The sequence below is a fragment of the Aliagarivorans marinus DSM 23064 genome, assembly GCF_000429485.1.
Taxonomy (GTDB): domain Bacteria; phylum Pseudomonadota; class Gammaproteobacteria; order Enterobacterales; family Celerinatantimonadaceae; genus Aliagarivorans; species Aliagarivorans marinus.
Genome location: NZ_KE386909.1, coordinates 260371 through 318041 on the forward strand (window position 1 = coordinate 260371; position 57671 = coordinate 318041).

Genomic DNA, 57671 nt, shown 5'->3' on the forward strand with positions numbered 1-57671 from the left:
GGAGTGGTAGTTCAGTTGGTTAGAATACCGGCCTGTCACGCCGGGGGTCGCGGGTTCGAGTCCCGTCCACTCCGCCAGCGATACGCAATAAACAGTTTGTCACAGCACTGAGGCCAAATCGAAAGATTTGGTTTTTTTGTATCTGCTATTCCCTCTCTGTTACCACACGTTTAGCACTCAATAATCTTAATACCAATCCACATAAGTAACTGCTCATTCTTGCTGGTTAAAATCATGGATGACAGCGTCAACACTTTTGTAATTAGCCCACTAGTCACGGCAAGCGCTTCCTCGTCCTCAATGATTTTCCCTGCGCAATCTCTGATCACTTACTTATCTGGATTGGTATAAGCGCCTTTTCCTCCGTTATTTGACCTTTCTAGCAAAAACAGCAGTTGCTCACGTTTTCCTTGGCATATTTGCCCCTTGTTAACGGACACCTCTACAAATATTGGTATTGTTAACAAGATGTAGCGCGATATGAGTGTTTGTGCTGCAGCATACTGAAACCTCTCTAGTTATCCGGGTTGCGACAGAGAGGTTTTTTACCGACTTTAAATGTAACCGGTTTCAGGGCTGTGTTTAAGCCCATGAATGTGGAGATTTATGGATGAAATCTCAACTAACTCTTGCGGTTAGCTCAGCGTTATTGCTGGGGAGTATGAGCACCGCTGTTTTGGCCGATCAGGGGATCGTGCTAAGTGGTGGCAGTGCTCAAGTCTATTTTGATGATGAAGGCTGGACGGGTGATTGGAGTTACCTGTGTGTGCAAGACTATTGTGCACAGGCTAGCCTACAGTCGGGCCAGTGGGTGCGGGAGGTTACCGAGCGCATTGTCTCGCTGGGTGAGCAGTACAGCATTCAGCTGAAGGTGCAAGATGATGCGCTGAGCCAGTATATCTCGCCAGCGCTACTGGTCACGGTCAGTGACGGCAGTGGCGGAGATAACAGCGGCGACGGCAGTGGAGGAGATGGCGGCGGTGATACCAACCAAGCGCCACAAGTCGCCTTTATCAACTTGCCAAGCGGTGTGACGGAGGGCGACAGTGTTAGCTTGCAGGTGGATGCCAGCGATGATGTTGCAGTTGCCAGCGTCAGCCTTTATCACAGTGCGCCGGGCGCGCCAGAGCAGTTGGTCGCCAGTTTGAGCGATGCGCCATATAGCTGGCAGCTAAGCAATCTAGCTGCTGGCAGCCATAGCTTTCGCGCGCGGGCCAGCGACGATCAGGGCGTGAGTAGCGACGCTTACAGCAACCTGTTTGTCGCCGCTCAAGGTGGCGAGCAGCAAGGTGCGTTGAGCACCACCGTTGCTGAGCGCTACCGGGTCAGGCATGAGCTCTCCTTTAACGACTTCAACAACTTCAATGTCGAGTACTGGGTGGCGCGCTTTGGTTACTTCACCCTCGACGACTATACCGCGCCTGATGCGGAGAGTTATCGTCAAGCCGCTTGCGGTACCACTGAGCCCTGTGTGGTGGTCACGCTAAACTCGGCGGTACCGATAGCCATGACCGATGTGTTTGGCAACGAGAAGGACTGCAACCAGCAGACCCCGAACTGGCGTTATCACAAGATCTACGGGGATGAGACTAACTTTTACTCCGGCTATGTGATGGACCTGGTGCTGAGCGATGGCTCGGTGGTGCCTGCCTGTCAGGCCACCCGCGAGCAGCGTGCCAGCGCCACCACTTGGCGAGCGGTGATGCAGCGTTGGCAGCATATTCAACGCCCCTTCGAGTATGGTGAGCAGATTGAGTTCGAAACCACCATTAGCTTCGACCGCGCCCAACTCACCGGCGATAATGTTAACTACTACGGGCAAACCTTCCGCTATGTCTTGGGGCAAGGCTTTGTGGTGAACAATCGCGATGCCATAGTCGGACCGCTAGGGGTTAACGACAGCTTCGCCCATCTTGGTGGCGCTACCACCGTGCCCCAGCTAGCGCAAAGTGGCGGTGAGCAGCAGCGTTTAGCCTTTATGCAGCATGCCTACAACCTCAGCCCAGAGCATATTCAGAGCTGGCTGCAAGGGCGCCGCTTGGTACACACCGATTTTAATACCGGTAATCATGTGGAGGAGTTGCTACCTGGCCCGCAGGCGATTGGTGGTAATCTTCCTTATCCCGAGATGGCGGGCTTGGCGGTGGATCCTATCCAACCGAGTTGCACCCAGTGTCACAACATGAATGGCAGTGGGCTGATACAGCAAAGGCAAGATGTGACGCCACCGAAGATCATCGGCATGGGCTTACTTGAAGCGATCCCAGCCGCCACCATTGAAGCCTGGGCGGCGGAGAATGGCGGCACGGTTAACTATGTCACGGTCGATGGCCAGCAGCATATCGGCCGCTTCGGTTGGCGTGCCCAGACCATGAGTGTGCGTCATCAGGTTGCCAAGGCACTGCACGATGATATGGGGATCGGCACCAGTTTTGAGGGCTTTGGCCCGGCGGTACTGCCAGATGCGCAGCTCGATGAGCTGGAGGTCTACAACAAGCTGATTGCGGTGCCCACTCCGCGCGCGAATCTGACCCAAATGCCCGGGCATCAGCTGTTTGCCCAGCTCGGTTGCGATGGCTGTCATAAAACCAGCGTGCAGACCGGGGTTGACCCTGACTTCCCTGAGCTCAGCAACCAGCTGATCCACCCCTATACCGACCTGCTGTTGCATGATTTGGGCGAGGGCTACTTCCGCACTGCGCCGCTATGGGGGCTGGGATTGACCGGGTACGTGCGTACCGGAAGTATCAACGACCTGGCCTTGATGCATGACGGTGAGGCGGCAACCTTGGATGCGGTGATGCAACGTCATGGCGGCGAGGCGCAGCAGGAGTCGGAGAACTACTTTGGCGCGTCAGCGACTCAGCGTCAGCAGTTGCTTGACTACTTGATGGCGCTGTAGCGCTCTAAGCCGGATGAAGACCCCAAGCGGGCGGCTGTTAACGCAGCTCGCTTGGGATTTTGATGGAGATCAGAGAGTGAAACGGGTTCATTAAATTGTCATTGCACTGTCACAATGGTGGGGCTTTTCAGTAGCACAATAGTTTGTAGGTACGCTGCTAAGGAGTGAGGTATGTGGTTGGCAGTTGGTCTATATATCGTGGTTAGTGTGGCATTGTTGATGGGCTTGCGCGTGTTAGAATTGCGCCAGCACCGATAGACTTTGTCTTAATTAGGTCACGCTTTTCTCTTCTATAAACTAGGTCTTCCCTGACTTGGTCATGCTGGGTTTTGTGCATTAATAAATGTAATCAAAACATAAGCTTAGTCATACTATTTTTCATCCCTTGCTGATACTATAGGTGCGCTACTGCAAGATGCAGATCGAATGGGCAGATCTATCCTTTCCCGTTTTGCGACCAGTGCCGGTGGCGGTTTTTTCCGCAACTTACTGCGCTATAACGGGTTTTAGGCGTGCCCCCTGTGGAAACAGGCCCCTCAGAATTTGCTATTGGCAGGCAGCTAAAATCTAGCGAAAGCAAGCTGCGATAATAAAAGGATTAAGCAAACACATGGAAACGATGCAACAAATACTGGCCACTCTCAGCGATTGGGTTGGAGCGGTCAATGGTTTCGTATGGGGTGTCCCCATGCTGGTTGGCATACTTGGCGTCGGTCTGTTCCTGACCATTGGCCTACGCTTTATGTCTGTTCTCAATATTCCCACCGCCTTCCGCTTACTGTGGTCTGGCCGTAATCCTGACGGCGAGCGTGCGGGTGAGATCTCCCCCTTCAACGCCCTGATGACCTCGCTGTCGGCGACCATCGGTACCGGTAACATTGCCGGTGTAGCAACGGCCATCTTCCTTGGTGGCCCGGGTGCGCTGTTCTGGATGTGGTGTACGGCGCTGGTGGGTATGGCTACCAAGTATGCCGAGGCGGTTTGTGCGGTTAAATTCCGTGAAACTGACGACCAAGGCAACCACATTGGTGGACCAATGTACTACATCAAAAATGGCTTGGGTAAAAACTGGATGTGGCTAGGTACCGCATTTGCCGTGTTTGGCACCATTGCTGGCTTTGGTATCGGCAACACTGTTCAGACCAATTCAGTCGCCGACGCAATTAATGCTACTTTTGGTGTACCACCTCTAGTATCTGGTCTAGTGATTATGGTATTGGTAGGTCTGGTGTTAATTGGTGGCGTTAAGCGCATCGCTGAAGTGGCCGGTAAGCTGGTTCCATTTATGGCGATCTCTTATGTGGCGGCGGGATTGATTGTTCTGGCTTTGAACATCACCGAAATCCCATCAGCCATCGCCCTGATTGTTCACTCTGCGTTCAACCCTGAAGCCGCGCTGGGTGGAGCTGCTGGTGTCACAATGTGGCTGGCGATCCGCTTTGGTGTTGCCCGTGGTGTGTTCTCAAACGAAGCCGGTCTGGGTAGCGCGCCGATTGCACACGCAGCGGCCAAAACCAACAACCCGGTAGAGCAGGGCTTGGTTGCCATGCTGGGTACCTTCATCGATACCATCATCGTTTGTAGCATCACAGGCCTGGCGATTGTGGTTTCAGGTGCTTGGGATTCGGGTGTTAACGGCGCCCCGCTGACAGCATTGGCCTTTGGTAGTGTGCTACCTGGCTTGGGTGAGCCGATTGTGGCCATCGCGCTGGCAGTATTTGGCTTTACCACCATTCTGGGCTGGAGCTACTACTGTGAGAAGTGTGTCCAGTACCTGTTTGGCGTGAAGTCGATTAAGGTGTTCCGGGTGATCTTCATCCTGGTAGTACCGGTGGGTACCATCGCATCGCTCGACTTTATCTGGCTGTTGGCCGATACCATGAACGCAATGATGGCAATTCCTAACCTGATTGCTCTGGCGCTGTTGAGCCCGGTGGTATTTAAGCTGACCCGCGAATTTTTCAGTTCTAAGTAACCTCTCTCACGCCCTATCGACGCACTAAAAGGTGCGTCGACTTACCCAAGCGCGCGTCCGCCGCGCTTGGGTAACATCGCTAGCATGATCAGACAGTATTCAGTTTAACCGCCTCGCTGCTGCCAGCGCAGGCAAGCTAATTGTGAGTGTTGTATGTCGAATCATAAGTTCAATCTGTATAAGTTGGCCTGGCCGGTGTTTATCTCTCAGATATCCGCAGGCTTGGTGGGTTTTGTCGACGTGGCCTTTTTCAGCCAGGTCAACGAAGACGCCGCGGGCGCGGTGGGGATTGTTTTCCCCTATTTGTTGATTGCTTTTATGCTGTTACCGATTTTGGCCACGGTGGGCATTACCGTGGCGGCGCAGCTCACCGGGGCGCGCCAGACTCAGCTGGTGTCGGCGGCATACTTTGGCAATATCTTACTGTGTACCATCATTGGTGCGGTGCTAGGGGTCTTTACCTGGTTCAATGCCGATCAGATTGGCCTGTGGTTTCAGCTAAGCGATGAGCTCAACCACTATATCTCTGAGTACCTGTTGTGGATGAGCGGCTCGTACTTGCTGCTAGCGGTTAGCTCGGCCTATGCGGCGATCATCGCGGTGAAGGGCAAGACCGTCTGGAATATGTATGTTGCCATGGCAGGTAACGTGCTTAACATCTTCCTTGATGCGGTACTGGTGTTCGGCTGGTTCGGCATCGAACCGATGGGCATTAAAGGGATTGCGATTGCCTCGCTCATTGCCTACCTGCTGGGATTGCTGCTCAATGTCTACTTGGTGCACGGTGTGGAGCGGATCCGTTTTACTCGCGACGATCTGGTCAAGCAAAAACGGGTGTTCTTGCTGTGGGTGAAGGTGGGTCCAGCCACCATGGTGGAGCCTATGAGCTACGTGATTCAACAGATGGTGGTGATGGCGATGGTCGCCTATCTGGGCGTCACCGCCATGGCGGCCAATACCTTTGTTTGGCGGCTGTTGTTTGTGGAGCTGGCCGTGGGGGGCGCCTTGGCTACTGCTGCGCAGATTATGCTGGGTCACTACGCTGGCTCGCGCGACTACTCCTTGGCCTATGACACCCTCTCTCGCAGCCTCAAGCTTGGCTGCAGCTTTGCGCTGGGCAATGTGGTGCTGTTGATCGTATTTCGCGACCAGCTCTTGGGCCTTTTTACTTCCCAGCCGGAGGTTATCAACCTTGGCTTCCAGCTGCTGCTAATGTGCCTGATTATGGAGCCGTTTCGTCAGATCAATATTATCGTTGGCCGAGCCCTAAAGGCGGTCGGTGACGCGACCTTCTCGGCTGCGGTGGGAATTGGTGCGATGATATTTGTAGTGCCGGTGGCGTATATGATTGGCATTCGCTGGGAGTATGGCCTGCTCGGCGTGTGGGCGGCATTCCTTGGCGATGAGATCTTGCGTGGCTCGGTGAACCTGTGGCGTTGGCGCAGCGGCCGCTGGCACGAGATGGCGATTATCGAGCAGGCGCCGGCAACCAGTTAAGTGATTGAGAATGGGAATGCGCTGTCGAATGCAGTTTTTGCAGGTTTCGCTCGATAGCGTGAAGTCGCCGCTGAGGATCGCAAGATTTGCAAAATATTTCTTATTCAGCGCGTTAGAGTGTTAGCTGAAGTATTCATTTGAGAGTTGTCATGTCCCCTCATCAGTTCAACCTTTATCGGCTAGCATGGCCAGTGTTTGTCTCCCAAGTAGCCGGGGGCTTGGTCGGCTTTGTCGATATCGCATTTATCAGTCAGATCAACGAGGAAGCTGCCGGCGCGGTGGGGATCGTTACCCCATATCTGCTGATTGCATTTGTGATTTTGCCGATCCTCTCGACGGTGGGAATTACTGTGGCTGCCCAGTACACCGGGGCAGGGCAGAAGCAGTTCATCAGTCCCAGTTACTTGCTGAACCTGCTGATTTGCAGCCTGTTTGGCCTGCTGTTTTTTGCGCTGACGGTGTTGTTCCATCAACAGATTGGCCTGTGGTTTAACCTAAGCCATGAAGTCAATCGCTATGTAAGTGACTACCTGTTGGTGTTTGCCCCGGCCTTTGTGTTACTCGGCGTGAGCTTTGCGTATGGCGCCATTTTGGCAGTACGGGGTAAGACTCGCTGGAACATGTATATCGCGGTGACCTCCAACGTGCTGAACATCTTCTTGGATGCGGTGTTTGTGTTTGGCTGGTTTGGCATTGAGCCGATGGGCATTAAAGGGGTCGCGCTGGCGTCGATCATCGCCTTCTCGGTTGGCTTGCTGCTCAACTTTTATGTGCTGCACAAGCTCGAAGGCATTCGCTTCAGCCGCGATGATTTTGCTAAGCAACGCGGCTTGTTGCGGCCGTTTGTCTCCATCGGTGTGCCCACCATGTTAGAGCCGTTTAGCTATGTGTTTCAGCAGATGGTGGTGATGAGCTTGGTGGCCTTACTCGGCGCAACCGCCATGGCGGCCAACACCTTTGTGTTGCGTTTGCACTTTATCGAGATTGCGTTGGGGGCGTCGCTGGCGACTGCTGCACAGATCATGCTGGGGCATTTTGCTGGCGCGCGCGAGCATGAGCGAGCCGAGCAGACGCTGTACCGGGCACTCAAGGTGTCTTGTTGTTTCGCTCTGTTCAACATGCTGCTGGTGCTGCTGTTCTATCGCCAGGTGCTGGGGCTGTTTACCAGCGACCCTGAGGTGGTGGCGGTGTCCTACCAACTAATTTTGATCTGCCTGCTGATGGAGCCTTTCCGTCAACTGAATATCGTGTTGGGGCGGGCACTCAAAGCAGTCGGTGATGCCAAGTTCCCGGCCATTGTTGGCATGGGCTTTATGTGGGCGATGATGCCGGTGGCCTATCTGGTGGGGATTGAGTGGCAGTACGGTGTGTTGGGGCTGTGGTGGTGCTTTGCCATGGATGAGGTAATCCGTGGCTCGATTAACCTGTGGCGTTGGCGCACCGGTCGTTGGCGGGATATGGCTATCGTGGAGCAGGCCCAAGCCAGTGCCGCATAGTTTGTGCGGTCAATAAAACTTAAAAAAGCGCCACAAAGGCGCTTTTTTAATGAGTGGCGGTGCTTACTTTACTTCAACACCTTTGGCTTGCAGATCGGCATGGTAGCTCGAGCGCACCAGTGGGCCACAGGCGGCATGGCTAAAGCCCAGGGCTTCGGCCTGCTCTTTGAGTTGGTCGAACTCTTCGGGCGGCACATAACGGTCGACTGCTAGGTGGTGACGGCTTGGCTGTAGATACTGACCAAGGGTTAGCATGGTCACACGGTGCTCGCGCAGGTCGTGCAGCACTTCAACGATATCTTCGTTAGTTTCGCCCAAGCCCATCATCAGGCCTGACTTGGTCGGCACATCTGGGTGCATCTCTTTAAAGCGCTCCAGCAGCTTGAGTGACCACTTGTAGTCGGCACCGGGGCGCACTTGCTTGTAGAAGTGCGGGGCGGTCTCTAGGTTGTGGTTGAACACATCTGGTGGGCAGTCGATAAAGGCTTCCAGCGCACGCTCCATCCGGCCCTTAAAGTCAGGCACCAGGATCTCAATCTGAATGCCCGGGCTGGCCGCGCGGATCTCACGGATACACTCGGCAAAGTGCGAGGCACCGCCATCGCGCAAGTCATCGCGGTCCACCGAGGTGATCACCACATAGCGCAGCTTCATATCGGCAATGGTGGCAGCCAGTTTCTTCGGCTCGTCGGGGTCCAGTGGTAGCGGTTTGCCATGGCCAACGTCACAGAAGGGGCAGCGGCGGGTGCAGATATCACCCATGATCATAAAGGTCGCGGTGCCGTGGTTAAAGCACTCTGCCAGGTTAGGGCAGGAGGCCTCTTCACACACCGAGTGCAGCTTGTGCTTGCGCATTGCTGCTTTAATCTCGTTAATCCGGGTGTTGTCTGAAGGCAGTTTGATCTTCATCCAATCCGGCTTACGCAGCATGGTCTCTTTTTCCGAGGGGATAACCTTGACGGGAATAAACGCCATTTTGTCGGCATCGCGGAGTTTGACTCCGGGCTCAAGGCGAGGTTTTTTCTTGGTTTCGGTCATTGAAATCCTCTCTGTTCAGTTACGTCACTGTAGTTGAGTTGCTTGGCAAACTGCGCGGCAACTCGCTGGGCGGCTTCTTCTACCGAAGTGGGGCCACCGAGCACACTGGTTTGTGTCATGACCAACCCGGCGTAGCCGCAGGGGTTGATCAGCAAAAACGGGTTTAAATCCATGGCGACATTCAGCGCCAGTCCATGGAAGGAGCGACCCTTGCGGATCTTCAGACCTAGCGATGCGATCTTCTGCCCATCCACGTAGACGCCGGGGGCGTCTTTCTTGGCGGCGGTCTTGATGCCGTAGTCGCCAAGCACCGCAATTAAGCAGTTCTCGATATGGCTGACCAGCTCGCGTACGCCAATGTTGGCGCGCTTCAGGTCTATCAGGGTGTAGACCACCAGTTGGCCGGGGCCGTGGTAGGTGACTTGGCCGCCCCGTTCGGTCTGAACCACCGGAATATCGCTGCTTTGTAGCAGGTGTTCCGGCTTGCCCGCTTGGCCTTGGGTGAACACCGGTGGGTGCTCGACCACCCAAAGCTCGTCGGGGCTGTGATCGTCGCGCTGCTCTGTGTAATCCTTCATTGCTGCCTGAGTGGGCAGATACGCCTGTAAGCCGAGATGGCGGACGATCAGTGGTGCCATCTTAGAGTACGTGCCTCACGTCTTCGATGGCGCCAACCTCGCGGTAGAGGCTTTCTACCTGCTCTGCGTTGGTAACCCGTACTGACAGGGTCAGCGATACGTAGTTACCTTTGCTGCTAGGTTTGCTTTTCGGTGAGTAATCACCAGGAGCCAGTCGCTGAATCACTTCCAGAACCTGTTGCTCAAGGGTGTCGTTGTTGACGCCCATGATCTTTAGCGTGAAGTCACAAGGGAACTCCATCAGCTCATCAAACTTATGTTGCATAGTCGATCCTAGTAAGACGCAGTGATTGCGTCGGGATGTAACAAAAAACGCGTTATTTTAACGCGTTTTTCGCAATTATTCTAAAACTAAGCGTTGCTATCTCACCGTTTGATAATAGCAATATCTGCTATTAACCAAACAAGTTGGCGAAGAACATCTTGATGTAGTCCATCAGGCGAGAGAATATGCCGCCTTGCTCCACTTCGTTCAAGGTGATCAGCGGATATTCAGCGATATCTTCATCGCCTAGCTGGATAAACACCTTACCCACGGTGCTGCCTTGGGCCAGCGGTGCTTTTAGCTCTTCGGTCAGCTCAAACGAGGCTTTTAGGTTCTCGGCCTGACCACGCGGAATGGTCACCGCAACATCTTCGCCCAAGCCCAGCGTGACCTGTTCTTGATCGCCCATCCAGATGCGCTGTTGAGCCAGGCTGTCGCCAGCGCTGTATGGCTTAACGGTTTCAAAGAAGCGGAAGCCCCAGTTAAACAGCTTCTTGCTCTCTGCGGCGCGGGCGTTTGGCGAGGCGGCACCCAATACGATGGAGATCAAGCGCATCTCATCTTGGGTGGCAGACGACACCAAGTTGTAGCCGGCGTTGCTGGTGTGGCCGGTCTTCATGCCATCCACGTTCAGGCTTTGGTCCCACAGCAGCGAGTTACGGTTGTGCTGGGTGATGCCATTAAAGGTGAACGACTTCTCGCTGTATACCGCGTACTGCTCTGGCAGGTTGCCGATCATCGCCTTGGCTAGGATCGCCAAGTCTTCTGCAGTGGTGTATTGGTCGTCGTCATCCAAGCCGTGGCTGTTGGCAAAACGAGTATTCGCCATGCCTAGGTGCTCGGCCCACGAGTTCATCAAGGAGGTGAAGGCATCTTCGCTACCGGCGATGTGCTCGGCCATGGCCACACAGGCGTCGTTGCCCGATTGCACCATGATGCCGCGGTTTAGATCAGACACTTTGACCTGTTTGCCCACCTCGATAAACATCTTGGAAGAATCTGGGAAGTTACGCGACCAAGCGTTCTTGGAGATAGTCACGGTATCGTCCAGACCGAGGTTACCTGATTTGACTTCATGGCCGATGATGTAGCTGGTCATGATCTTGGTCAGGCTGGCTGGGGCCAGGCGGTCTTGTTCGTTTTGCGCTGCCAATACACGACCCGAGTCGAAGTCGATAAGATAATAGGCTTTGGCAGAGATCAGCGGTGCATTGGGGATTACTTGAGGTGTCGGTGCTGCAACGCTGGAAACACTAATGATTAGTGCAGAAGCGCCGATAACCCGTTTAAGAAAACTTTTGTTCATTGTTCGCTCTTTGGCTGTTAAACGTGAACTTAAACTCCCGATCCAAAAACCTCACGGTTTCGTCGAAAGCAAACTAATTCAGATCCTGCTGGACGATGAAGGCCTGCCCGTATTCTCCCTGATGCATCAGAGCAAGGTCTTGTTCAGCCTGTCGACGGCTGTTATAGGGGCCCAGGCGCAGCTTCTGCCAGCCATTTTGTTCGATTATTTCGCTGGTTAAGCCCAGCTGTTCTAGTTGCAATTGGTGAGCCAGCAGGCTGTCCTGCTGGCGGCTTGCCATTAACTGCACATAGTATTGATGTTGTTCGATAAAGGCTAGTGCGGCAGGGGAGTTATTCTGATCTGCACGCAGCAATTTGACCTCAACCCTGCCAACGCCGCTTTTCAGCATGTCGAGCTTGTGGGCCGCGGCATAACTCAGGTCGATAATCCGATCGCCATGGAAGGGGCCACGGTCATTCACCCGCACCACCACCGATTTGCCGTTGGCCAGATTAGTCACCTGCACATAGCTTGGCAGTGGCAGGTTCTTGTGGGCGGCCGAGAGCGAGTACATGTCGTAGATCTCACCGTTGGAGGTGAGATGGCCATGGAACTTCTTGCCATACCATGAGGCCTCGCCTTGCTGCTGGTACTCCTCGATATCGCGCCATACCTGATAGCTTTTGCCGCGCACCTTGTAGTCGCGATTACCCTGCGCGCTCATCGGCTCGTCGCGCGGAGTCAGCGATTCGACATGTTGCAGATCGGGGATCTGGGTGGGCGCGGTGTCATTGCGCATCGAATAGCGAGAGGAGGAGCCGGAGCAGGCAGCGAGCAGGGCAGCAGTGGTGAGCACCGCTGCCCCTTGTAATAGGGTCTTAACTGTCATTACGTGCTTGTTTTAATTGTTGGCTGAACTGGTGTACCGCCATGGCGTAGAGTGGGCTGCGATTATAGCGGGTAATCACATAGAAGTTATCCCTTACTAACCAGTATTCGGTGTGATCGGCTTGCTCGAGGCCAAGCAGCTTCACCTTGGCGTCATCCGGCAGCTCGCCCGCCTCAGCCACGCCAGCCTCTGCCAACTGTTGCGCTTGATGGGGCAGCTCCAGCCCCTTGCTTAGCCACGGCTCAGCTTGCTCATCGCTAAGTGACACGAGATGTACCACCGGCTCACCGTAGCGCCAGCGGTGCTGGCGGAAGTAGTTGGCGACACTGCCGATGGCATCGACCTTGTCATTGAGCATATCCACCTTGCCGGTATCGCTAAAATCGACGCCGTAGTGCAGGTAACTGGAAGGAATAAACTGGCCCAGCCCCATGGCACCGGCATAAGAGCCTTTCATGTAATCCAGCTCCCAGCCTTGCTGCTCAACCAGATTCAGGTAGTGAGCGAACTCCTTGCTGAAGAACTCGCTACGCTTGGGGTAGAAAAAGCCTAAGGTGTAGAGCGCATCCAGCACCTTGTAGCGACCGGTGTGGCGGCCATAGTAGGTTTCGACACCGATGATCGCCACGATGATCTCAGCCGGTACCTGAAACTCCTGCTCGGCTTTCTCCAGCGTTTGCTGGTGCTCTTCCCAGAACGCCAGACCAGCCGCCAGCCGCTCTTCGGTCAGAAACAGGTTGCGGTACTGATGCCAGGGGCGCGACTCCCACGGGCGGGTGATGGCATCGATAATGCTCTGCTGGTAGGTGGCTTGTTCGGTGGCCTGTTGCAGGGTAGCGATGTCGATAGCAAACTCCTCACTGAGCTGCTCGAGGCGTTGCAGCCCTTGGTCATCGAGAGGCTTGGCGTGCGCGACGCCGACAAAAAACACCAAAGCAAGCAAATACCGCATAATCTTCCTTATTGGGCGTAGAGCCGTTTGTGAGTATGAACTGACATGAGAATGCCAAATCCTGCCATCAGTGTCACGATAGAAGTGCCGCCATAGGAGATTAATGGCAGCGGAACCCCTACCACCGGTAGCAGGCCACTCACCATGCCCACGTTAACAAACACGTACACGAAGAAAGTCAGGGTGATACAACCGGCCAGCAGGCGACCAAAGGCTGTTTGCGCTTGAGCCGCGATAAACATGCCGCGCCCGGTGACATACAGGTACAGGCAGAACATCGCTGCAACCCCGATAAAGCCGAACTCTTCAGCCAGTACTGCAAAGATAAAGTCGGTGTGTCGCTCGGGCAGGAAGTCGAGCTGCGACTGGGTGCCATGCAGCCAGCCCTTGCCGCCGAAGCCGCCGGAGCCGATGGCAATCTTCGACTGGATAATATGGTAGCCAGCCCCAAGCGGATCGCTTTCGGGATTAAGCAGGGTCAGTACCCGCTGGCGCTGGTAATCGCGCATCAGGAAGAACCACAGAATGGGCACAAAGCCTGAGACTAACGCTGCTGCCAGCCCCACAAGCTTCCAGCTCATGCCCGCCAGAAACAGGGCGAAAATCCCAGAGCAAGCAACCAGTAGACAGGTGCCTAAGTCGGGCTGTTTGGCGATCAGCAGCGCCGGGGCCATGGCGATCATCACGCCAATGGCCACGTACTTAAAGCGCGGCGGTAGTGGTTGGGCACTGATATAACGGGCGACCATCAACGGGACGGCCAGTTTCATGATCTCCGAGGGCTGGAAGGTCACAAAGCCCAGGTTCAGCCAACGCTGCGCGCCTTTACCAACTTCTCCCATCACCAATACCGCAACCAGCAAGGCCAGGCCTACGCCATAGGCCAGTGGTGCCCAGCGCTGGTACACATCAGGTGGGATCTGCGCCAGCACCAGCATGGCGAAAAAGGCCACGCCAAAGCGGATCAGCTGTCGTTGTACCATGGCCATGCTCTCGCCACTGGCGCTGTAGAGCACCACTAGGCTCAGGCCCATTAGTGCCAGCAGCCCAAGTAGCAGCGGCCAATCGATGTGGAAGCGCCACCATAATGACTGTTGTTGTTGTTTGTAATTCATGGCTACTCCTCGCTAGCCCCCGCGCTTTGGCCGGCGTCTTCGCCAAGAAAATAGTAATCGAATAGCTCCCGGATCACCGGGGCTGAGTTGGAGCTACCACCACCGGCGTTCTCCAGTACCACGGTGGTGACCAGTTTTGGGTCATCGTAGGGGGCATAGGCAACAAACATCGCGTTGTCGCGTAGTCGCTCGTCCAGACTGTCGGCATCGTACTCTTCATCTTCGCCCAGCGAGAATACCTGAGCGGTACCGGACTTACCGGCTACCACGTAAGGGGTGCCATCGAAGGCCTTCCAGGAGGTGCCGTTTTGCTTGTTGGTCACGCCCCACATACCTTTTAGCGCGACATCCCAGTTAACCGGGTTGTTTAGCTCAATCGGTTCTTGGTCTGGCGGCGGCATCTTCTCGAAGTGCTCGCCGTCGTCCACAGCGCGCAGCAGCTTAGGTTGGGTGCGCTTACCGCGATTGACCAAGATATTGGTCGCTTGGGTGAGCTGCAGTGGGGTAGAGGTCCAATAGCCCTGACCGATGCCCACCGAGATGGTATCGCCTTGCCACCATGGCTCTTTGTGGCGTTGGCGCTTCCACTCGCGGCTCGGCATGTTGGCCTTGCTCTCTTCGTGGATGTCGATGCCACTGTACTCGCCAAAGCCGAACTCACTCATGTACTGGTGGATGTTGTTAATGCCCGCCTCATAGGCCAGCTTGTAGTAATAGGTGTCGACACTTTGCTCGATGGCTTTGTAGACATCCACCCAGCCATGGCCCCAGCGTTTCCAATCGCGGAAGCGCCGTTCGGTGTTAGGGATCTGGAACCAGCCGGGATCCCAGATGCGCTCTTGGGGGGTGACCAAGCCCAGCTCCAGCCCCATCACCGCCAGTTGCGGCTTGATGGTTGATGCTGGCGGGTAGACACCTTGGGTGGCACGGTTGATCAGCGGGCGGTGCGGGGACTCTAGCAGGGCGGAGTAGTCCTTGCTGCTGATACCATTCACGAACAGGTTCGGATCGTAGCTAGGGCTGGATACCATCGCCAGCACACCGCTGTCGACTGGGTCGAGCACCACCGCTGAGCCGCGTCGGCCATCGAGTAGCTGTTTGGCCTTGAGCTGCAGGTTGATGTCGATGTTGAGGTGCAAATCTTTGCCCGGGATCGGCGGTACCACCTTCATGGTTCGCAGTACCCGCCCACGGTTGTTAACCTCCACCTCTTGGTAGCCCGCTTGACCGTGCAGAATGTCTTCGTAGTAGCGCTCAATGCCGAGTTTGCCGATATTACGGGTGGCCGCATAGTTGGCGCGGATCCCTTGCTCTTCAAGGCGCGCCACATCGCGGGTGTTGATCCGCGCAACATAGCCGAGCACATGGGTGAGGGCGGCGCCATAGGGGTAGTAGCGGCTTAGGCTGGCGTCGATACTGGCGCCGGGGAAGCGGTGCTGGTTAACACTAAACAGCGCTACTTGCTGCTCGTTGAGCTGGCTTTTCAGTGGTACCGGGTTAAAGCGGCGGATCTGCTTACGCTGGGTTTGGAAGCGTTCGATATCGTTGGGCGTAAGCTCGAGTAGCTCAGCCAAATCACTCAACAGCTGCTCGAGGTTGTCGGTGTTCTCGGGGATGATTTCCAGGGTGAAGTTGGGAATGTTCTCTGCCAGCAGCACCCCATTGCGGTCGTAGACCAGCCCGCGCGGAGGAGCGATGGGCACGACTCGAATGCGGTTATCGTTGGAGCGTGTGGCGTAGTTCTCGAACTGTTTAACCTGCAGGTAGTAGAGGTTTCCCAGCAGTATCGCCACAATCACCATCACAATGGTTAGCGATACCACAGAGCGGCGCATAAACAACGCCGCCTCTGCATGGTGATCCCTTAATGCAACCCTTTGCTTTGCCATGCTTCGTGCTTATTCTCGGTGATAGGGGTGGTTAGCGGTGATGCTCCAGGCCCGGTATAGGCTCTCGGCCACGATAACCCGCACCAATGGGTGGGGCAGGGTCAGCGGCGACAGTGACCAGCGCTGCTCTGAGGCCTGAATACAAGAAGGAGCCAGTCCTTCCGGGCCGCCGATAAGCAGGCTGACATCGCGCCCGTCCATCTTCCAGCCATCTAGCTGCTTGGCCAGTTGCGGGGTGGTCCAGGGCTTACCGGTGACTTCGAGGGTCACAATGCGGTTGCCTTTGGGGATGGCAGCCAGAGTGGCTTCGCCCTCTTTGTCGAGAATGCGCTTGATGTCGGCATTTTTACCGCGCTTACCGGCGGCAATCTCGACCAGCTCCAGGCTCATGTCCTTGGGGAAGCGGCGTGCATACTCCTGGTACCCTTGTTCCACCCAACCGGGCATCTTGGTACCGACGGCGAGTAACTGGATCTTCATCCGACTTTAGACTCAGCCACTGGCTCAGACCACAGTTTCTCCAATTGGTAGAAGTCTCGGGCATCATCCTGCATCACGTGTACTACCACATCGCCCAGGTCAACCAACACCCATTGGGCTTCGTCGTCGCCTTCTACGCCGAGAACTTCAAGCTCTTCGTGCTTGGCTTGCTCGCGCAGGTTGTCAGCGATGGATTTCACGTGGCGCTTAGAGTTGCCACTGCAGATCACCATGGTATCGGTGACGGAGGAGAGTTCACTTACATCAAGGCGGATAATATCCCGGCCTTTCATATCTTCAATTTTATCGACTACAAAGTCGATCAGTGTGCTGTTTTGCAACAAAGCCTTCCTGTAACGCGGTTAATAATTGCGGTTCAATATTGATTGTAACATGGCCTGATTGACAAGGTTAAGCACTGCCCTGATACAAGCCCTGTTGTTGAATATAGTTGACGACCTCGGCGGAGAGGTAATCGCTTGCCCATTGCCAGTTACCCGCCGCGCAAGCCTCGCGAAGTTCGGTGGAAGAGACCGGGTAAGGCGGTAGTTGGCAGAAATAGACCTTACCGGCTTCACTGTCTCGCAGGCTGTCGGCTTGTTCCACCTTGCGTGGTGCCAGCCACTGCGCCAAAGGCTCAGGATAGTCTGGCTGATAGCCGGGACGCGCCATCACCAGTAAGTGGGCGTAATCGGTTAACTGCTGCCACTCACGCCAGCGGCGCAGCTGATTAAATGAGTCTTGGCCCATCACGAACACCAGGCTTTGCTGGGGCTGCTCGCGCCTAAGTTGGCGCAGCGTATCCACGGTGTAGGAGCTACCACCACGCTGCACCTCGCGCCAATCGAGGCTGAGGGCGGGGTAGGGGGCAAGGCTTAGCTCCAGCAGCGCGCGACGCGATTCGGGGCTGAGGCTTTGGCGCTGCTTAAGCGGCGAGAGGGCATTGGGAATAAAGCTCACGCTGCTGGCGTTTAGGTGCGCTAACAAGGCCAACGCGCTTTGAATATGTCCTTGGTGGATTGGGTCGAAGGAGCCGCCAAATATCAGCTGCATAGTTATCTCGACATCAGGTTGAGTAGCAGGCGCTCCAGCTCCAGCCAGGCAAAGGCGCTGTCGAAGCTTTTGATCGCCTTGTCGACCTCGGCCACTTGCAGCCGCGCGCGGGTGAGCTTGGCGTCGCTGCAGCGCGGTAGGGCCTGATTAAACAGGTTTTGCCGCTTGGCCCAGATCCCATGTTTCTTGAACACCGCAGCTTGCTGCTGCGGGCCGCCTTGTTGTAGCGCTTGCAGCACCTTGAGGTCGCGCTCAATGGTCCAGTTGATCAGGGTTGGCTCATCGCCCTCGAGCCTTAGCTGCTCAAGGATTAACAGGCAGCGCTTGAGGTCGAAGGCCAACATGGCATCGGCCAGTTGGAAGGCGCTAAAGCGGTTGGCATGACTGAGGCAGCTTTCAAACTGCTCCACCGAAGGCTGCTGATCGGGCCAGCGCAGGCGGACGATCTGAATCGCCTGATCCAGCGCCAGCAGGTTGCCCTCAAAGTAGTGGATAAGCAGGGAGACATGATCGGCGCTGTGGCTAAGCTGATAGCGCCGTAGCCGCTGGCTTACCCACTGCTGCAGATGACGCCCCTCGGGCGGGTAGATGGCTACCACCAGCCCTTGCTTTTCCAGCTGCTGATACCACTTTTGCCGCTCCTGCGGCTTGCCTAACTTGGGCATGCTAAGCAACAGGCGAGTCTCCTCGCTGACCATGGGCAGCAAGGCCTCCAGTTGTTGCTGTTGGGCTTTGTCGGGCAATTTGTCGAAGTGCAGCTCGACCAGTTGGCTTTGGCTAAATAATGATAAGGCCTGAAAGCAGTCGTTTACCTCGGCCCAGCTTAGCTCGTTGTCCACCGCAAAGCGGCGGCGCTCTTCAATGCATTGTTTTTGCTGCAGCTGCTGGCGGATCCAGTCGGTGGATTCTTGCTTGATGAGGGGCTCATCGCCCCACAGCAGAAAGCAGTTGATGCCTTCTACCGCCTGGCCGCTTAGGCGCTCAGGATAGATCTTCATTCAAGGCGAACCGTGGCCAGCTGGCGCAGGATCTGATCGGCGGCCATTACGCGCAGCTCGTCATAGAGCTGTTCACTCTCACGTTGTTTGGCCAATGCCGCCAAGGGGTTGTCCTGAAAGTCGCGGTGCAGCTGTACGGTGATCGGCTGGCTCTCTTGCTCGGCGACCAGCAGGAAGCTCTCCACCCGATAGCTCATCTCGTACTCGGCGGTTTGACCGTTGGAGAATAGCGACAGGGTGCGCTTGGTGAGGTTCTCACGGCCCAGCTGTAGTGTCGGTACCCCCTCGCGAGCTTGGTCCAACACTTCAATGTGGCTGAGCTTTAGTCGCCGTACCACCTCACGGGTGAGCGGGCTGAACTCATCGTAAGAGGAGACATAAATCTGATTCAGCTGTTCATCAATCAGGTAGCTGCCACGGGGCTTAAAGCCACATGCACTGAGAATCAGTACGCTAAGCAGTGAAGTCAGTAGCAGCTTGCAGGCGTTGCTCATATTCCATTTCCGATAAATAAAGGGCGCGAATGACGCGCCCTGTTCAATCTATGTAGCCGTCATACAATACGGCTACTAGCTTACTGGTTATTGCCCTTAGTTGGCGACAATATTCAGCAGTTTGCCGGGAACAAAGATGACTTTGCGCACGGTTTTGCCGTCGGTGAACTTACTCACGTTTTCGTCGCCCAGCGCCAGTGCTTCAACTTCGTCTTTGCCCGCGTCTGCCGCTACAGTCAGCTTGGCGCGCAGCTTGCCGTTAACCTGTACGATGATCAGCTTGCTGTCTTCCACCATGGCTGCTTCATCGGCCACTGGCCATGGGCTTTGCTCAACGTCGGTGTCGTTACCCAGCGCCGCCCACAGCTGGTTACAGATGTGCGGGGTGATTGGGTTTAGCATCAGCACGATGGCGTTCAATGCTTCACGCACCACGGCGCGGCCTTGATCAATGCTTTGGTCGGCTTTCACCAGCTTGTTCATCAGCTCCATCACCGCGGCAATCGCAGTGTTGAAGGTCTGACGGCGGCCGATGTCATCGCTGACCTTGGCGATGGTCTTGTGCACTTCGCGGCGCAGATCTTTCAGTGCTGGGCTCAAGCTGGCCACATCAAGCGCAGCGGCATCGCCCAGTGCGATATGCTCGGCAGCGAATTTCCATACCCGGCGCAGGAAGCGTAGCGAGCCTTCAACCGCGCTGTCTTGCCATTCCAAGGTTTGCTCGGCAGGGGCGGCGAACATCATAAACAGGCGCACGGTGTCGGCACCGAATTTGTCTACCATCACCTGTGGGTCGATACCGTTGTTCTTCGACTTCGACATCTTGCTCATACCGGCATAGACCAGCTCTTGGCCATCGGCGGTCTTGGCGCTGGTGATGCGGCCTTTCTCATCTTTCTCGCATACCGCGTCCAGTGGCGATACCCATACCTTGCCGCCTTTCTCGTTCTCGTAGTAGAACGCATCGGCCAGCACCATGCCTTGGGTCAGCAGGCGCTTGAACGGCTCGTCAGAATCAACCAGACCGGTGTCTCGCAGCAGCTTGTGGAAGAAGCGTGCGTACAGCAGGTGCAAGATCGCGTGTTCGATACCACCGATGTATTGATCAACCGGCAGCCAGTAGTTGGCTTGCTCTGGGTCGAGCATCATATCGTCGTTGTTTGAGCAGTAACGCGCGTAGTACCAGCTCGACTCCATAAAGGTGTCGAAGGTGTCAGTCTCGTGGAACGCCGCTTCGCCGTTGTAGGTGGTTTTAGCCCACTCAGGATCGGCTTTGATTGGCGAGGTTACGCCATCCATTACCACGTCTTCTGGCAGACGCACTGGCAGTTGATCTTCAGGCACTGCGACCACGTCGCCGTTCTCCAGATTCAGCATTGGGATTGGCGTGCCCCAGTAACGCTGACGGCTTACGCCCCAGTCGCGCAGACGGAAGTTCACTTTCTTCTCGCCTTTGCCTTCGCTCTCCAGCTTGGCAGAGATGGCATCGACTGCCGCTTGGAAGTCTAGCCCGTCGAACTCGCCAGAGTTAAACAGTACGCCTTTCTCGGTGTAGGCTTGCTCGCTGATATCCAGCTCGCCATCGCTTGGCAGGATAACGCCCTTGATCTCAAGGCCGTAAGCGGTGGCAAACTCGTAGTCGCGTTGGTCGTGACCCGGTACTGCCATTACCGCGCCGGAGCCGTAATCCATCAGCACGAAGTTAGCAGCCCAGATAGGCACTTGCTTGCCAGTGATTGGGTGAATGGCGTACAGGCCAGTGGCCACGCCTTTTTTCTCCATGGTCGCCATATCGGCCTCAGCCACCTTGGTGTTCTTACACTCTTCGATGAAGGCGGCCAGCTCAGGGTTGGTCTCGGCAGCTTTCAAAGCCAGCGGGTGCTGGGCGGCGATACCCACGTAGGTAACACCCATTACGGTATCTGGGCGGGTGGTGTAGATGGTGAAGCTCTCATCCGAGTCAGCCAGGCCAAACTGCATCTCGACGCCTTCAGAGCGGCCGATCCAGTTGCGTTGCATGGTTTTCACCTGCTCTGGCCAATCGTCCAGTTGGTCCAGGTCATCCAGCAGCTCTTGGGCGTAGTCGGTGATCTTGATGAACCACTGCGGGATCTCTTTTTGCTCAACCAGCGCACCTGAGCGCCAGCCGCGGCCGTCGATAACCTGCTCGTTAGCCAGTACGGTTTGATCAACCGGGTCCCAGTTCACGGTAGACATCTTCTTGTAGACCAAGCCTTTTTCGTACAGCTTGGTGAAGAACCACTGCTCCCAGCGGTAGTATTCAGGACGACAGGTGGCCAGCTCGCGGCTCCAGTCGTAGCCAAAGCCCAGCTGCTTGAGCTGGCCTTTCATGTATTCGATGTTTTGATAGGTCCAGTTGGCTGGCGCGGTTTTATTGGCAATCGCTGCGTTTTCAGCTGGCAGGCCGAAAGCATCCCAACCCATTGGTTGCAAAACGTTTTTACCCTGCATGCGCTGGTAGCGGCTAACTACATCACCGATGGTGTAGTTGCGCACGTGACCCATGTGGAGACGGCCACTTGGGTAGGGGAACATCGACAGGCAGTAGAACTTCTCTTTTCCAGGCTGCTCGACAACTTTAAACGCTTCGGTGTCTTCCCAGTGCTGTTGCACCTTCGACTCAATCTCTTTCGGGTTATATTGCTCTTGCATGTAGGCTTACTTCCAACCAAGCATCAATTAAAGGGGACTTTGGCGACCACGCGCCACTAAGATCCGCATAGCATACCAGATGGGCCACGGACGACAACTGCGGCGGGCGGATTAGCGGCCGCTTATGGCGCTTAAATTGACCCGAGCCAGCATCTTGACGTTGCCGACAGAATTGAACAGGGAGTTTGCTACAATTTCTATTGTCTCATATGTTATTAATAGTCCCGATAAAACAAGGAACTAGGGAATGCCGACTCTGGCTCGATGGACCGCAATAATGGCGATTATGGTACTCGTCGGGTTCGGCTATGCGCTGCGCTTCTACCAGCAGCACGCCTATGTCTCTAGTTTTCCCCCTTTGCACTCTGACCACCATCATCATGATGAGCATGCCTACGATGACCATGCTGAGCATGACGATGTCCACCACAACGGCACAGATCACTCGGCAGTCATCACCTCTGCACTGGTTAAACCGCTGCATCCGGTGGCTGTAGAAAGCTCGCCCTTGGTGCGCCTAGGCTGGCGCCTGTTCAACGACCCAAAGCTCTCTTCCAATGGCGCGGTGAGCTGCGCCAATTGCCACCATCTGGACTCCCATGGCTCCGATCCGCTGCCGCTATCGGTAGGTGTGGGTGGGCTCGGGGAGCGCAACTCGCTCACCGTATTTAACGTTAGTAACAACCATCGCTTTTTCTGGGATGGCCGCGCCTTGACGCTGCAAGACCAGATGGATGGGCCGGTCCACCACCCCAAGGAGATGGACAGCAGCTGGGCTGAGATAGTTGAGTACCTGTCTAGCTCGCCCGAGATGAAGCAAGCCTTTGCTCAAGCCGACCTCGCCGATATCGATGAGGCCTCAGTGAAGCTGGCCCTAACGCGCTTTATGGAGGCGCTGATTACCCCGCCTTCGGCCTTCGACCGCTACCTGCTGGGCGACGAGCAGGCGCTAACGGTTGCCGCTAAGCAAGGCTGGCAGCACTTCCAGGAGCTTGGCTGTGTGGTCTGCCATCAAGGCGAGAACATCGGCGGCTCGATGCTGCAGCGCTTTGGCTATTACAACGACGATGCCATTGGCTCTGATTTGGGGCGCTTCAACGAGACCGGGCTGGAGAGTGACCGTTTTGTGTTTCGGGTGCCCAGCCTACGCAATGTGGCAAAGACCGCGCCGTATTTTCACGACGGCACCGTCACCGAGCTGGAAGAGGCCATTCGAATTATGGCGCGGGTGCAGCTGGGCATGGAGTTGCAGCCACTGGTGGTGGTTGAGCTGAGCGCCTTTTTGCACGCCCTCAACTCGGAGCGTCCGGCCATTTTGGAGGTGTTAGAAAATGGCGGGTAAGTTCAGCCAGCTCAAGATGCTGTTGATATTGGCTATCAGCCTTTGTCTGCTGGCGATTGGCGCAGCCGACTTAAAACGGCGGCTCGCGATTACCTACCAGAGCGCTAGTGTCGAAATCGGTCATGCCCTACTCAGTGAGCGAGACCGTATCCTAGCGCATCAAATAGAAGCTTCCACTCCGGCCCTTGAGCTTTCCAGCAACCTGGTGGCAATCCAGCTGCGTGCCCGTGAAGCCAAGCAGCACCTGGAGAAGGTCATCAATTCGCGCTTTGGTAGGCTCTTGTTCGATGAACATCAGTGGCATCGTATCAAGCAAACCTACTACGGCGAGACCTACAAGCTGCTGGAGGAGATGGAGAACAATATTCGTCTCAATGTTGCCCGCACTTTTTTAGAGCGGAATATTCATAACCTACTGTTGGTAGACTCAGCCAAACCCGACGGCAAGTTAGCTGATATCCCCATGCTCACCGAGATGTTGCAACACACTGCGGGCAATCAAGGTGATGATTCCGCGCAAACGCTGCAGCGCTATGTCGGGTTGTATCAGCAGCTGAAGCAATCCCAAAGTGACAGCAATCAAATCTTGCTCAGCGAAAACCTGGTTCGCTTGATAGATGAAAACGAGCACTTCTGGTTCGATATAGTGGCGAGTTCCTCCAACGATGTGGACTTAGCCCTAGCGCTAACTTTATTAATGCTGTTCATCTACCTGCTGGTCGACAACCGCGAGCGGCTGCTGCTGATTAGCGGCACCCTGGGCAAACTAGAGCAGCGCACTAAAGAGGCCGATGCTGCTAACGAGGCCAAGTCGCTGTTCTTGGCCTCGATGAGTCATGAACTGCGCACCCCGCTCAATGGCGTGCTGGGTATCGCTCAGGTGATGGCCTCCGGCGAGTGCAGTGCTAAGCAGCAGCGCGAGTATCTGGATGTGATCCTGGAGTCGGGCAACCATCTTATGGCTATCCTCAACGACATCCTCGACTTCTCGAAAGTGGAGCAAAATCGTCTCGAGTTAGAACAGGTGCCGTTTACCCTTAAGGCGCTGCTATCGCCCATCCACAGCACCTTTAGCTCGCTGGCTGAAGAGAAGCATTTGACCCTGCAGTTCAACGTGGATGTAGATGAGCAGTATTGCTACCTCGGCGATGCGGCGCGGCTGCGCCAAGTGGTCTACAACCTGCTGAGCAACGCCATCAAGTTTACTGAACGGGGCGAAGTGCTGTTTACGGTATCGTCTGGGGTAATGGTTGGGAATAAGCGCACGTTGAACTTTGTGATTAAAGACAGCGGCATTGGCATCCCAAGCGACCGACTGGATTCTATCTTCGACCCCTTCGTACAGGCTGAAGGCTCCACTACCCGCCGCTTTGGTGGCACCGGGCTGGGGCTAGCGATTGTGCGCCGCCTGATAGTGATGATGAACGGCGAGATAAGCGTGACCAGTGAGCCGGGCGTAGGCAGTGAGTTCCACTTCTCGGTGGCACTACCCGAACTGCCCAAAGAGCAACTGCAGCAGCGCAGTTTAGATGTGCAGGTGCTGCCGCAAGGGCTGTCGATACTGGTGGTAGAAGATAATCGGGTAAATGCCATGGTGATGACCAAGTTCTGCCAGCGTCTCGGCCATCGCTGCTCGGTGGTCGAGAACGGCCGCTTGGCGCTGGAGATACTGGCAGAGCGGCCCTTTGACTTGATCATCATGGACAACCATATGCCGGAGATGAATGGCGTCGATGCCACACGCGCGATTCGCCAGCAACTGGGCTTGGACATCCTCATTTTCGCGTGTACCGCCGATGTGTTTGAGCAAGCCCGCGATGAGTTTATTGAGGCCGGCGCCAACCATATCCTGACCAAACCGCTGCAAGAAACGGCCTTTAGTGAGGCGCTGGCGCTATTTAGCGACCGGCTGCCCAGCAATGAAGACTTGCCGGTCTTGGCGGACAGCGATGAGCAACCTGAGGCAGAGAGTCTCAGCAAAGATGATATCGCAGCGCTTGATAGCTTCGCTGATGAGGATGCGTTCTTTAGTAATGGGGACTTAGTTGATAGCGACGCCCAGGTAGACAACAACGTGCTGCTAGACAGTGAAACGCAGCAAAGCGCACCAAACGATGACAGCGAGCCGCTTCCCGAGGACCAGCTTACCTGGCAGGTGCTCATGGACATCGCCGATCAAGAGGCCGATATCGCGCTTGAGCTGGCTGAGGCGATTGTTATCAGCTTCGACGAGTATCTAGGCCAACTAGAGCCTGCATTCGAGCAGCGCGATTGGGAGCTGCTACATCGCATCGCCCACTCGATTAAAGGCAGCGCTGGTAACTTCGCCCTCGACTACCTCAGCCACTGCGCCAGTGAGGTGGTGGATGCAGCGATTGGCGAGGCCTTGACTGAGCCGCAGTTGCAGGCCTTTATCGCCTTAGTGGAGGAGAATCGGCAGGTTGCTCAGGGGCTAATCGACCAGCATCGCTAGTGATACCAATCTACATAAGTAACTGATCATTCTTGCTGGTTAAAATCATTGATGACAGCGTCAACCCTCTTGTAATTAGTCCACTAGTTACGGCAAGCGCCTCCTTGTCCTCAATGATTTTCTCTGCGCAATATCTGAATCATTAACTTATCCAGATTGGTATAACTTGTTGGACAGCGCACAGCACAATACTCGGCTGGCAGCTATTCTTGAGAAGGTAAGGCGCAGTCAGGAGGAAGCGATGCCCAAACGGATTAAAGCCTATCAAGCGTTTGTTGAGGACCTGTCTAAGCGTCTGCAGCAAGCCGGTAAGATCAGCCAAGAAGAGTTATCTCACCTTATCGACACCACCCAAAAGTACATGCAGGCGGCCAGCGATCTGACCAAGGACGAGTGGCAGATGATCGCCAACTATGTGCGGCGTGACCTCAGTGATTGGCAAGACGACAACCGCCGCGCCTTTGAAGGCTCACCGGGAATGCGGCTACTTAGCGACAGCATCTGGCACTGGCTGGCCAAGATGAGCGATACCACTCGGGTGGAGTGGCACGAGCTACTCGGCGATTTACAGCATCAAGGGGTCTACCAGCAAGGCGAGCTGGTGGGGCTGGGCACGGTGGAGTGCACCGAGTGCGGGACCAAACGGGCTGTGTGGCACCCAGAGTTACTGGCTGCCTGCAGCAACTGCGGCGGTACCCAGTTCTATCGTCTGCCACCTTCAGCCGAGCCGATGCAGGAGTAATTGTAGGAATAGCAGAAAACGATGAGTGACAGTCAACGAGCGGGCTTGCCCGCTCGTTGTCGTTTTAGCGAAACAGGCGAGTTTGCTTTCGCCCGCCTAACAGCAAACTGGAGGCGGCGAGCGCCATCAGTAGCCACAGCGGCCAACGACCGAATTGCTGGTAGGGCGTGCTACCGGTGGCAGGCGTTAGGCTAGCTGAGCCACTTACCTGAGTGTAAGGCTCCAGCAGCATGTCAATTTCACCCCATTTGTTAATGATTACGCTCATGCCGGTGTTGGTGGCGCGGGCAATCGGCCGCCCGAACTCCACCGCGCGCATCTGGGCAATCTCCAGATGCTGCCATGGGCCGATGGAGGTGCCAAACCAGCCATCGTTACTGACGGTGATAATCGCATCGGTCTGCTCGCTAAACTGACCGCGCAGCAGCTCACCAAAGGCGATCTCGTAGCAGATGGCAGCCAGCCAGGCGTGGCCGTTAACCTGCAGGTTGGGCTGGGTTGCGCTGCCACGGTCAAACGATGACATCGGCAGGTTGAAGAAGGGTGCCAGCGGTCTGAGCAAATCCTCAAAGGGAACAAACTCGCCAATCGGCAGCAGGTGATTCTTGTAGTAGCGATTGGGGCTTTCAAACACATAGCCACGTGGGTCGTCATCGTTGAAGCGACCAAGTGTGATCAAGGCGTTGTAGTACTCATCGCTTTGCAGGTCGTGGCTGATAACGCCAGTAATCAGCGCCTGCTGATTGGCCAGCAGCTCCTCATTGAGCGGATGGAGGAAGTCCAGCACCTCGTACTCCAATGCAGCAATCGCCGACTCCGGCCAGATGATCACATCGGCCTCGGGGAAGGCGAAGGTGGCCTGCTGGTAGAGATTGAGAGTTGGCCAGCGGTACTCCGGTAGCCACTTGATGTTTAAGTCGATATTGCCCTGCACCAAGGCCACCTCAATGGCTTCTTGGTCTTCGGTCCAATCAATGCCTTTGAGCTGGTGGCCACCGAGCAGAGTGGCGGCAATCACCAGCGCTGCCAGCAGCCGCTTAGCGTTGCTGCCAACCGCCAGCAGCACAAGGCTATTGGCCAGCAGCATCACCAGCCAGGTAACCAAAAATACCCCGCCGATCGCCGCTACGCCTGAGAGGGGCGAGTCGATTTGACTGTAGCCAAACTGCAGCCACGGGAAGCCCGTGAGTACCCACGAGCGCAGCCATTCTGCGAACAACCAACAGCCGGGCAACCAAACCAATAAGAACAGCGTCTTACGCGGTCCACGCCAGCGCGCTGCCAGCCAGCAGGCCAGCGCCGGATAGAGCGACAGGTAGGCCGCCAATAGCGCCATTAGTGCCAAGCTGGCAATCAGCGGCATACCGCCAAACTGCGCCATCGACACATGCACCCAGTTGATGCCATAGCCAAACCAACCGAGGCCGTAACAAAAGCCCAGCAAGAAGGGGCGCTGAGAGCGAAGCATCAGCGCCGACAGTCCAGCAAAGGAGAGCAGCATCAACGGCCAGTAGCCATAGGGGGCAAAGGCAAAGGGCGCCATCAACCCCAGCAATAGCGCCAGAAGCAAAGGCGCCATGGGCTTACGCGGCTTACGGCCGAACATGCTAGCAGACATAGGGTGGGTTATTCCTGAACGTGCAGACCCGGAATATTTGCCTCGTCAACGGTTACCTGCAGCTGCAGCAAACGTCGCCGACTGGCAGACCGAACCTTGAATTGAAATGAATCGATGGTGATGGTTTCACCAGCATCGGGCAGATGGCCAAAGGCCAAGGTGACCAACCCGCCTACGGTGTCGACTTCTTCGTCGCTGAGTTCACAGCCGAAGTAGTCGTTGAAGTCGTCGATCTCGGTGAGGGCGTTCACCGCAAAGGTCTTCTCGGTGATCTTGCGGATATCTTCCTGCAAGCTGCTCTCTTTGGCGAACTCGTCTTCGATATCGCCAACGATCAGCTCCAGAATATCCTCAATGGTCACCAGCCCCGATACCCCGCCAAACTCGTCTACCACAATCGCCATGTGGTAGCGCTCGGAGCGAAACTCTTTGAGTAGCTTGTCGATGCGCTTGCTTTCTGGCACCACCACCGCCGGGCGCAATATCTCGCTCAGTGGCTTGGTGGCATCATCTTGATTAAAGGCGTAGGGCAGCAGGTCTTTGGCCAGCAAGACCCCTTCGATATGGTCTTTGTCCTCGTTGATCACTGGGAAGCGTGAGTGACGGGCTTGGATAAGTAAAGGGACGGTTTCTTCGATGGTTTGATTGACATCGACGGTGACCATTTGCGAGCGCGGGATCATGATGTCGCGCACTCGCTGGTTAGAGACGTCTAATACGCCTTCAATCATCTCTTTGGTGTTGTGATCGATAAGGGAGCGCTCGTTGGCTTCCTGGATCACTTCGACTAGCTCTTCTTTGGATTGCGGCTCGCCTTGTACTAGCTGCATCAGTCTACTGATCCAGCCTTTTTTAGCCGAGCCGTTGCTCGAGTGGGGGTTGTCGTCGCTCATTGTCTTTTAGTTAAGTTAATTATAAGGATCCGCTATGCCAAGCTTGGCCAGCAACGCGATTTCCATGCTTTCCATCTGCTCTGCCTGCTGATCATCGATATGATCATAACCTAGCAGATGTAAGGCGCCATGCACAAGCATATGCGACCAATGGTCTAGGGCGGTTTTTCCCTGCTGTTCTGCTTCCCTTTCAACCACTTGACGACAAATCACTAGGTCGCCAATCAGCGGCAGTTCAATGCCCGGAGGCCCTTCAAAGGGAAAGCTCAACACATTGGTGGGCTTGTCCTTGTCGCGGTACTGATGATTGAGCGACTGGCTTTCAGCCTCGTCTACAATCCGCACCGTTAGCTCAGCCTCGGGCTTGAGCTCGCTCAATGCGGTGTCCAGTACCTGTTGCAGAACGTCCTGCGCGGGTAGCCCCTCGCTGGACTCACAAGCAATCTGTAGATCAAGTTCTACCATTGTTACAGTTCTACCTTCGTTTCAGTGCCATCATCGCGTTAGCTGCTTTTGGCAGCGTTGTCGCCAGCGGCAGCTTCGCGACTCGCATCACGGGCGGCCTTGCGCTGGGCTTCCTCGGCGCGGTCTTTCTCATCCTGTACTTCGTAAGCTTGCACGATGGCTGCTACAACAGGATGACGCACCACGTCGGCGGCCTGGAAAAAGTTAAAACTTAGCGCTTCGACCTCAGAGAGTACTTCGATGGCATGGCGCAGGCCCGACTTTTGATGACGGGGCAGGTCAATCTGGGTGATATCACCGGTGATCACTGCGCGCGAGTTAAAGCCAATACGGGTCAGGAACATCTTCATCTGCTCCACCGTGGTGTTCTGGCTCTCATCGAGGATGATGTAGGCATCGTTTAGGGTACGGCCACGCATATAGGCCAGCGGCGCTACCTCAATCACGTTACGCTCGATTAAGCGCTCCACCTTCTCAAAGCCGAGCATCTCGAACAGCGCATCGTAGAGCGGGCGCAGATAAGGGTCGACCTTCTGGCTGAGATCACCGGGCAAGAAACCAAGCTTTTCACCGGCTTCCACCGCTGGGCGGGTGAGCAAAATGCGGCGCACTTCTTGGCGCTCCAGCGCATCGACCGCTGCGGCAACGGCCAGATAAGTCTTACCGGTACCGGCCGGGCCAATACCAAAGGTCACATCGTGGCCCAGCATATTGGCGATGTAGCTGGCTTGGTTCGGCGTGCGCGGCTTGATAACACCACGCTTGGTGCGAATGTTGACCTCTTTGCCGTAAACCGGCTGGTCTTCGGCGTCCTGCTCCAGCGCGTTGCTCTCCTGGATTGCCAAGTGCACCTGCTCGGGCTCCAGGTCAGGGATGCTGCCGCCTTTAACCGGCGCGGTTTCCACGTACAGGCTGCGCAGGATCTTGCTTACCGCCAGACACAGGGCGTGACGGCCGGTGATCTGAAAGTAGTTATCGCGGTGGGTGATCTCGACGCCCATACGGCGTTCAAGTTGCTTCAGGTTGTCGTCGAAGGGGCCACATAGGCTGGCCAAACGTTGGCTTGAGGCAGGCTCAAGATAGATTTCAATAGAGGTGATTTTTTGACTCAAAGTAATGTGGGGCTGGCAGGGCCAGCCCGGCTCCTTATTCAGTTAGGGTGAACTAGGGGGTAAAGGTCGCCACTCCCAGTTCGTTCGCTTGTCCGTCGGTATTATCTAAAATGGTATTCGGTGCTACTGCAACACGCAATCCCATCTCGGCTTCTTCGCGCACCACTTCGCCGCGTAGCGAGTTCGGGAATACCTCAACAACCTTCACGTCAACAAACTTGCCGACCATATCGGGGCGACCCATAAAGTTCACCACGCGGTTGTTCTCGGTACGGCCACGCATCTCCATCGGGTCCTTCTTGGATGGGCCTTCCACCAAGATACGCTGTTCGGTATCGAGCATGCGGCGGCTCACCTGCATGGCTTGTTGGTTGATGCGCTCTTGCAGTACGTACAGACGCTGCTTTTTAGCCTCTTCGCTCACATCATCCGGCAAGTCGGCCGCCGGGGTGCCGGGGCGGGCACTGTAGATAAAGCTGAAGCTCATATCGAAGTTAACCTGCTCGATAAGCTTCATGGTATCGAGGAAGTCCTCTTCGGTCTCGCCCGGGTAGCCAACGATAAAGTCAGAGCTGATCTCGATATCTGGGCGGGCTTTTTTCAGCTTGCGGATAATCGATTTGTACTCGATGGCAGTGTGGCCGCGCTTCATCATGTTCAGCACCCGGTCGCTGCCGCTTTGTACCGGAAGGTGCAGGAAGCTCACCAGCTCAGGGGTGTCTTCGTACACTGCAACGATGTCGTCGGTGAACTCAATCGGGTGGCTGGTGGTGAAGCGAATGCGATCGATGCCGTTGATGCTGGCCACATAGCGCAACAGCTCCGAGAAGCGGCAGATCTCGCCATCGTGGGTCTCGCCACGGTAGGCGTTTACGTTCTGACCCAGCAGGTTCACTTCGCGTACGCCTTGCTCGGCCAAGGTGGCAATCTCGTAGAGTACATCGTCGAGCGGGCGGCTGATCTCTTCACCACGGGTGTAAGGCACCACACAGAAGGTACAGTACTTGTTACAGCCTTCCATAATCGATACGAAGGCGGTAGCGCCTTCGGCACGTGGGTCGGGTAGGCGGTCGAATTTTTCGATCTCTGGGAAGCTCACATCCACCACGGCTTTCTCGCCGCTTTGCACCTGCTTGATCATCTCTGGCAGGCGATGCAGGGTTTGCGGGCCGAATACGATATCAACGTATGGCGCACGCTGGCGGATCGCATCACCTTCTTGCGAGGCTACACAGCCGCCGACGCCAATCACCAGGCCTGGTTTTTTCTGCTTGAGGGTCTTCCAGCGCCCCAGCTGGTGAAACACCTTCTCTTGCGCTTTTTCGCGGATCGAGCAGGTATTCAATAGCAGCACATCGGCCTCATCGGCATTCTCGGTTTCTTGGTAGCCGTGGGTTGCATCTAGCAGGTCTGCCATCTTCGATGAGTCGTACTCATTCATCTGACAGCCCCAGGTTTTAATATGCAGTTTGTTCGCCATGTAGGTCTCGTGTGCTTACTTCAAGTTTCAAAAGGTGGCGTATTTTATCGGTTTTGCCTGTCGCTTACCAGATGGCGCATGACGCTTTTTTCACCGCCGCTGTAAGGGCACGCGAATCACAGCCAAGGCCTTGTGGCATCGCCTCTCGACACGCTTTGGTTTACACTGCCCACAGGAACAATAACCGGCTGAATTTCATGGATAACTTAGAGCAAGCCCAAGGCCTTGATAGCACCCACTTTGACGTAGCCATAGTAGGTGGCGGTATGGTGGGCGCAGCCGCGGCATTAGGGCTTGCCAAGCAGGGCAAGCGGGGAGTGATGTTCGAAACCCACCACCCCAAGGCCTTTGCCCCCGAGCAAGCCATCGACCTGCGAGTCAGTGCCTTGAGTATGGCCAGCGTGTCGCTGCTACGCGAGCTGGGCGGCTGGCAATATATCGAAGCGATGCGCCTGTGCCCCTATCGCGAGTTACACACCTGGGAGCAGCCCGACAACAAGCTACGCTTTAGCGCCGAGCAGCTTGGTCTGCCAGAGCTGGGCTTTATGCTGGAGAACCGCGTGGTTCAGCTCGGTCTGTGGCAGGCCTGCGAACAAGCCGGTGTTACCGTGGCGGTGGGCGATGCGCCTCAGTTAGTGGCGAATAACGTGTTGGAGAATAAAGACGAGCAGGTCGAACTGCGCTGGCAACAACAGAGTATTACGGCTGAGCTACTGGTAGTGGCCGATGGCGGCGAGTCCAAGATGCGCGAGGCCTTGGGCATCGGCATCTCGGCCTGGGACTATCGCCAGCGCTGCTTTGCCATCAATATCCAGCTCGACGCCGAGCAGCAAGACATTACCTGGCAGCAGTTCACCCCTAGCGGACCACGCGCCTTGTTGCCGCTGGCCGAGCAGCACGCGGCACTGATTTGGTACGACAGCGCCGCAACCACCAAGCGCCTGCAGGCACTCAGCGATGCCCAGCTCAAACAAGCGATTATCGATAACTTCCCGCCCTTGCCCGGGGATTTCACGATTATCGCACGCGCCGCCTTCCCGCTGCGTCGCCGGCATGCCCTGAGCTATCACAAAGGTCGCGCGGTGGTAATCGGCGATGCCGCCCATACCATTAATCCCCTAGCCGGGCAGGGCGTGAATCTGGGCTATCGGGATGTGGCAACGCTGCTGACTATTCTGGCGGCGCAAGACAGCCTGCGCGACCCAAGCGCCGCGCTTAAGGCCTTCCAAGCCAAACGCATGCCCGACAACTTGCTGATGCAAGGTGCCATGGATGCCTTCTATCTGGGCTTTTCTAACGATATTGCACCGCTGAAGATGCTACGCGGATTAGGGCTAAAAGCGGCCCAGAACAGCGGTAAGCTGAAAGACTGGGCCCTGCGCTATGCCTTGGGAATGCCTCGCAGTAACTAGCTTTACGCCTGAGAGTGCAGGCCGATACAGTTACCATCGGGATCGGTGGCAATACTGATGAATCCGTACTCGCTAATGCTCATTTTGGGATTAATCACTTTGCCCCCAGCACCGTTAACGCGAGCTTCCTCTACCGCACAGTCCTCACAACTAAAGTACACCATGGTCGAGTTGCCTCCCGGCTCGACCCCGCGCATCTTGCAAATCGCACCAGCAGCACCGGCCCCGTCCTCTTGCCACGGAAAGGCCCACATTTCTGGTTTGCCATCGGAGCCATCGCTAAGTTGCATCAGCTCCACGGCAAACACCGTTTGATAGAAGGCTCTCGCCTTATCTAAGTCATCTACATAAATCTCAAACCACGCGACTGGATTATTCATTGATCTTCCTTGAAAAGTGACAGAGCCTGTCCAGCATAGCTCCTTCAGGCGACGCATCAATAACACCCGCAAAAGGCAAAATTGCATGCTGTTAAGTAAAACAGACACTTGCCTTGAGCCAAGCCGGGCGAAGATAATGAGCCCATCAACAGCAGCAAATAGAAGTAGCAATGACAAGGATGTGGAAGGCGCTGATGCTCGGGCTTACGTTAAGCGCCGCACTGATCGCATGTACCAGCAACGATGTCCATCAACTGGCCAAGGTGGTTACCGCAGGCGACCCTTCCGCCGCCGCCGAGGGTTGGGCCAAGGGCAAAGCCACGGAATATGCCACCAATCCCGGCAAGCTAGAAACCGACCTAAAGGGCATTGCCGAGCTGATTAGCAAGTTGCGCCAAGCGGTGGACAAAACTTGGGAGGAAGACGCCAAGTACCCCAGCACCAAGGTGTTTGTGAAGTACTGGGACAACTATCGCAGCCGCGCCGAGATTAACTTTGAAGAGGGCTGGGTACGGGTCGAAACCCTCGCTGGCGAAAGCGAAATCGCCAAGCTGGAAGAGGCGATTGTCACCACCTTGCTCACCCCCGACGACCCGGCCAAGGTCGATATCTTCTCCGACAAGCCCCTCGGCCCCAGCCAAGGCGAGCCATTTCTCTACCAACAAGTGGTGGATGATCAAGGCGAGCCGATCCGCTGGGAGTGGCGTGCCAAGCGCTATGCCAGCTATTTAAGCGAGCATCGTCTTGAACGAAAGACAGTGGGTAAATTCCCGCTCTTGGCGGTGCAATTCCCACTAGTCAGCCAGCATGAGCAACTGCGTGAGTATCGCTATCAATCGCTGATTGAGAAGTACGCCAAGCACTACGACGTACCCGAGAGTTTGATCTACGCGGTAATGAAAACCGAGAGCAGCTTTAACCCCTATGCAGTCAGCCACGCTGGCGCCTTTGGCCTGATGCAGGTGGTGCCAAGCACCGCCGGGCGAGATGTGTTTGACAAGGTGAAAGGGAAACATGGCCAGCCAACCCAGCAGTACCTGTTTGTTGCCGAGAACAATATCGATGTCGGCACCGCCTACCTGCACTTGCTGGAGACCCGCTATCTGAAGGCGATTGATAATCCCACCTCGCGGCATTACTCGGTGATCTCGGCCTACAACGGTGGGGCGGGGAATGTGTTTAAGACCTTTCACTCGAATCGCGATAGGGCGCCGGAGGCGATTAATGGGATGAGTCCGGCTTCGGTGTATCAGAAGTTGACGACCCAGCATCCGGCTGCTGAATCGCGGCGGTATTTGCAGAAGGTGGATTCGGCTGAACAGGCTTTTCGGAGGGGGGAGGGCTAGCGGGTGTTGCCTGCTAGCCACTTGGTATCAATAGCTTTGCATTGGTGTCGAGGATTAGGTGTTAGTTGGGCCTTGAGTGAGTAACCCATGCCGTGGGGTTTGCTTGCTTGCGCTGCTCATCGCTAATATGAACTCCAATCTCGTTAATCCTTCGGTGCGAATCCAGCCATACTATAGAGTTCTCACCTGAAGCTACTCGAAAGGCGTCTTCGTGTATTTCATAGGAGTTTGCGTCTGACCAGTAAAAGAGTGTGTTATCGCTCGTGCGCACTGCGACGGAGTTGGCCATACAGTATATATCTTTTGGATTTTTGAAGCGTGGGTCAGCATAAATCATATCGGGTATTACACCTCCTTGATCGGAAGCACCAATGACAAGCAACCTCCCCTTGTCTGTTATAGATACAAAGGCGCCCAGAGTCTCGCAGCGATATTTAAGTTTTTCTTCCCAGGTTAACTGGATTTCACCGGTTCTACCGTCGCCAGTCCAGTAAACCATGTGATTATTGTTTTTCAGCGTGACTAAGAAACCGTCCATACCAACGGTCTCTACTTTGGACACATTACCCTCTAAGATGTCAGTTATTTCTGCTGGAATAGTACCGCCTTTGTTGGGATTACCCCATGCAATAACGTTGCGTTCTGCGTTTAGTGCGACCATCGCATTACCATTGCTTACAATGGTGTGAATGTGCGACTCCGCCAACTCCCCCTGAACGGAAGAGCTGTCTCCACCGCTTAGTGTGTCCCCCCAAGTTACTACTGCTCTTTCGGGGGCGTGATCTCCATGCGTTGGTGATATGACTGCTGCGTAAGACGAGCCTCGAGGATGTGAGTAAACACTTGATATTTTCGCTTGAACCTCCAAAACGAAACTGTCTGTGGGAAGCTTCCCCCACGATACAAGCTTTGAGGTATTAGCTGTATCTCCGTAGGTAATCGTTGCAGCGAAACCAGTTTTAGATGCAAAAACTCGTGTGCCGGAAGCGCGCCCGGTAACGATATTATTAATCTCAAATTCTTCGTAGGGTATCGAGAAGTCGCCCCATGTATGCACTGTAGGGCCGTTGTCGATATCAGGCCTGATTGCTTGTGCGTAACCATAGGTGTTGCCGACTACATTTCCCATATCGACAGAGCTTATGTTGTAGTGTCTTCTTAAGTGGTTTACATAATCCGTATTGAGTTGCTCGTTCCAGTTGAGCAAAATGGTCGAGCTTGGGGCAGAGCTATAACTCCTACCTGCAAGCGTGTAGAAGCCATTTTGGGTTGGAACGTGCCATGAAGTGATCTCATGCGTTGGTGTTATTGGTGGCAAGATCCCTCCTGCTTCTGGATCTCCCCAAGCATGGAAGGGTTTTTCTAAATAAACGACACTTCGGCCATTCGATAGAAGCTTGCTATTGATCGGGAGAGTAGATGTAATGGTTTTTAGAACCTCGGGCACTTCAGTTATTGAACCTGTGCCTAAACCGGACACTCCTTCTCTATGTCGTGGTAAGCCCGATCTTTCTAGTTTGTGAGAGAAGTAGTTATCATTCCATGAGTTGTTGTGATCGAGGGAAAACTCTTCTGAATACAAATATGTTGCTTTGTTCTTTGTTAGCGTAAATACTCGCGAGTCTTCATAGCTGCTGTTGTGTACTCGAACGATAAGCAAGATGTCGTCTTGATCTTCACCCAGTTGATAGTAGTCGCTACTACTTAGAATCATATGGTCTCGATGCCAGGTGTAGTCAACCATTGCCCCTTCGCAGCCATCACACTCGACTTCAGCGAGCAGTGTTTCATTGGGTAACCAGTTTCCGCTTACTTTGATACCCGTGATCTCTGGCTGGGGAACTGAAGTCCTTCCTTCGGTGTTACAACCCATTAGGATAAGTGATGGTAATAGAAGTAGTAGTCTCATTGATTAAGGCGCAAATCAGCTAGTTGAATTTTGCGCGATTTTCAGGGTAACACTCCGTCAAGTCAAGGTTATGTGGCTGATTGCGCTATAAAGGCGTCTTTACATGGTTGGTTGTTTTGATTATTTCAGCCTCAGCATATTATTCGATGGCTCGCTATGTTCGATGTAAACACCACCCGTATGGTTAGAGAGCCCCAAACTTTGGAGCGTGACCGAGGGGAGTATTATCTTCGCGGTGAAGCCAGCGGCCTGTGCAATAGGTTAGTCTTGTTCTTTGCCTCCTTGTCGCTTAGGCAATGGAAAGAGAAAGTAGGTGCGTACGCGACGGTGCCGTCAGGGCGAAACACGAACGTTCAACAAATAGAAAAGAAAACCCCAAACGCCAATCCAACAGCAACAAGATCAAAAACCAGCCGTCAGGCTTCCCCCCAACCCTATTGAGTCTCCTCCAAGCAAAACGCTTGATAACTAACAACCGCATCGCTATGCAGGCCATTAATATGCTGATAGTAAGGAAGTTTGGCGCTGTGGCTCTCTTTGAAATATTTGATGTCGGCGCTTAGCTGCTGATAAGCGATACTTTCCGGCTAGACTTGCGCCAGCTCAGCCTGACCTTGGGTAATTCGGGTTTGCAGCTCATCTATCTCAAGTTCCAGCATCTGGCGCTCATTGACTAGGTCGGTTACCGTTGTGCGCGCTTCGTGGCAGGTGGTATCTGCGAATGCGTTAAATGCTAGCGCTAGCAGAGCTGCGCTAGGCAGGCACCGCAGGGAGGTAGGGTGTTTAAACATCGGCTTCTCCTGACTTGGCCACATGGGCGTAAACCTGAGCATTGGATGGGTCACAGCAACCGACTTCGCTTGCTGGTGTGTTCGCGAAGTCGCCTGCGGGTTACAAGGGCTATCTTTCTGCTTTCGCCAGAGCGACACCCAAGCTGACAAACAAACTCGCAAACACCTTATTCTGCATCGCCACAAACCGTGGCTTACTCAACAGCGGTCGAATCACGGTTGCCAACAGGGCATATACCACCATCACCAAACAATCGATCACCACCACGGTGCTACCCAAAATCAGATATTGGTTGGTCGCTGCAGCAGTGGGGTCGATAAACTGTGGCAGGAAGGCGGCCAAGAATACGATGGATTTAGGGTTGCTGAGGTTGATTAACAGGCTCTGGCGCATGATGGGCAGCAAGGCGTGCTGGCCGTTGTCGGTGTCGGTTTGCGCGGCGGGGGCTTTGCTAAACCACTGGGTGATACCCAGATAGATTAAGTAAGCGGCGCCGCAGTATTTCACCACGGTAAAGGCGGTGGCGGATTGCGCGAGTAGGGCTCCAAGGCCAAGGCTGACAATCAGTAGGTGCACCACCAAGGCAAGCTGTAGGCCAACGATATTCACCAGGGCTACCTTCATTCCGCGATTCAGGGCATTGCTAACGGTGGCTACCATGCCTGCGCCGGGGGCGAAGCTGAAGATGATGCAAGCGGCGACAAAGGTGAGCCAGATTTGAAGTTCCATGGTGTTGTCCTAGGTGAAAAGCAAAGGCAACAAATAACATGTCAGTAGGCGGGCTGTAAATGCTGGTGGCTGTGACGGCTGTCGCTTATGTCGCAGCTGATGCTGATAGGCAGATGCAAGCCAAACAGTGGATCGCCGAAAAGCAAAAAGCCCGACAATCTTGCGATTATCGGGCTTTTCTAAGGTGGCAGGGGTAGCTGGATTTGAACCAACGAATGGCGGCATCAAAAGCCGCTGCCTTACCGCTTGGCGATACCCCTACAGCGTAACCTGTGTTTAGTGAGTCAGATTAAACTCAATCTTCAAGAGAAGATGGTGCGGGAGGAGAGACTTGAACTCTCACACCTTGCGATACTAGAACCTAAATCTAGCGCGTCTACCAATTCCGCCACTCCCGCAAAGGTAGTTTTAATTCTCTCATAACAAGAGAATGGTGGCTATGGCGGGACTTGAACCTGCGACCCCAGCATTATGAGTGCTGTGCTCTAACCAGCTGAGCTACATAGCCATCTTGCATTGCTCTTGCGCGTTGACCCCGACATTAAGGGTGCTGTGCTCTAACCGGCTGAGCTACATAGCCATTTAGCCGAAGCTAAATAAAAGTGGCAGGGGTAGCTGGATTTGAACCAACGAATGGCGGCATCAAAAGCCGCTGCCTTACCGCTTGGCGATACCCCTACAGCGTCGACCTGTTATTTTATGAGTGAGTCACACTCATGCAAGTGTTTTTACAATCACAGTAAGAATGGTGCGGGAGGAGAGACTTGAACTCTCACACCTTGCGATACTAGAACCTAAATCTAGCGCGTCTACCAATTCCGCCACTCCCGCGACTTACTGAGCACTTCGCTTAGGGTTTACACCTTAAGAGAAGATGGTGGCTATGGCGGGACTTGAACCTGCGACCCCAGCATTATGAGTGCTGTGCTCTAACCAGCTGAGCTACATAGCCATCTTGCATTGCTCTTGCAATACTCTTACAAGGCAATCAATGCTCTCGTAAGAAGCAGCCCCTGTTCCGTTGCTGCGGCGCGTATTATGCTTATCCGCCCCTAGAGCGTCAACCGTTTTTTTGCCAAAAAAGTGCAAATTGGTTTGTTTGCTTAAAGCCTGTACAAACTGCTGTGACCTTAACCAAAGATTGGCCAAAAACTCGCTAACTCCCCCAGATTTTTCTATTGCAGCGGATGCGCTAGCCTACTGTTTTTATTGTAATACCAATCTGGATAAGTAAGTGGTCAGGTATTGCGCAGGAAAAAACATTGAGGACGAGGAAGTGCTTGCCGTAACTAGTGGACTAATTACAAAAGCGCTGACGCAGTCATCAATGATTTTAACCAGCAAGAGTGATCAGTTACTTATGTGGATTGGTATAATTACCTTGGCCGAGGGCGTTGTCGCTGCAAATTTATCGCCTTTATCAAAGCGGGTTTGCTTACGCGTTGAGCAATGCCTTAGCTATGTGGCTAAAAAGCGTGCTTAGCGAGGCTTGGCGTTTAGCCGCTAAAGCCGTAATTGCGCCAGGGCTGAGTGGTGATTCGGCTGCCTAGCGCAGCGGTACCTCTATATAGGCGCAGCGAGTTCTCTATAAATGCGCCGCGATTTCTCTATATAAGTGGCAGTTGGCCACGCCAAATACAAAAAACCGGTGCAAGCACCGGTTTTCTCTCAAGGTTTAGCGATTAAACGTTAAACAAGAAGTGGATAACGTCGCCGTCAGAGACCACGTAGCCTTTACCTTCCTGGCGCCACTTACCGTTTTCTTTGGCGCCCGACTCACCGTTGAACTCGATGTAGTCGTCGTAGCCAATCACTTCGGCGCGAATAAAGCCGCGTTCGAAGTCGGTGTGGATCTTACCGGCCGCTTGTGGGGCTGTTGCACCTACCGGAATGGTCCAGGCGCGTACTTCTTTTACGCCCGCTGTGAAGTAGGTTTGTAGAGTAAGCAGCTCGTAACCGGCGCGAATCACCCGGTTAAGGCCAGGCTCTTCCAGCCCCATCTCTTCCATAAACTCGGCTTTTTCGTCGGCGTCGAGTTCGGCGATCTCGCCTTCAATCTCGGCACATACCGCCACAACCACCGCATTCTCGTTGGCAGCAATCTCTTTTACTGTCTCGAGGTAGGGGTTGTTGTCGAAGCCATCGTCATTCACGTTGGCGATGTACATGGTTGGCTTGAGGGTCAGGAAGTTCATGTAGCCGATGGCGGCCAGCTCTTCTTTGCTCAGCTCCAGGCTGCGGATCATCTCACCTTCTTCCAAGTGAGCCAGGATCTTTTGTAGAACCGGTTGCTCGAACTTGGCGTCTTTATCACCGCCTTTGGCTTTTTTGCCTACGCGGATGATGGCTTTTTCACAGGTTTCCATGTCAGCCAGTGCCAGCTCGGTGTTGATCACCTCGATGTCGGCGGCCGGGTCAACCTGACCGGCAACGTGAACGATGTTGTCGTTCTCGAAGCAGCGCACTACATGGCCGATGGCGTCGGTCTCACGGATGTTCGCCAGGAACTTGTTACCCAGACCTTCACCTTTAGAGGCGCCCGCAACCAAACCGGCAATGTCGACGAACTCCATGGTGGTTGGCAGTACGCGTTGCGGGTTTACGATGGCGGCCAGCGCGTCGAGGCGTGGATCTGGCACAGGTACTACGCCGGTATTTGGCTCAATAGTACAAAAAGGGAAGTTTGCTGCTTCAATACCCGCTTGGGTCAGTGCATTAAATAGGGTGGATTTACCTACGTTAGGCAAACCAACGATGCCACATTTGAATCCCATAATCTTACCTGTAGTCGGGCCAAGCGCTGCTTGGCTTAGGCTTTAAACGTATGCAGGCGATTCATCGCCTTGCTCAAACCGTCAGTTAGCAGAATATCGATGCTGCGAACCGCTTCGTCAACGGCGGCGTCGATCAATTCTTGCTCATTTTTAGGTGCTTTGCCCAGAACGAAGCCGGAGACCCGGTCTTTGTGCCCTGGATGACCGATGCCAATGCGGCAGCGGTAGAAATTCTTGTTGTTCCCCAGCTTGGAAATGGTATCGCGCAGGCCGTTGTGACCACCGTGTCCGCCGCCTTGTTTAAAACGGGCGACACCGGGAGGAAGGTCCAACTCATCGTGGGCCAGCATGATCTGCTCAGGCTCAATGCGGTAGAAACGTGCAAGACTGGCAACGGCTTTGCCGCTTAGATTCATGTACGTTGTGGGGATAAGCAGGCGCATTTCCTGACCGTTCGCTTGAATGCGGGCGGTCTTACCGAAGTGTTTCGGATCAGCTTTCAGAGGGGTGTGGTGATTAGCGGCTAGCTGTTCGACTAACCAAGCACCGGCATTATGACGGGTTTTTTCATATTCGGGGCCTGGATTACCCAGGCCCACGAGTAAGCGAATGTCAGCCACTGTGATTATTCAGCAGCTTCTTCGCCTTCAGCTTCGCCTTCAGCATCGTCAGCACCACCTTTAGCTGCAGTGATAGACACTACTGCTTGGTCGTGAGATTCGCCTTTAGCAAGCTCTACTGAAGTAACGCCAGCAGGCAGGGTCAGATCTGACAAGTGCAGAGTTTGGCCCAGCTCAACTTTAGCTACGTCAACTTCAACGAACTCTGGAAGATCTTTTGGCAGACAGCTTACTTCAATTTCTGAAGCCAAGTGGTGTACCTTACCGCCTTGCTCTTTAACAGCAGGAGCAGTGTCTTCGTTTACGAAGTGTAGAGGTACGTTCTTGTGGATCTCGTGAGAGTTATCTACACGCTGAAAGTCAATGTGTTGTACTTTTGGCTTGAACGCGTGACGCTGCATGTCTTTTACAAGAACTTGCTCTTCGTTACCGTCGATAACCAAAGTGATGATGCTTGAGTAGAAAGCTTCAACTTCTTGCGCCTTGATCACTTCGTTGTGAGCTAGGGTGATAGAAACTGGCTCTTTGTCAGCACCGTATACAATTGCAGGAACTTTTTCTGCGTGACGTAGGCGGCGGCTCGCACCTTTCCCTAGGTCGGTACGCAGTTCAGCGTTTAGTTTGATAGTAGACATGGTAATCTCCAAAAAATGAATGTCCCCGCAACTTGCGACCAGATGCGGGTTTGGAACCATTTAACACCAGTGAAATAATCCACTTGGTCGAAAAAGGCGCGGCATTCTACCATTGCTGGCCGTCGTTGCCAAACGAAATGGTGGAATAAACAGCGCCTCTTTTAGGCGCTGGCAAGATAGCATCTTCAAGCGCGTATTCAAGCCTTTACTGACCACCCTGCAACAGGGCGCGGTCCGCGATGAAAGTCTGCCTCTAGCGGAGCGCGCTCACAGTTTTCGGCTCAACCCGCCCGATCGGAACTCCTCGTATTCAACACCAATGAGTGCAACAGCGCACTGTTAACCTTTTGTTAACATGTTGGTTTTTTGCTTTTAGCCAAGATCCCCTTGCAAAACACAAGGCTGATTCCAGCCGTTCCTAGTACTTTGGTCTAGTATCCAGAACGCCTCTTTTCAGACATTTATTGTCTATTATTCAGCGACATGCAGGCCCTCCATCGGGCCAGGGAACAGGGGTAAGCCCCGCAATTAGCACGCTTTTTTGGAGGCGAGTATGAAAGCAATAAAGGCAGTTAGTCTATCTGTGGCATTGGCCGTATCGATGTCGGTGAGCGCCGATGACAAGGCCGGTTGGCCATCGAGCTTTACTGTTGGCACGGCGTCGCAGGGGGGCACCTACTTTGGCTATGGCACCGCGTGGGCCAACATTGTGGCCGAAGCGACTGGGGTTACTGGCGGAGCGGAAGTCACCGGCGGTCCAATGCAGAATATGGCGCTGGTACACACCGGTGATAACGCCTTTGGCATGACCACCTTGGGCCCTGCACGCGAGTCGATGGATGGCACTAACCCGATTGCACCGGGCCTACAGATGACTGGTGCCTGTGCCATGTTCCCGATGTATCAAACGCCGTTTTCGGTCACAGCACTCAAATCCTCCGGCATTGCTTCTATCTCCGATATCCCAGCAGGCGCCAAGATCGGTTTTGGCCCGGCGGGCTCGACCTCCGATACCTACTTCCCACGGATGATGGCAGAAGCGCTAGGGGTGGACTTTGAGCGTCGTAATGGCGGTTGGTCTGATTTAGGCGGCCAGCTACAAGACGGCCTGCTGGATGTGATTGCCTTCGCTGCTGGGGTGCCGGTGCCTGCAGTGAGCCAGCTTGAGGTGCAAACCGACATCAACATCATTGAGTTTACTGAAGAAGAGCAGGCGAAAATCCTGGCTGCCTTCCCGGTATCTAAGTTTGATATCGACGCGAGCATCTACTCAACCCTGGATGCGCCAGCGCGTTCGGTATCCATGTGGAACTTCGCCATTGCCAACTGCGACTTGCCTGAATCCTTTGTTTACGAAGCGGTAAAAGCGGTAATGGGCGATAACGAGCGGATGGTGAAAGCCCATAAAGCGGCCCGCAGCACGCTGATTGAGAACTGGGATAAGAACAACTTTATGCCTTGGCACCCAGGTGCCGCTCGCTGGTTTAACGAGAACGGCGCGAGCATTCCCAGCGATCTGATCCATCAGTAAACGGTATTGCAGGTAATCACACAGCGATCTTACCGACAGGGTAGATCGCTGTGTGCGTTTATAAGCGGCTGGACCGGCAAACGCTGCATTAGTAAACACGGTAATAGTAAGCAGGGCTGAAAGAGTAAGGACAGGGAGCTTTTATGACAGAGAACAAAACCACCCATCCTGATGATGCGAACCTTATCGCAGCGGGTGTGGACGACGAGCAGGTTGAGTCGAATCGTCGCCTCTATACCGGCTCTGCCTTGGTGATAGTGACGGTGTTTGCCGCCGCCTATGCCGCCTTTCATATGCTGGCGCTGAATGGCGTGGGCATTCAGGCCATCACCTTTGGCCTGCTCGACATCGATTTTCTGCCTAACTTCCCGCTGGAAACCTGGAATTTTCGCATCTCGCACGTAGCCGGCGCCTTGGTGCTGGGCTTTTTGATGTTCTCGGCGACATCCTTTAACGAGACCAGCGAGCCTCGCTCTAAGCTGGTGCGCTACTCCGCCTACCCCCTGTTAGCCTGTGCGCTGTTCTCCTTAGGGATGGCAGTCTTTTTTGCTTGGGAGATCGCAGCCGGCAAGATGTGGAATGGCATGGACAAGGGCATCCGCTTTAATGAGATCTGGCTGTTTGGACTACCGCTGTGGATTGCCACCGGCTGCTCGGTGGTGTTGTCGTGGGTCGATAAGCAAAGCCGGCAACGCTTTGCGCCCCATGACTTTGTGCTGGCGGTGGCGGCGCTTGCGGTGGCCACTTATCTCATCACCATCTACGGCACCCTGATGCGCAACTCCACCGGCACGCCGTTTGCGCCGATTGGCATCTCCATGGCGGCGGTGGCGGGCACGGTGCTGATTTTAGAACTGACTCGCAGGTTGACTGGCTTGGCCTTGGTGGTGATTGCCATCGTGTTCTTGGGTTATGTATTTGCCGGGCAGCACCTACCAGGCTTTTTGAATTCGCCGGCGATTACCTGGCAGCGCTTTTTTAGTCAGGTCTATACCGATGCCGGGGTGCTTGGGCCAACCACCGCGGTATCGTCGACCTACATCATCCTGTTTATTATCTTTGCGGCGTTCTTGCAGGCCTCCAAGGTGGGCGAGTACTTTGTGAACTTCGCCTTCGCGGTAGCAGGGCGCGCCCGCGGGGGACCAGCCAAGGTGGCGATCTTCGCCTCGGGACTGATGGGTATGATCAACGGCACTTCAGCCGGTAACGTAGTGGCCACAGGCTCGCTGACCATTCCGCTGATGAAAAAGGTCGGCTACGAGAAGAATACCGCAGGGGCGATTGAAGCTGCCGCCTCGACCGGTGGGCAGATCATGCCGCCGATTATGGGGGCAGGGGCCTTTATCATGGCTGAGGTGACGGGGATTCCCTACACCGAGATTGCGGTGGCGGCGATTATTCCGGCGGTGCTCTACTTTGTCTCCATCTACTTTATGGTGGACTTCGAAGCCGCCAAGATGGGCATGAAAGGGATGCGCGAAGAAGAGCTGCCGAAGGTGGCGGCGATGATCAAACAGATCTACCTGTTTGTTCCCATCCTGATCCTGATTGTGGCGTTGTTTATGGGCTACTCGGTGATTCGAGCTGGCACCTTGGCCACCGCAGCGGCTGCGGTGGTGAGCTGGTTTACTCCCTATCGGATGAACCTACGGCGGATCTTCGATGCCTTCGAGATTGCCGGGCATATGTCGATCCAGATTATCGCCGTGTGTGCCTGCGCCGGGATTATCGTAGGGGTAATCTCACTCACCGGGGTTGGCGCACGCTTCTCCAATGTCTTGCTTAATCTGGCTGCCGCCTCGCAGCTACTGGCGATGTTCTTTGCCATGTGTATCGCCATCTTGTTGGGGATGGGCATGCCCACAACTGCGGCCTATGCGGTTGCCGCCTCGGTGGTGGCACCGGGCTTGATAGATTTGGGCGTTCCATTGCTCACCGCGCACTTCTTTGTGTTCTATTTTGCAGTGGTCTCGGCGATCACCCCACCGGTGGCGTTGGCCTCGTTTGCGGCGGCTGGGATCTCCGGCTCCAACCCGCTGGGCACCTCCATCACCTCGTTTAAGATTGGCATCGCCGCCTTTGTGGTGCCGTTTATGTTCTTCTATAACTCAACCTTGCTGATGGACGGCGACACCGTATCGGTGCTGCGCGCTGGCATTACCGCGGTGTTTGGGATCTTCTTATTAGCCTCTGCGGTGCAGGGCTGGTTTGTCGGCGCTCGCGCTAATCTGCTGATCCGCGGCGTGCTGGTGGTTGCGGCGCTGTTGATGATATCCGGAGGCTTGGTGACCGACCTTATCGGTATTGGTCTGGCAGTGGCGATGTTCCTTGCTCAGCGAGCGTTTAAGCCGCGCGGTGCTAGTACATCCTGACGGGTGGAGCCTAATTGAAGGCCAAGTTACGGGTATAAAAAAAGCGCTGCCTCGGCAGCGCTTTTTGCTGAATGCTTAAAGCATCTTAGAACATCGCAGAGATAGACTCTTCGTTGCTCACGCGGCGAATGGCTTCAGCCAGCATCGGTGCCAGTGATAGCAGCTTCACTTTGTCTAGTTTCTTCATCTCTTCGCTCAGTGGGATAGAGTCGGTGATGATCACTTCGTCCAGCGCTGAGTTACGGATGTTTTCTACGGCGTTGCCAGAGAATACTGGGTGGGTTGCGTAAGCGAATACACGCTTGGCGCCACGCTCTTTAAGGGCAGCCGCTGCCTGACACAGGGTACCGCCGGTATCGATCATGTCATCAACCATAATGCAGTCACGGCCTTCAACGTCACCGATGATGTTCATCACCTGAGCCACGTTGGCGCGTGGACGACGTTTGTCGATGATTGCCAGATCAGCATCGTTTAGCATCTTCGCTACCGCACGGGCACGTACTACGCCGCCGATGTCTGGAGATACCACAACCGGCGCTTCCAGGTCTTTGTCCAGCATGTCTTGCAGCAGCACTGGGCTACCGAAGGCGTTATCTACTGGTACGTCGAAGAAGCCTTGGATCTGCTCGGCGTGCAGGTCAACGGTCAGAACGCGGTCAACACCTACGCTAGACAGGAAGTCTGCAACAACACGTGCAGTAATTGGCACACGGGCACTACGAGGACGACGGTCCTGACGGGCATAACCGAAGTAAGGGATTACCGCAGTAATACGACCAGCTGAGGCACGACGCAACGCGTCTACCATCACAATCAACTCCATGACGTTGTCGTTAGTAGGGGCACAGGTTGATTGGATTACAAAGATGTCGCCGCCGCGTACATTCTCGTTGATTTGTACGCTAATTTCGCCGTCGCTGAAGCGACCTACAGCGATGTCACCAAGGCTGGTGTACAAGCGATCTGCGATACGCTGGGCGAGTTCTGGCGTGGCATTGCCGGCGAAAAGTTTCATGTCTGGCACGATGAAAACCTCAGATTTTTAACAGGTAAAAGAGCGTTGGTCGTAAACAGAATAGTTGAAGCTGGACAAAAGTCAGGCCTTCACTATCCATGCTAATAGGTGGCAAATTCCGCGAGTTGTTTGTGCAGTGGCGAGCGATTAAGCCCTTGGCTGACAAACCCGGCCCAATGTTCAGGGCAGTTTTCGAGCACATCCCGTGCTTGTTGCTCTGAATCGAAGGCTGCAAATACGCAGCTACCGGTTCCGGTCATTTGCGACGGCGCGTATTCTAGCAACCAGCTCAATGCGTTAGCAACCTCGGGATAAAGTTTCGCCACAATATCCTGACAATCATTGTGCCAATTGGCATTTTCTAGCTCGGTCCAGTTACGTTTGGCAGTATCTCTGGGCAGCTCGGGATGGCCAAACACCTCGGCGGTGGAGATATGTGCATCGGGGTGCAGCACCACATACCAAGGCTGGGCAATCTTAACCGGGTAGAGCTTCTCGCCCACGCCTTCGGCAAAGGCCGCCACGCCTTGGATAAAGATGGGTACATCCGCGCCTAAGCGCAGCCCTAGATCCGCTAGCTGCTCCAGACTCAAGCCACACTTCCATAAGCGGTTGAGCACCAGCAGGGTGGTGGCAGCATTGGACGAGCCGCCGCCGATCCCGCCGCCCATCGGCAGTTGCTTTTCCAGCTGGATGTCGGCGCCACACTTAAACAGGCAGTGTTGCTGCAGTAGGCGGGCGGCTTTTACCACCAAGTTGTCTTCCGGGTCGACGTTGTCGATGTTGCTGCTGAGGGTTATCTCGGTGTCTTTGCGCACGGTGAAATAGAGCTGGTCGCAGCAATCGATAAACTGAAATAGGGTTTGCAGCTCGTGGTAGCCATCTTTCCTGCGTCCGCAGATATATAGGAACAGGTTGAGCTTAGCCGGCGACAGCCAGGGGCCACTGGGGACTTGGTTAATCATTTATCTGCCAATCTACAATATTAATCTTGATGGTAATCTCATTGCGTACCAGCTGCATCTGCCGAGGCAGCACTCGTCCGGAGTAATTGGCATAGTTTAGGTAGTCAATCTGCCATTGCTGGGCAATTTGCTGTGCGGCGAGGCGATCAGCGTCATTTAATTGATACAGGTCACTGGCTGGTAAGCCGATTAAGATGCGGGGAAGCTGCTCAACCGGCAGTTGCCAACCGGTCAGGCGCTGCAATAAGGCTTGTGCGTCGTTGCCGCGGTACTCGTTCTTCTTGTCATCTTTGAGCCACACCTGGCCGGGCTGGTAGCGCAGCTCGAACACCTCTACCCCAAGCGGGCCGGTCAGGCGGGTATGGCTTTGCTGCTGATCTTGCTGCCACCACAGGTTGGCCTTTTGGCGTTGCTCGGGGGAAATAAAGGCGATTTGAGCGCGCAGACTCCAGCGCTCCAGCGCTGCCAGTTGCTGCTGGTAGCTATCCCATTGGGTCGACTCTTCGGTAATCGGCGGCGGGGTGGCGCAACTGGCCAGCAGGAGCACGGTGATCAAGATGGGGAAGAAACGCAACTTACTACTCAATGTGAATCCATTTTAAAGGCCAAGTATCCCTGTGTCGCAATCCGTTGACAAGCCCTGCGGGTGTGCGGCTTTCTTTTATTTGACCTCAGATTACCTTACAATTCTTCCGATTTTATGAATAGGCGTTTACGGGTACGTACAGCATCAAGATGAGCTTGCTGGTAATAGGGATCAATCACAACACGGCTTCTGTCGCCCTGCGAGAGCAGGTGGCATTCTCGCCGGAGCAAAGCGCCGAAGCGATGACCTCCTTGGCTGCCAACCAGCAGTTGGAAACGGTGATCGTCTCTACCTGTAATCGCACCGAGATCTACGCCCACCTGCCCAAAGACTACGCCCCAGAACAGCTGGTGGAGTGGTTGGTCGAGCACAAACAGCTCTCCCGTGGCGAGCTGCTCGATAGCATCTATACCTATCAACAGCAGCAAGCCGTCGGGCATTTGATGAGCGTGGCCAGTGGCCTCGACTCGTTGGTGCTGGGCGAGCCGCAGATCTTGGGCCAAGTCAAGCAAGCCTATACCGAAGCCCGCGAGGCTGGCGCAGTCTCCAGCGTGATGGAGCGGCTGTTCCAAAAAGCCTTCTCGGTGGCCAAGCAGGTGCGTACCGAGACCGATATCGGAGCCAATGCCATCTCGGTGGCCTTTGCCGCCGTTACCTTGGCTAAGCAGATCTTTGGTGATCTCAGTGAGTCGTCGGTATTGCTGGTGGGGGCAGGGGAGACCATCGAGCTGGTGGCCAAGCACCTGCGCGACCAAGGTGTAACCAAGCTCAGAGTCGCCAACCGCACCATCGCCCGCGCACGGCTGCTGGCCGATGAGTTCGGTGGCACTGCCATGACCCTTAACGACATTCCTGAGGTGCTGGCCAGCTGCGATATCGTGATCAGCTCCACCGCTAGCCCGCTGCCGATCATCGGTAAAGGGATGGTCGAATCGGCACTGAAGCAGCGCCGTCGTCAGCCGATGTTCCTGGTCGACATTGCGGTGCCGCGCGATATCGAAGCGCAGGTCGATGAGCTGCGTGACGCCTATTTATACTCGGTGGATGACCTACAAGGCATCGTCGAGCAGAACAAAGCCTCGCGCCGTGAAGCGGCCATCGAAGCCGAGGCCATCGTCAATGAACACAGTCAGGCCTTTATTGCTTGGTTGCGTTCTCTGGCCTCAGTCGCTACCATCCGCGACTATCGTAGCCACAGTGAACGAATCCGCGATGACCTGGTTGCCAAGGCGCAAGAAGCCTTAAGCACCGGCAAAGACCCCGAAGCGGTCGTCCGTGAGCTAGCCTTTAAGCTAACCAACAAGCTGATTCACGCCCCTACCGAGGCGATCAATCAAGCTGGTCGTGACGGCAAACATGATGAGCTGGACGTAATCCGTAAAGCCATTGGCCTTCGCAACAAACAGCAGTAGACTTAGCGCCCCCACTGGCGTCCTGACAGAGAGTAATAATGAAAGCGTCGATTATAACCAAGCTCGAAACCCTTGAAGAGCGTTACGAAGAAGTGCAAGCCTTGCTCGGAGAGCCAGAAATTATCTCTGATCAGGACCGCTTCCGCGCCCTGACCAAAGAGTACTCTCAGTTGGAAGAAGTGGTGAAATGCTTTAGCGACTACCGCGAAACTCAAGGCGATCTGGAAGCGGCCAAAGAGATGCTGCAAGACGACGATCCAGAGATGAAAGAGATGGCCCAGATGGAAGTCTCTGAAGCCGAAGAGAAGCTGGTACAGCTGGCCGACGACCTGCAACTGTTGCTACTGCCGCGCGACCCGAACGACTCGCGCAGTGTTTACCTGGAAATTCGTGCCGGAGCTGGCGGCGATGAAGCGGCGATTTTTGCCGGTGACCTGTTCCGCATGTACAGCAAGTACGCCGAATCGCAAAGCTGGAAGATTTCTATTGTTAGCTGCAACGAAAGCGACATGGGCGGCTACAAAGAGCTTATCGCGAAGATCGACGGCGAAGACGTGTTCCGCCTGATGAAGTTCGAATCTGGCGGTCACCGAGTTCAACGTGTACCAGAGACCGAATCTCAGGGCCGTATCCATACCTCGGCCTGTACTGTGGCGGTACTGCCTGAGATCCCAGAGGCGGAGCAGATCGAGATTAACTCGGCCGACCTGCGTATCGATACCTTCCGCGCCTCGGGTGCTGGTGGTCAGCACGTAAACAAAACCGACTCAGCCATTCGTATTACCCACTTGCCATCTGGCGTTGTGGTGGAGTGTCAGGAAGAACGTTCGCAGCACAAAAACCGCGCCAAGGCGATGTCGGTACTGGCTGCGCGCCTGCAAGCGGCTGAAGATGAGAAGCGCCGCGCCGAAGAGACCTCGATGCGCCGTGAGCTGGTGGCCAGTGGTGACCGTAGTGAGCGTATTCGTACCTACAACTACCCGCAGGGCCGCGTCAGCGACCACCGCATCAACCTGACCTTGTACCGCCTGAATGAGGTGATGGAAGGCGAGCTAAACGCACTGCTTGACCCTATCTTGCAAGAATTCCAGGCGGACCAATTGGCGGCCCTGGCTGCCAATGACGAGTAAGCCGTCTATCGCCCAGGCGCAAGCCTGGGCACGCCAACAACTCCAAGGGGGCGAGTCTCCCGCCGTCGACGCCCGAGTGCTACTGCAACACGTACTCGATTGCGAGCAAAGCTACCTGCTTACCTGGCCTGAACGCGAATTAACGCCCGCCCAGTGGCATACTTTTCAACAACTTATCGAACAGCGCCTGCAAGGTCATCCGGTGGCTCACCTAACCGGATTGCGCGAGTTTTGGTCGATGCTGTTGGAGGTAAACCCCACCACCTTGATACCCCGTCCCGATACCGAAGTATTAGTTGAAGAAACGCTAAAGCGAGTCGAGGATCCTGCCGATAGTTCTATTGTGGATCTCGGGACTGGAACCGGGGCCATCGCCCTGGCTTTAGCGAGTGAGTTGCCCAAAGCCAAGGTGTATGCAGGAGAGCTGCAGGCACAGGCGGTTGAGTTGGCAACACGCAACGCTAAACGCCATGGCTTAGAGCGGGTGGATATCCGCCAAGGTTCATGGCTGGCCCCCTTCGCCGGTCTGCAGTTCAACGTTATTGTAAGTAATCCGCCCTATATCGACGCACAGGATGTCCACCTTGGGGAAGGTGATGTGCGCTTCGAGCCCTTAACGGCACTGGTGGCGGAAGAACACGGTCTGGCAGATATTCGTGCGATTATAGCAACGGCACCCGATTATCTGCGCCCCGGAGGCTGGCTACTGTTCGAACATGGCTACCAACAAGCGCAAGCGGTACAAAGTTTGCTGGAAAAAGCTGGGTTTGTTCAGTGCTTTACGAGCCAGGACTATGCCGGATTAGACCGCGTTACAGGTGCTCAGTGGTGGCCCAAGCCCTGAGCTCAATCAGGTGAGGTAGTTATTGTGTTGTTCACTATTCTTGGCATTGAACAAGAGCTGACGGCAAGCGATGGAGCGAAGGCCAAACAGGCGCTACAACGAATGTGGCTGGATTGGATCAAGCTCAACCCGATCCCCGACGATATCACGCAGCGCTTTGAGTTGCTGCGCCGCCTGTTCTATCAAGATATGGGCTTTCGCGGCGACTGGCAGCAGCACTACCAGAGCCAATGTATGCTGCCCACCCAACTGTTCTCAAGCAAAAGTGGCAACGCGACTAGCCTGGCACTGCTGCTGCGCTACTTTGCCGCCAAGTTAGACATTCCCTGCGAGTTCAGCAACTTTCCCGGACAAACCCTGCTGCGCTTCGAATTGGACCTGAAAGTCGTCTACTTCGATCCCTTCAGCAATAAAGAGCTGGGCTATGAGCAGCTTGAATCGCTCTATCGCGGCCACGAAGGCAACGCCGCACGGCTGGAAAATCAAAGCCTGACCACCCTGAACAACAAGCAAATCTCCCAACGCTGGCTGGAAGAGCTTAAGCTGGCTTACCTGCGCGAGTCTAACTATGAGCTAGCGCTGAGAGTGAGTCAGCGCTTACTGGAGATTAAACCCGGCGACCCACACGAAATGCGGGATCGCGGTTTTATCTATCAGCAGTTAGAATGTAACAGCGTTGCGGTCAACGACTTTGAATATTTTATAGAGCAGTGCCCGGATGATCCGCTATCGAAGCTGTTAAAAGCGCAGATAAGCTCTCTGGATTCCAGCCCTGCCACCTTACATTAAGAGATAAGCTATGCAGCAAGTCATTACTATTGGCGACATCAAGGTCGCCAACGATGCCCCTTTTACCCTGTTCGCTGGCATGAACGTGCTGGAGTCGCGCGATCTGGCGATGCAGATTGCCGAGCACTATGTGGAAGTTACCAACAAACTGGGCATCCCCTACGTATTCAAGGCCTCGTTCGACAAAGCTAACCGTTCGTCGATCCACTCATACCGTGGCCCGGGCCTGGAAGAGGGCATGAAGATCTTCGAAGAGCTGAAAGCCACCTTCGGCATGCCAATCATCACCGACGTACACGAAGTTGCCCAAGCCGCTCCAGTGGCCGAGGTGGTTGATGTGATTCAGTTGCCTGCCTTCTTGGCGCGTCAAACTGATCTGGTGGAAGCGATGGCGCGCACCGGCGCAGTTATCAACGTGAAAAAGCCACAGTTCTTAAGCCCGCACCAAATGGGCAATATCGTGGATAAGTTCAAAGAGTGCGGTAATGACCAGATCATCCTGTGTGATCGCGGAACAAACTTCGGCTACGACAACCTGGTGGTAGACATGCTGGGTATGGGCGTAATGAAGAAAGTAAGCGGCGGCGCGCCAGTTATCTTCGATGTGACCCACGCGCTGCAGTGTCGCGATCCGCTGGGTGCGGCCTCGGGTGGCCGCCGTGATCAGGTGGTGGATCTGGCCCGCGCCGGTATGGCGACTGGCTTGGCAGGTCTGTTCTTGGAAGCTCACCCAGACCCAGATAACGCCAAGTGTGACGGCCCAAGTGCGCTGCCACTGAGCAAGTTGGAGCCCTTCCTTAAGCAGATCAAAGCACTGGACGATATGGTGAAGTCCTTCGACGATCTGGACACGGCAAACTATTAAACGCGCATAGGATCGCTGTCGAGGCGAGTGGCTGCATCAAGAGACGGCTGGTCGGCTCAATCCGGTCCAAACTAACAAAAGCGCTATTTTACTTGGTCAGGGGCGAAGTGGGTGTTCCACTTCGCCCTTGCTCTTGCTAGGGTAGTGCCAAGACCATTCAAGCTTTTAGGGATTTAGCGGAGATATATGTATCAACTTCCATTTAAAGGGCTGTTCATTGCCTTGGTCATGCTGGGGCTAGCAGGCTGTACATTAACTGGACAAGAAGAATCTCCGCCGGTGGTACTCGCAACGCCTCTGCAGGTTAATCAGCAATCGGAAGTGGCGCTGGCGCGACTGGGCCAGATGCTCAACTCGGGCGAGTATGACCAGGAGGAAACCGCTCAGCTTTACTACGAGCGCGCGCTGGTGTTTGACCGGGTCGGTCTGCGCTCACTGGCGCGGCTCGATTTTAATCGCGCCCTGCAGCTTAAGCCCGACTTTGCCGAGGTGTATAACTTCCTCGGTGTCTACTTTATCTTGCAAGAAGACTTCGAGTCGGCCTTTGAATCTTTTGATTCGGCCATCGAGCTTTACCCCGATTACGGCTTTGCCTACTTCTATCGCTCGGTCGCGCTGAGCTATGCGATGAAACCGCAACTGGCCCTGACCGATATCGACACCTACGCTGAGCAAGACCTCGGCGACCCCTACCGGGTGCTATGGCGCTATCTGATTCACCGTGATGTGGATGATGCGGCGGCCTTAGAGCAGCTACAAAGCAGCCTGCGCGCCTTCCAAACCGACGACTGGGGCTGGCAGATTGTGGCGATGTACGCCGGTGAGCTAACCCAAACCGAGTTCTTGGAGCTGGCAGCGATGATGGGCGGCGACAACCGCCAGTTGGCAGAGCGCCTGTGTGAAGCCTACTTCTACTTGGCCAAGCAAGCGCAACGTGCCCAGCAGTATGATTTGGCGGCCAGCTACTTCAAGCTGTCACTGGCCAATAATGTGTTCGACTTTGTTGAGCATCGCTTAGCGCTGTTGGAGCTGTACCGCTACGAGCAAAACCTGCTGGAAAACGCTGGCTGAAGGTTCATCACTGAATAGCCTCCTCGTTCGGAGGCTTTTTTCAAGCTATTGCAAACTCAACGCGGCGAGCACCGCCCGGTGGTCGCCACCAATTTCCTCTAAGGCCTCTGCCTGATTGGCGCGAAAATCTTCGCCGAACAATACATGATCGATACGCGTGCCGTGCCATGAGGTGTACTTGGTATAGTTCACCGCACTGCCGGCTTGGTCGATGGCATTGCCAAAGCCGCTAAAGAATTCGCCATACAGCGGGTCTTGCTCGCTCATATTAAAATCACCACCGACAATCACAGGCTGATTCTGCTTGGCCCAACTTGATAGAAACGAGGCTTGCAGGCGGCGCTTCTCGTGGTGTGAGCTGGCCATCTGTGGGTCGGGGCTGAGGTTTAGCAGGGTCTCCAACACCGGGCGCGGGGTGGCCAGGTGAACGTTGGCAAGATTAACTATCTGGTCTTGCCATTGGATCTGGTACATCGCGGCAAAGTGGCCCCATTCTGCCTCGGCATTAAGGTGCAGCAAGCCGGTGTGCTCTAGCGGGTAGCGGCTGGCCACACACTTCCAGAAATGGCAGTGGGTGAACCACTCATCGCCAAAGGCGCGCTTGGTAAAGCTTTCTCCGGCTTCTTGCAGCAGCACCACATCGGCATCATGCCAGTCCACCAAGTCTTTAAGGAAGGGTGCGAAGGAGCCTTGACCGGCATTAAAGGTGATCACCCGCAGCTGCGGAGAGCCGGGGCTGGGAAAGGAAAGCTGTAGGTCCTGAAAGCGGATAATCACCGCCAGACTCAACACGCTAAGAATACGTGCCGGCGGCTTGAGTTTGACAATCAGCAGCAGCGCCAATAGTGCTGGTAGCAGCCAAATCCAGCGCGGGCCATAGACCAGCGCATAGCTAATCACGATGCCGGGCAGCAGATCGGGCAGCCAGCCTTGAATCAGAATCAGTAGTGCAATCAGCACCGAACCAGACATGGCGAGGCGCGCAAGCAGCTTGAGCATAGCGTTATCCTTAACATCGCTCAGAGAAACAAAAAGGTGGCCATCAGCCACCTTTCAAACTCTATAGCAAAACGCGCTTGCTGTTAATCCATCGCTGGTGATGGCCGATCGTGTTTAGGCTGCTCTTGTTGAGAATGCAGCTTTGCCAATTGCTCACTCACAAAGCCCGGGCTATGGGTATGGCGTGCCAGCAGTTGGTAGATAGCTGGGATCACCACCAAGGTCACCACGGTGGAGAAGGCCATACCGAACAGGATAACCACACCCACTGCCATCCGGCTCTCTGCGCCTGCACCGGTGCTGAGCAGCAGCGGGATCGAACCGGCGATGGTGGTAAAGGCGGTCATCAGAATCGGCCGCAGGCGGCGCGATGAAGCTTGCACAATCGCCTCATTAAAGTCGATACCACGGTCGCGCAACTGGTTGGCGTATTCCACAATCAAGATGCCGTTCTTGGTCACCATGCCGATCAGCATTAGCATGCCGATCTGGCTGTAGATATTCAGGCTCTCGCCCATAATCATCAACCCGGCCAGGCCACCGAGCAGCCCCATCGGTACGGTGAACATCACCACCAGTGGGTTGATAAAGCTCTCGAACTGGGCTGCCAATACCAAGTAAGCCACCAGTAGTGCTAAGCCAAACACCAATACGGTGTTGCTCTGATTATCACGGAAGTCCTTGGACTCGCCGTTGTAGTCGATGCTGATATCGTTGGGCAGCATCTCCACGGCCAGTGCTTCCAAGCCATCCAGCGCTTGACCTAGGGTATGACCGCTGGCCACATTGCCTTTTAGGGTGATTGCCCGCTGTTTGTTAAGGCGCTCAAGGCGGCGCGAGCTGGCCACTTCTTCTACTTGGGCAACGCTGTCTAAGGTCAGCAGGGTGCCGTTGTTGGCGCGCAGGTAGATCTTGCTCAGGTCATTGGCGTTGTTGAAGTTGCGCTCCGAGCCGCGCAGGTACACATCGTACTCCTCGCCGCGGTCCACATAGGTGGTCTCGGTGCGACCGCCCAGCATCACCTCTAAGGTGGTGGAGACTTCGCTAATACTTACCCCCAGCTCGGCGGCGCGGGCACGGTCGATACTCACTACCAACTCGGGGGTTTTCTCGGAATAGCTTAGCTCCAGGCTTTCAATGGCTGGTAGCTGCTCGGCCTCCAGCATCAGCTTCTCCGCCCACTCGTTGATCCGGCTGTAGTCTGGTCCGCCCAATACAAACTGGATCGCCTCGCTGGAGCCACCTCGAAAGCCCGGTGGCAATACCCTAAAGAAGATATCCGGCATGCCGGTGAGCTGCTTGTTCAGCATCGCCATGGCTTGTTGGGCGCTCATGGTGCGCTGAGTCCAATCCTCCAGCTGCACAATGATAAAGCCGGTGTTATCGCCGGCGCGGCCACCAAAGGCGGGCGCCTGCATATTGAACGAGCGGATAACCCCTTGGCCAAGTAGTGGCATCAGCCGCTGCTCCACCGCTTCCATATTGTGGTTCATACGATCGTAAGAGGTACCCTCGGCGCCTTTTACAAAGATAAACACCACGCCGCGGTCTTCTTCCGGGGCCAGCTGGGCGGGGACTTGCTGCGCCAGATAGGCACTTCCCACGATGCACAGCACCAGAATACTCGGCGCCAGGGTCTTCCAGCCAATCACCCAACGCAGCAGACGCTGGTAGCGCGGTAGCAGCCAGGCGAAGGCTTTGTCCACCGCCGACGTGATGGGGTTG

Annotated in this window: 48 protein-coding genes and 7 tRNA genes (1 of these 55 running past the window's edge); 18 read left to right on the forward strand and 37 right to left on the reverse strand. The window is 54.9% G+C overall.

Features of this window, described 5'->3' with window-relative positions; all coding sequences use genetic code 11:
* The 5 genes from G461_RS0120835 (at position 1) to G461_RS0120865 (ending at position 7870) form a co-directional block, all read left to right on the forward strand.
* Positions 1 to 77: transfer RNA gene (locus G461_RS0120835), tRNA-Asp, on the forward strand.
* 533 nt (positions 78 to 610) lie between these two features.
* The gene (locus G461_RS25725) at positions 611 to 2902 is read left to right on the forward strand and encodes a di-heme oxidoredictase family protein (RefSeq protein ID WP_051333736.1); all 2292 of its coding nucleotides are present in this window, start codon (positions 611 to 613) and stop codon (positions 2900 to 2902) included.
* A gap of 619 nt (positions 2903 to 3521) precedes the next feature.
* A complete protein-coding gene (locus G461_RS0120855; RefSeq protein ID WP_026973300.1) occupies positions 3522 to 4877 on the forward strand; it encodes an alanine/glycine:cation symporter family protein in 1356 nt (451 codons plus the stop codon).
* A gap of 153 nt (positions 4878 to 5030) precedes the next feature.
* Complete coding sequence (locus G461_RS25075; protein WP_051333737.1) at positions 5031 to 6374, forward strand: MATE family efflux transporter; 1344 nt, start codon at positions 5031 to 5033, stop codon at positions 6372 to 6374.
* A gap of 149 nt (positions 6375 to 6523) precedes the next feature.
* Positions 6524 to 7870: an MATE family efflux transporter gene (locus G461_RS0120865; protein ID WP_035480954.1), complete on the forward strand. Its 1347-nt coding sequence runs from the start codon at positions 6524 to 6526 to the stop codon at positions 7868 to 7870.
* 63 nt (positions 7871 to 7933) lie between these two features.
* On the opposite strand, the gene lipA is transcribed toward G461_RS0120865, so the two are convergent.
* The 14 genes from lipA to leuS form a co-directional block, all read right to left on the reverse strand.
* A complete protein-coding gene (gene lipA / locus G461_RS0120870; RefSeq protein WP_035478631.1) occupies positions 7934 to 8908 on the reverse strand; it encodes a lipoyl synthase in 975 nt (324 codons plus the stop codon).
* Positions 8905 to 9546 carry a lipoyl(octanoyl) transferase LipB gene (gene lipB, locus G461_RS0120875; RefSeq protein WP_026973302.1) on the reverse strand — a complete coding sequence of 214 codons (642 nt, stop codon included), beginning with the start codon at positions 9544 to 9546 and terminating at the stop codon, positions 8905 to 8907. Before lipB ends, lipA begins: the two co-directional genes overlap by 4 nt.
* 1 nt (position 9547) lies before the next feature.
* Positions 9548 to 9811, reverse strand: coding sequence for a DUF493 family protein YbeD (gene ybeD / locus G461_RS0120880; protein ID WP_026960697.1), 264 nt, complete (start codon positions 9809 to 9811; stop codon positions 9548 to 9550).
* Between the two features lie 130 nt (positions 9812 to 9941).
* A complete protein-coding gene (locus G461_RS0120885; RefSeq protein WP_026960696.1) occupies positions 9942 to 11117 on the reverse strand; it encodes a serine hydrolase in 1176 nt (391 codons plus the stop codon).
* 73 nt (positions 11118 to 11190) lie between these two features.
* Positions 11191 to 11988: a septal ring lytic transglycosylase RlpA family protein gene (locus G461_RS0120890; RefSeq protein ID WP_051333739.1), complete on the reverse strand. Its 798-nt coding sequence runs from the start codon at positions 11986 to 11988 to the stop codon at positions 11191 to 11193.
* Entirely contained in the window at positions 11978 to 12940 is a 963-nt protein-coding gene (gene mltB / locus G461_RS25080; protein ID WP_035480957.1) for a lytic murein transglycosylase B, read from the reverse strand. Before mltB ends, G461_RS0120890 begins: the two co-directional genes overlap by 11 nt.
* Positions 12941 to 12948: 8 nt before the next feature.
* Positions 12949 to 14055, reverse strand: a complete 1107-nt coding sequence (gene rodA, locus G461_RS0120900; RefSeq protein WP_026973304.1) for a rod shape-determining protein RodA — start codon at positions 14053 to 14055, stop codon at positions 12949 to 12951.
* A 2-nt stretch (positions 14056 to 14057) separates the two neighbouring features.
* A complete protein-coding gene (gene mrdA, locus G461_RS0120905) occupies positions 14058 to 15944 on the reverse strand; it encodes a penicillin-binding protein 2 (RefSeq protein ID WP_026973305.1) in 1887 nt (628 codons plus the stop codon).
* A gap of 9 nt (positions 15945 to 15953) precedes the next feature.
* Positions 15954 to 16424: a 23S rRNA (pseudouridine(1915)-N(3))-methyltransferase RlmH gene (gene rlmH / locus G461_RS0120910; RefSeq protein WP_026960692.1), complete on the reverse strand. Its 471-nt coding sequence runs from the start codon at positions 16422 to 16424 to the stop codon at positions 15954 to 15956.
* On the reverse strand, positions 16421 to 16765 hold the full coding sequence (gene rsfS, locus G461_RS0120915; protein ID WP_026960691.1) for a ribosome silencing factor: 345 nt from the start codon (positions 16763 to 16765) through the stop codon (positions 16421 to 16423). Before rsfS ends, rlmH begins: the two co-directional genes overlap by 4 nt.
* A gap of 70 nt (positions 16766 to 16835) precedes the next feature.
* A complete protein-coding gene (gene nadD / locus G461_RS0120920; RefSeq protein WP_035480961.1) occupies positions 16836 to 17477 on the reverse strand; it encodes a nicotinate-nucleotide adenylyltransferase in 642 nt (213 codons plus the stop codon).
* Positions 17478 to 17479: 2 nt separating this feature from the next.
* The gene (gene holA, locus G461_RS0120925; protein WP_026973307.1) at positions 17480 to 18475 is read right to left on the reverse strand and encodes a DNA polymerase III subunit delta; all 996 of its coding nucleotides are present in this window, start codon (positions 18473 to 18475) and stop codon (positions 17480 to 17482) included.
* Positions 18472 to 18969 carry an LPS-assembly lipoprotein LptE gene (locus tag G461_RS0120930; protein ID WP_026973308.1) on the reverse strand — a complete coding sequence of 166 codons (498 nt, stop codon included), beginning with the start codon at positions 18967 to 18969 and terminating at the stop codon, positions 18472 to 18474. The genes holA and G461_RS0120930 overlap by 4 nt, the downstream gene beginning before the upstream one ends.
* 96 nt (positions 18970 to 19065) lie before the next feature.
* On the reverse strand, positions 19066 to 21642 hold the full coding sequence (gene leuS / locus G461_RS0120935) for a leucine--tRNA ligase (RefSeq protein ID WP_026973309.1): 2577 nt from the start codon (positions 21640 to 21642) through the stop codon (positions 19066 to 19068).
* 247 nt (positions 21643 to 21889) lie between these two features.
* On the opposite strand from leuS, the gene G461_RS25085 reads away from it, so the two are divergent.
* From G461_RS25085 to G461_RS0120950, 3 genes are all read left to right on the forward strand, one after another.
* Entirely contained in the window at positions 21890 to 22984 is a 1095-nt protein-coding gene (locus G461_RS25085; RefSeq protein ID WP_084429432.1) for a cytochrome-c peroxidase, read from the forward strand.
* Positions 22974 to 25457 (forward strand): hybrid sensor histidine kinase/response regulator, encoded by a 2484-nt coding sequence (locus tag G461_RS25090; RefSeq protein WP_051333741.1) that lies wholly within the window; start codon positions 22974 to 22976, stop codon positions 25455 to 25457. Before G461_RS25085 ends, G461_RS25090 begins: the two co-directional genes overlap by 11 nt.
* A 241-nt stretch (positions 25458 to 25698) precedes the next feature.
* Positions 25699 to 26199: a zinc ribbon-containing protein gene (locus tag G461_RS0120950; RefSeq protein ID WP_026973310.1), complete on the forward strand. Its 501-nt coding sequence runs from the start codon at positions 25699 to 25701 to the stop codon at positions 26197 to 26199.
* A 64-nt stretch (positions 26200 to 26263) separates the two neighbouring features.
* Here G461_RS0120950 and lnt read toward each other — a convergent pair whose 3' ends face one another.
* From lnt to miaB, 5 genes are read right to left on the reverse strand one after another with little or no spacing between them, the layout of a single operon-like run.
* Positions 26264 to 27817 carry an apolipoprotein N-acyltransferase gene (gene lnt, locus G461_RS25095; protein WP_051333742.1) on the reverse strand — a complete coding sequence of 518 codons (1554 nt, stop codon included), beginning with the start codon at positions 27815 to 27817 and terminating at the stop codon, positions 26264 to 26266.
* Between the two features lie 8 nt (positions 27818 to 27825).
* Positions 27826 to 28710: a CNNM family magnesium/cobalt transport protein CorC gene (gene corC, locus G461_RS0120960; RefSeq protein ID WP_026973311.1), complete on the reverse strand. Its 885-nt coding sequence runs from the start codon at positions 28708 to 28710 to the stop codon at positions 27826 to 27828.
* A 15-nt stretch (positions 28711 to 28725) separates the two neighbouring features.
* Positions 28726 to 29175: an rRNA maturation RNase YbeY gene (gene ybeY / locus G461_RS0120965; protein ID WP_026973312.1), complete on the reverse strand. Its 450-nt coding sequence runs from the start codon at positions 29173 to 29175 to the stop codon at positions 28726 to 28728.
* A 38-nt stretch (positions 29176 to 29213) separates the two neighbouring features.
* Entirely contained in the window at positions 29214 to 30287 is a 1074-nt protein-coding gene (locus G461_RS0120970) for a PhoH family protein (RefSeq protein WP_026973313.1), read from the reverse strand.
* A gap of 52 nt (positions 30288 to 30339) precedes the next feature.
* Positions 30340 to 31767: a tRNA (N6-isopentenyl adenosine(37)-C2)-methylthiotransferase MiaB gene (miaB, locus tag G461_RS0120975; RefSeq protein ID WP_026973314.1), complete on the reverse strand. Its 1428-nt coding sequence runs from the start codon at positions 31765 to 31767 to the stop codon at positions 30340 to 30342.
* 197 nt (positions 31768 to 31964) lie between these two features.
* On the opposite strand from miaB, the gene G461_RS0120980 reads away from it, so the two are divergent.
* Positions 31965 to 33179 carry an FAD-dependent monooxygenase gene (locus G461_RS0120980; protein WP_051333743.1) on the forward strand — a complete coding sequence of 405 codons (1215 nt, stop codon included), beginning with the start codon at positions 31965 to 31967 and terminating at the stop codon, positions 33177 to 33179.
* Between the two features lie 2 nt (positions 33180 to 33181).
* On the opposite strand, the gene G461_RS0120985 is transcribed toward G461_RS0120980, so the two are convergent.
* Entirely contained in the window at positions 33182 to 33559 is a 378-nt protein-coding gene (locus G461_RS0120985) for a VOC family protein (RefSeq protein WP_026973316.1), read from the reverse strand.
* Between the two features lie 170 nt (positions 33560 to 33729).
* Between G461_RS0120985 and mltC the strand changes: the two genes are divergently transcribed.
* Entirely contained in the window at positions 33730 to 34905 is a 1176-nt protein-coding gene (gene mltC / locus G461_RS25100) for a membrane-bound lytic murein transglycosylase MltC (protein ID WP_084429434.1), read from the forward strand.
* A gap of 61 nt (positions 34906 to 34966) precedes the next feature.
* Here the strand turns inward: mltC and G461_RS0120995 are convergent, their stop codons facing one another.
* The 12 genes from G461_RS0120995 to G461_RS0121060 form a co-directional block, all read right to left on the reverse strand.
* Positions 34967 to 36649, reverse strand: coding sequence for a hypothetical protein (locus G461_RS0120995; protein WP_157360387.1), 1683 nt, complete (start codon positions 36647 to 36649; stop codon positions 34967 to 34969).
* A 752-nt stretch (positions 36650 to 37401) separates the two neighbouring features.
* A complete protein-coding gene (locus G461_RS0121005) occupies positions 37402 to 37605 on the reverse strand; it encodes a hypothetical protein (RefSeq protein WP_026973318.1) in 204 nt (67 codons plus the stop codon).
* 109 nt (positions 37606 to 37714) lie between these two features.
* The gene (gene rhtB / locus G461_RS0121010; protein ID WP_026973319.1) at positions 37715 to 38335 is read right to left on the reverse strand and encodes a homoserine/homoserine lactone efflux protein; all 621 of its coding nucleotides are present in this window, start codon (positions 38333 to 38335) and stop codon (positions 37715 to 37717) included.
* Positions 38336 to 38520: 185 nt separating this feature from the next.
* Positions 38521 to 38595: transfer RNA gene (locus tag G461_RS0121020), tRNA-Gln, on the reverse strand.
* 53 nt (positions 38596 to 38648) lie between these two features.
* Positions 38649 to 38733, reverse strand: a tRNA-Leu gene (locus G461_RS0121025).
* Between the two features lie 33 nt (positions 38734 to 38766).
* A tRNA-Met gene (locus G461_RS0121030) sits at positions 38767 to 38843 on the reverse strand.
* 95 nt (positions 38844 to 38938) lie between these two features.
* Positions 38939 to 39013 (reverse strand) — tRNA-Gln (locus G461_RS0121035).
* 68 nt (positions 39014 to 39081) lie between these two features.
* Positions 39082 to 39166 (reverse strand) — tRNA-Leu (locus tag G461_RS0121040).
* Positions 39167 to 39210: 44 nt separating this feature from the next.
* Positions 39211 to 39287, reverse strand: a tRNA-Met gene (locus G461_RS0121045).
* A gap of 730 nt (positions 39288 to 40017) precedes the next feature.
* On the reverse strand, positions 40018 to 41109 hold the full coding sequence (gene ychF / locus G461_RS0121050; protein WP_026973320.1) for a redox-regulated ATPase YchF: 1092 nt from the start codon (positions 41107 to 41109) through the stop codon (positions 40018 to 40020).
* Positions 41110 to 41144: 35 nt separating this feature from the next.
* Positions 41145 to 41729, reverse strand: coding sequence for an aminoacyl-tRNA hydrolase (gene pth / locus G461_RS0121055; protein WP_026960673.1), 585 nt, complete (start codon positions 41727 to 41729; stop codon positions 41145 to 41147).
* A 5-nt stretch (positions 41730 to 41734) separates the two neighbouring features.
* Entirely contained in the window at positions 41735 to 42370 is a 636-nt protein-coding gene (locus G461_RS0121060) for a 50S ribosomal protein L25/general stress protein Ctc (RefSeq protein ID WP_425393854.1), read from the reverse strand.
* Between the two features lie 547 nt (positions 42371 to 42917).
* Between G461_RS0121060 and G461_RS0121065 the strand changes: the two genes are divergently transcribed.
* Both G461_RS0121065 and G461_RS0121070 read left to right on the forward strand, forming a co-directional pair.
* Positions 42918 to 43895, forward strand: coding sequence for a TAXI family TRAP transporter solute-binding subunit (locus G461_RS0121065; protein ID WP_026973322.1), 978 nt, complete (start codon positions 42918 to 42920; stop codon positions 43893 to 43895).
* Positions 43896 to 44038: 143 nt separating this feature from the next.
* The gene (locus G461_RS0121070) at positions 44039 to 46267 is read left to right on the forward strand and encodes a TRAP transporter permease (RefSeq protein WP_026973323.1); all 2229 of its coding nucleotides are present in this window, start codon (positions 44039 to 44041) and stop codon (positions 46265 to 46267) included.
* Between the two features lie 85 nt (positions 46268 to 46352).
* Here the strand turns inward: G461_RS0121070 and G461_RS0121075 are convergent, their stop codons facing one another.
* The 3 genes from G461_RS0121075 to lolB all read right to left on the reverse strand — a co-directional run bounded on the left by G461_RS0121075 (position 46353) and on the right by lolB (position 48836).
* The gene (locus tag G461_RS0121075) at positions 46353 to 47294 is read right to left on the reverse strand and encodes a ribose-phosphate pyrophosphokinase (protein ID WP_026960669.1); all 942 of its coding nucleotides are present in this window, start codon (positions 47292 to 47294) and stop codon (positions 46353 to 46355) included.
* 92 nt (positions 47295 to 47386) lie between these two features.
* On the reverse strand, positions 47387 to 48250 hold the full coding sequence (gene ispE / locus G461_RS0121080; protein ID WP_026973324.1) for a 4-(cytidine 5'-diphospho)-2-C-methyl-D-erythritol kinase: 864 nt from the start codon (positions 48248 to 48250) through the stop codon (positions 47387 to 47389).
* Positions 48243 to 48836, reverse strand: coding sequence for a lipoprotein insertase outer membrane protein LolB (gene lolB, locus G461_RS0121085; RefSeq protein ID WP_026973325.1), 594 nt, complete (start codon positions 48834 to 48836; stop codon positions 48243 to 48245). The genes ispE and lolB overlap by 8 nt, the downstream gene beginning before the upstream one ends.
* Before the next feature lie 149 nt (positions 48837 to 48985).
* Here lolB and hemA point away from each other — a divergent pair, with 149 nt between their 5' ends.
* The 6 genes from hemA (at position 48986) to nlpI (ending at position 54947) form a co-directional block, all read left to right on the forward strand.
* Positions 48986 to 50248 carry a glutamyl-tRNA reductase gene (gene hemA / locus G461_RS0121090; RefSeq protein WP_026973326.1) on the forward strand — a complete coding sequence of 421 codons (1263 nt, stop codon included), beginning with the start codon at positions 48986 to 48988 and terminating at the stop codon, positions 50246 to 50248.
* A gap of 38 nt (positions 50249 to 50286) precedes the next feature.
* Positions 50287 to 51378 (forward strand): peptide chain release factor 1, encoded by a 1092-nt coding sequence (gene prfA, locus G461_RS0121095; protein WP_026960665.1) that lies wholly within the window; start codon positions 50287 to 50289, stop codon positions 51376 to 51378.
* Positions 51368 to 52222, forward strand: coding sequence for a peptide chain release factor N(5)-glutamine methyltransferase (gene prmC, locus G461_RS0121100; RefSeq protein WP_035480965.1), 855 nt, complete (start codon positions 51368 to 51370; stop codon positions 52220 to 52222). Before prfA ends, prmC begins: the two co-directional genes overlap by 11 nt.
* 24 nt (positions 52223 to 52246) lie before the next feature.
* A complete protein-coding gene (locus G461_RS25105; RefSeq protein ID WP_051333745.1) occupies positions 52247 to 53011 on the forward strand; it encodes a SirB1 family protein in 765 nt (254 codons plus the stop codon).
* 10 nt (positions 53012 to 53021) lie between these two features.
* The gene (gene kdsA, locus G461_RS0121110; protein ID WP_026973328.1) at positions 53022 to 53876 is read left to right on the forward strand and encodes a 3-deoxy-8-phosphooctulonate synthase; all 855 of its coding nucleotides are present in this window, start codon (positions 53022 to 53024) and stop codon (positions 53874 to 53876) included.
* A gap of 186 nt (positions 53877 to 54062) precedes the next feature.
* The gene (gene nlpI / locus G461_RS0121115; RefSeq protein WP_051326900.1) at positions 54063 to 54947 is read left to right on the forward strand and encodes a lipoprotein NlpI; all 885 of its coding nucleotides are present in this window, start codon (positions 54063 to 54065) and stop codon (positions 54945 to 54947) included.
* 45 nt (positions 54948 to 54992) lie between these two features.
* On the opposite strand, the gene G461_RS0121120 is transcribed toward nlpI, so the two are convergent.
* Both G461_RS0121120 and G461_RS0121125 read right to left on the reverse strand, forming a co-directional pair.
* Positions 54993 to 55946, reverse strand: coding sequence for an endonuclease/exonuclease/phosphatase family protein (locus tag G461_RS0121120; RefSeq protein ID WP_026973329.1), 954 nt, complete (start codon positions 55944 to 55946; stop codon positions 54993 to 54995).
* 83 nt (positions 55947 to 56029) lie between these two features.
* A protein-coding gene (locus tag G461_RS0121125) for an efflux RND transporter permease subunit (protein WP_026973330.1) crosses the window boundary here: on the reverse strand, positions 56030 to 57671 show its 3' portion. 1484 nt of this gene lie beyond the right edge of the window; the window shows 1642 of its 3126 coding nt (coding positions 1485-3126); the start codon falls outside the window, past its right edge — the gene reads right to left on this strand; it ends in the stop codon at positions 56030 to 56032.

What these genes read in the sequence shown, in the direction of transcription:
- G461_RS25725 (WP_051333736.1), top strand. Translation starts at nt 611, where the DNA reads ATGAAATCTCAACTAACTCTTGCGGTTAGCTCAGCGTTATTGCTGGGG.
- G461_RS0120855 (WP_026973300.1), top strand. Translation starts at nt 3,522, where the DNA reads ATGCAACAAATACTGGCCACTCTCAGCGATTGGGTTGGAGCGGTCAAT.
- G461_RS25075 (WP_051333737.1), top strand. Translation starts at nt 5,031, where the DNA reads ATGTCGAATCATAAGTTCAATCTGTATAAGTTGGCCTGGCCGGTGTTT.
- G461_RS0120865 (WP_035480954.1), top strand. Translation starts at nt 6,524, where the DNA reads ATGTCCCCTCATCAGTTCAACCTTTATCGGCTAGCATGGCCAGTGTTT.
- lipA (WP_035478631.1), bottom strand. Translation starts at nt 8,908, where the DNA reads ATGACCGAAACCAAGAAAAAACCTCGCCTTGAGCCCGGAGTCAAACTC.
- lipB (WP_026973302.1), bottom strand. Translation starts at nt 9,546, where the DNA reads ATGGCACCACTGATCGTCCGCCATCTCGGCTTACAGGCGTATCTGCCC.
- ybeD (WP_026960697.1), bottom strand. Translation starts at nt 9,811, where the DNA reads ATGCAACATAAGTTTGATGAGCTGATGGAGTTCCCTTGTGACTTCACG.
- G461_RS0120885 (WP_026960696.1), bottom strand. Translation starts at nt 11,117, where the DNA reads ATGAACAAAAGTTTTCTTAAACGGGTTATCGGCGCTTCTGCACTAATC.
- G461_RS0120890 (WP_051333739.1), bottom strand. Translation starts at nt 11,988, where the DNA reads ATGACAGTTAAGACCCTATTACAAGGGGCAGCGGTGCTCACCACTGCT.
- mltB (WP_035480957.1), bottom strand. Translation starts at nt 12,940, where the DNA reads ATGCGGTATTTGCTTGCTTTGGTGTTTTTTGTCGGCGTCGCGCACGCC.
- rodA (WP_026973304.1), bottom strand. Translation starts at nt 14,055, where the DNA reads ATGAATTACAAACAACAACAACAGTCATTATGGTGGCGCTTCCACATC.
- mrdA (WP_026973305.1), bottom strand. Translation starts at nt 15,944, where the DNA reads ATGGCAAAGCAAAGGGTTGCATTAAGGGATCACCATGCAGAGGCGGCG.
- rlmH (WP_026960692.1), bottom strand. Translation starts at nt 16,424, where the DNA reads ATGAAGATCCAGTTACTCGCCGTCGGTACCAAGATGCCCGGTTGGGTG.
- nadD (WP_035480961.1), bottom strand. Translation starts at nt 17,477, where the DNA reads ATGCAGCTGATATTTGGCGGCTCCTTCGACCCAATCCACCAAGGACAT.
- holA (WP_026973307.1), bottom strand. Translation starts at nt 18,475, where the DNA reads ATGAAGATCTATCCTGAGCGCCTAAGCGGCCAGGCGGTAGAAGGCATC.
- G461_RS0120930 (WP_026973308.1), bottom strand. Translation starts at nt 18,969, where the DNA reads ATGAGCAACGCCTGCAAGCTGCTACTGACTTCACTGCTTAGCGTACTG.
- leuS (WP_026973309.1), bottom strand. Translation starts at nt 21,642, where the DNA reads ATGCAAGAGCAATATAACCCGAAAGAGATTGAGTCGAAGGTGCAACAG.
- G461_RS25085 (WP_084429432.1), top strand. Translation starts at nt 21,890, where the DNA reads ATGCCGACTCTGGCTCGATGGACCGCAATAATGGCGATTATGGTACTC.
- G461_RS25090 (WP_051333741.1), top strand. Translation starts at nt 22,974, where the DNA reads ATGGCGGGTAAGTTCAGCCAGCTCAAGATGCTGTTGATATTGGCTATC.
- G461_RS0120950 (WP_026973310.1), top strand. Translation starts at nt 25,699, where the DNA reads ATGCCCAAACGGATTAAAGCCTATCAAGCGTTTGTTGAGGACCTGTCT.
- lnt (WP_051333742.1), bottom strand. Translation starts at nt 27,817, where the DNA reads ATGTCTGCTAGCATGTTCGGCCGTAAGCCGCGTAAGCCCATGGCGCCT.
- corC (WP_026973311.1), bottom strand. Translation starts at nt 28,710, where the DNA reads ATGAGCGACGACAACCCCCACTCGAGCAACGGCTCGGCTAAAAAAGGC.
- ybeY (WP_026973312.1), bottom strand. Translation starts at nt 29,175, where the DNA reads ATGGTAGAACTTGATCTACAGATTGCTTGTGAGTCCAGCGAGGGGCTA.
- miaB (WP_026973314.1), bottom strand. Translation starts at nt 31,767, where the DNA reads ATGGCGAACAAACTGCATATTAAAACCTGGGGCTGTCAGATGAATGAG.
- G461_RS0120980 (WP_051333743.1), top strand. Translation starts at nt 31,965, where the DNA reads ATGGATAACTTAGAGCAAGCCCAAGGCCTTGATAGCACCCACTTTGAC.
- G461_RS0120985 (WP_026973316.1), bottom strand. Translation starts at nt 33,559, where the DNA reads ATGAATAATCCAGTCGCGTGGTTTGAGATTTATGTAGATGACTTAGAT.
- mltC (WP_084429434.1), top strand. Translation starts at nt 33,730, where the DNA reads ATGACAAGGATGTGGAAGGCGCTGATGCTCGGGCTTACGTTAAGCGCC.
- G461_RS0120995 (WP_157360387.1), bottom strand. Translation starts at nt 36,649, where the DNA reads ATGGTTGACTACACCTGGCATCGAGACCATATGATTCTAAGTAGTAGC.
- G461_RS0121005 (WP_026973318.1), bottom strand. Translation starts at nt 37,605, where the DNA reads ATGTTTAAACACCCTACCTCCCTGCGGTGCCTGCCTAGCGCAGCTCTG.
- rhtB (WP_026973319.1), bottom strand. Translation starts at nt 38,335, where the DNA reads ATGGAACTTCAAATCTGGCTCACCTTTGTCGCCGCTTGCATCATCTTC.
- ychF (WP_026973320.1), bottom strand. Translation starts at nt 41,109, where the DNA reads ATGGGATTCAAATGTGGCATCGTTGGTTTGCCTAACGTAGGTAAATCC.
- G461_RS0121065 (WP_026973322.1), top strand. Translation starts at nt 42,918, where the DNA reads ATGAAAGCAATAAAGGCAGTTAGTCTATCTGTGGCATTGGCCGTATCG.
- G461_RS0121070 (WP_026973323.1), top strand. Translation starts at nt 44,039, where the DNA reads ATGACAGAGAACAAAACCACCCATCCTGATGATGCGAACCTTATCGCA.
- ispE (WP_026973324.1), bottom strand. Translation starts at nt 48,250, where the DNA reads ATGATTAACCAAGTCCCCAGTGGCCCCTGGCTGTCGCCGGCTAAGCTC.
- hemA (WP_026973326.1), top strand. Translation starts at nt 48,986, where the DNA reads ATGAGCTTGCTGGTAATAGGGATCAATCACAACACGGCTTCTGTCGCC.
- prfA (WP_026960665.1), top strand. Translation starts at nt 50,287, where the DNA reads ATGAAAGCGTCGATTATAACCAAGCTCGAAACCCTTGAAGAGCGTTAC.
- prmC (WP_035480965.1), top strand. Translation starts at nt 51,368, where the DNA reads ATGACGAGTAAGCCGTCTATCGCCCAGGCGCAAGCCTGGGCACGCCAA.
- kdsA (WP_026973328.1), top strand. Translation starts at nt 53,022, where the DNA reads ATGCAGCAAGTCATTACTATTGGCGACATCAAGGTCGCCAACGATGCC.
- nlpI (WP_051326900.1), top strand. Translation starts at nt 54,063, where the DNA reads ATGTATCAACTTCCATTTAAAGGGCTGTTCATTGCCTTGGTCATGCTG.
- G461_RS0121120 (WP_026973329.1), bottom strand. Translation starts at nt 55,946, where the DNA reads ATGCTCAAGCTGCTTGCGCGCCTCGCCATGTCTGGTTCGGTGCTGATT.